This window comes from Marichromatium sp. AB32, from assembly GCF_003718675.1.
GTDB classification, from domain to species: Bacteria; Pseudomonadota; Gammaproteobacteria; order Chromatiales; family Chromatiaceae; genus Marichromatium; species Marichromatium gracile.
This window is the reverse complement of sequence record NZ_RHFJ01000027.1, coordinates 1-50,275: the sequence shown is the minus strand read 5'-3', so window position 1 is coordinate 50,275 and position 50,275 is coordinate 1. Positions and strand designations below refer to the sequence as shown.

Below are 50,275 nucleotides of genomic sequence, written 5' to 3'. Positions count from 1 at the left end.
TCGGCGGCGAGCGCCTGGAGATCGGCTATCACTCCCCGCCGTGGGACGTGTTGCGGGGCATGGACATCGGACTCGACTGCTTCCCGCACAACTCGGGGACGACGCTGCTCGAATCGCTCTACATGGGTGTGCCCTTCGTGACCCTGGCCGACCGGCCGAGTGTGGGCCGGATCGGGGCGATGATCCTCTCGGGGCTGGGTCGGGAGGAATGGATCGCCACGGACGAGGCCGACTACGTTGAGCGCGTGGTCGCGCTGGCCGCGGATCACGAGGCGCTGGCGACGACCCGCGCCGGGTTGCGCGCGCAGATGGAGGCCAGCCCCTGGCGTGACGAGCAGGGGCAGGTGGCACGGATCGAGGCCGCCTACCGGGCGATGTGGCGGCGCTGGTGCGAGGGGGGCGTGTCACGAAGCCTTCCTGCGCGAGAGATTGTGTGATGGGGTTCTCGCTTCGGCTCGCTGGGGATTTCAATTTTCCGGCAGCCCACCGTTATCCATGGTGTCGCAGGCATGTCGGGGATTCAGGGACCTGCGTGCGGGCCGGGGCCCGAGGATTGTCGAAATAGGATTAAAGCGATCGCCATGCCCGGCCGTTAACCTCAACGAAGCACAGTTAACATTGACGGCAGACCGCTGTTGCTGAACAGCCCGCCGGTTCGAGACCAACAGGAGAGCAGCCATGGCAATGGTCATCAATTCCAACATCATGTCGCTGAACGCACAGCACAATCTGTCGAAGTCCCAGGCCGAACAGAGCCAGGCGATGGAGCGACTGAGCAGCGGTCTGCGCATCAACTCCGCCAAGGACGACGCCGCCGGTTCGGCAATCGTCAGCCGTCTGACCTCGCAGGTGCGTGGTCTCGACCAAGCCGTGCGTAACGCCAACGACGGTATCTCCCTGGTGCAGACCGCCGAGGGCGCGCTCAACGAGAGCAGCAACATCCTCCAGCGTATGCGCGAGCTGTCGGTACAGTCGGCCAACGGCACCTACACCAGCGGCAACCGCTCGACGCTCAACAACGAGGTCCAGCAGCTCGTCCAGGAGCTCGACCGTATCTCCACCAGCACCAACTTCAACGGCCTGAACCTGATGGACGGGTCGCTCGGCGAGGTCAATCTGCAGATTGGCTCCGAGGGTGGTCAGACGATCAGTGTCAACATCGGTCAGATCGACGCCGACTCGCTGGGCGTGGCCGAGTCGGCTGGCGTCGGTTCCTTTAGTCGCACGGGGACTGGCGCTGGTGCTGCTACCGACGCCTTCCCGCTTGCGACGACCGCCGTCAAGGCGCTCGGTACTGGAGACCTGGTGATCAACGGCATCTCGATCGGCGGCGCGACCGCCGCTGCCGATACCGCCTCGTCGCACGCCAAGAGCGCGAGCGCGCTCGCGACGGCTGCGGCCATCAACGAAAAGAGCGATCAGACGGGTGTGACCGCCATCGTTGGTGAGACCCAGCTCGGTGGTACTTCGATGACCGCCGGTGCGACCAGTGGCACCATTACCCTCAACGGCGTGTCTATCGACCTGAACACGACCGCAGACGCGGCCACCACGCGCTCCTCGATCGTCGAGGCGATCAACCTCAAGGCCGAGCAGACGGGGGTCACCGCGCTCGACACCGGGACCGACAACGGTGGCATCACCCTGGTGGCCGAGGACGGTCGCAACATCGCGCTGCACAATACTGGCGGCGCCCTGACCGCGGCCAACACCGGTCTGGGCCTGGCCGGCGCTTCGGATACCGGGTCGATCACCACGGGGACCGTGACTCTGGTCTCCGATGGGAGCGCTCCGATCAAGATCGAGTCGGGCGCGACCGGTTCGGCTGCTGATGCCGGCTTCATGGAGGGCGACTACACCGGGACCCAGACTCAGTTATCCTCGAACTTGAACAACAGTACCGATGCGATGACCGCGGGTAACGTGTTCATCAACGGCGTCTCCGTGGGCCCGTCCTACGCGAACGACGACACCGCCTCCTCGGCAGGCAATGCCTACAGCGCCATCTCCAAGGCCGCGGCCGTCAATCTGGTCTCCGACCAGACCGGCGTGACCGCGACGGTGAACCAGAACCGGGCCGACAACAGCACGGCTCAGCTGACGGCCTCCGCCGCGGTCGCCGGGACGATCAATGGCGTCAGCATCACCGGCTTCACCACCGTGGCCGGCGCCGATAACACCAGCGCCAACCGCCAGTCCCTGGTGAATGCGATCAACGCCATCTCCGATCAGACCGGCGTGACTGCGGTCGACACCGGTGAGGACGGGACCGCCAACGGTGGTGGTGTGCAACTGGTCGCCGCGGATGGGCGGAACATCGTCGCCAACATTGCAAATGGCGCCAACGCCGGCTTCAACACGGGTGCCAGCACCTATGTCGGTGAGTTCACCCTGCACTCGGACAAGGAGATCGAGATCACCCGAGGGACCAACACCAACCTGAGCTTCTCCGGTCTGAGTGTCGGCAACTTCGGCGGCGGTGAGGACGGTCAGGCGCTCTCGAACATCGACATCTCGACGGTCGAGGGAGCCAACAAGGCGCTGACGGCAATCGACAACGCCCTCGAGCGGGTCGACGACGTGCGCTCCGACCTCGGTGCGGTGAACAACCGGCTGGACTTCACCATCAGCAACCTGAGCAGCATCTCGCAGAATGCCTCGGCCTCGCGGTCGCGAATCCAGGATGCCGACTTCGCGGCGGAGACCGCGGCACTGTCCCGGGCCCAGGTGCTGCAGCAGGCAGGTACGGCGATGCTGGCCCAGGCCAACTCGGCGCCGCAGCAGGTCCTCTCGCTGCTGCAGTAACCGCCGGTCCCGGCCGCTAGGAAACGGGTCGCCCCCTGACCGGGGGGCGACCCGGTCGAGCCGAGGGAGGCAAGACCGATGGCCAGTGAATCCTATACTCTAAGCAATATCACTCCGATCCAGCAGCCCTCACCGGCGCCGTCGCGCTCCGAGCGCGACACCGGGACGAGCGCCGCGGAGCGGCAATCCAACGAACGGCTCGAGCGCGCCCCCGGCGCGTTTGCGACCGAACAGCAGACGCGGACGCGAGCCCAGGACCCCGCCGGCGCAGAGACCTCTGCCGAGCGTGAGGAGGCCTCCAGGGAGCAGCTCGATCAGGCCGTCGAGCGACTCAACGAGATGTTTGGCGGCTCGCGCCGGATGCTCAACTTCGAACTCGACAAAGAGGCCGATCGCACCGTGATCCGAGTCGTGGATGCCGAGACCGAGGAGTTGATCCGGCAGATCCCCAGCGAGGAGACCCTGAAGTTCGCGCAGTATGTCGAGGGGTTGGCGGGGCTGATCTTCAGCGACCAGGCGTGAGCGTGTGAGGAGCGACGAACATGGCCGACAACATCATTTCCAGTCTGGGGGCCGGTTCGGGGATCGATATCACCAGCCTGGTCTCACAGCTCGTCGAGGTCGAGCGCGCCCCGGTCGAGCAGCGCATCTCCTCGCGCGAGGAGCGGCTGCAGGCCGAGATCTCGGGCTATGGCAAGCTCAGCAGCGCGCTCAGCGAATTGCAGGACAGCCTCGGCTCGCTGGCGGGCAACGACCTGTTCAACGCCCGCTCGGTCGCCATCCCCGACACCAATGTCATCACCGCCAACAGCGTTGCCGTCGGTGCCCAGACCGGTAGCTACCAGATCGAGGTCGAGGACATCGCCCGCGCCCAGTCGTTGACCATGGGCGCCCAGAGCGAGCGCGACAGCGCGCTCGGCAAGTCGGGCGAGCTGACCATCCGCTTCGGTGAATGGACCTATGACGGCAGCGATGCGCCCTCGGGCTTCACCGCCAACGACGAGCGCGAGGCGCTGACCGTCAGTATCGATGCGAGCGACTCGCTCGACGCCATCGCCGCCAAGATCAACGAGCAGAACAGCGGCATCCAGGCCTCGGTACTCAAGGTCGACGACCAGTACCAGCTGATGCTGACCGCCCCCTCGGGCGCGGCCAACGCGCTGGAGATCAGCGGCGATGACGCCAGCCTCGACGACTTTGCCTTCAACGCCGCCAACCATGCCAATGTCACCGAGGTCCAGCAGGGCAGTGATGCGCTGCTGCGCATCAACGGCTTGCAGGTCTCGCGCGAGAGCAACGACATCGATGATGTCATCGAGGGCTTCAACTTCACCCTCAACAAGGCGAGTCCCGGCGAGTCGCTGACCTTCTCGATCAGCGAGGACAAGAGCCTCGCCGAGCAGGCCGTGCGCGACTTCGTCGATGCCTACAACAACTTCCAGACGACCGCCCAGGGCCTGATCGGCTATGCCCGTGACGACGCCGGCGAGCTGGTGCGCGACGAGAACGGCGCGCTGTCGCGTGGCGACCTTGCCAGCGACGGCACGGCGCGCGCCATGATTGATCGTCTGCGCAAACTCGTCGGCGGCGAGGTACAGGGACTCGAGGGCGGCTTCACCGCGCTGACCAACCTGGGGATCCGCACCGAACGCGATGGGTCGCTGTCGATCGCGAAAGACGAGTTCGGCAAGGAAGCCGAGTTCAGCGCAGCCTTCAGCAACAACTTCCAGCTGGTGGAGGACCTCTTCGCGCTGAAGACGGCCTCGATGAACAGCGCCGTCTCGGTCAACCTGGGTTCCTTCGCCGGGCGGGTCGATGCCGGCAGCTTCGAGGTCGAGATCACCCAGGACCCGACCCGCGGCGAGCTGCTCGCCGATGCCATCACCCAGGCCGATTTCGACGGCACCACCGAGACCTTCACCACCGCGCTCGACACCTCCGGCGGCGGCTACAGCTTCAAGGTGGCGGTCGACGGTATCGAGTCCGGAACGATCGCCCTCAGCGGCACCTACGACTCCACCGAGCAGCTGCGCAGCGATCTGCAGTCGCTGATCAACAGCGACGAGAGACTCAAGGCGACCGGCACCAAGGTCGATGTGCTCTACGACGACGCCACCGACAGCTTCAGCTTCGTCTCCCGCGAGTACGGCTCGGTCTCCACGGTGGCCTTCACCGAGGCCAGTGCGTCGATGGCCGATCTCGGTGTGCACACCGGCTTGACCGGGACCGCCGGGATCGATGTCGCCGGCACCATCAATGGCGTGGAGGGCTTCGGTGCCGGCAATCAGTTGCTGCCCGCGCTCGATTCGCCCGCCTACGGTCTGAACTTCAGCGTGGCCGCCGGTGCGAGCAGCCAGGGCGCCTTCGATATCTCCTTCTCGCGCGGTTTCGCCGGCGAACTGAGCCGGCTGGTCGATGGGTTCCTCAGCAGCTCCGGGACGATCGAGATGCGCAAGGAGAACATCCAGGATCAACTGACCGAGCTCGGGGAAGAGCGCGAGACACTCGATCGACGCATGGAGGGTGTCGAGGCCAGGCTGCTGTCGCAGTTCATCGCAATGGAGTCCATCGTCAGTACCTTCCAGTCCACTGGCAGCCAGCTCGAGGGGCTTGTCGACCGCTTGCCCAATACGGCACAGAACTGACGGTGAGAAAAGATTGCATGGTCAGGTTAAAGAAAACAGCAGGGGTGCCGTTATCCATGGTGTCAGCTAAGCAGACCTTTGGCGAAGGTCTGCAACGGGAGTCAGACCCTTTAGGGTGGCACCCGCGACGCGACCGGGAGGCAGGGGAAGCCGTACCGGGCAGGCATCTACGATTGCTGCGTCCTGCTGCAGGGAACCGGGGAGACAGTGATGATTGAATCGACCCAAGCTCCAGCAGGCGTGATGATCCGCTCACAGCCGACGCATCCGCAGGATGAGGTCGGGACGGCGGCTCGCGGTGACCGTCAACAGGCGGCAAAGGCCAGTGAGCAGAAGGCGTCGTCGGGTGGTGTGGAGACCGTGACGGGCGGCAACCCGCTGGAGGAACAGCAGCGGACCGGCCAGGCCGAGGCGCAACGCCAACCGGCAGAGGGGGAGGAAAAGAGTTCGACCCTGATGCTCGAGCAGGTGGTCGAGTCGATCAACGACTACCTGCAGGCGAACCAGCGTGCGCTGGAATTCAGCCTCGACGATGGCTCCGGTCAGGTCGTGGTCACGGTGAAGGATGCCGAGCGCAACGAAGTGATTCGCCAGATACCGCCGGAACATGCCTTGAAGCTGATGGCGCAGATGCGCGATGGCACCGGCATCAGCGGCATCGGGTTGACCGAAGAGGCCTGACCCGATTCGCTGATCACTCTCTAAAAATTGCAACTATTCGTCGGGAGTGGCCGATACCATGTATGCGATGCGTAAGGAACTCAACCAGTACCGTCAGGCTGGACCTTTGGCAGAGGTTGCGGTTGCCAGTCCGCATCGTCTGATCCAGATGCTGTTCGAGGGCGCGATCGAGCGGATCGCCGTGGCCCGCGGCGCGATGACGCACGGCAATCTGCAGACCAAGGGCGAACAGCTGAGCAAGGCGATCAACATCATCGAGTCGTTGCGCGCCGCTCTCGATCAAGACAAGGGCGGCGAGCTGGCCGAGAACCTCGATGCCCTCTACAGCTACATGTCGCGTCGCCTGCTCGAGGGCAACGCGCGCAACGAACCCGAGGCGCTCGACGAGGTTTCGGGGCTGCTCCGCACCATCAAGTCGGGTTGGGACGAAATCCCCGAGCGTCTCGGCCAGTAATAACGCCTTGCCGGATTTCAGGACGCTCGTTCGCTTCCCCGGTGCGGCGGGCGTCCTTTCCGGACCTTCCCCATATCGATAGAAGACACGCTTGCGGTGTCCATGCGCGCCGCCGAGAACGGGTGTCGATTTTTCGACGAATCCGCGTCAGGGCATCCGGATGCGCTGCGGTCAATGGGCGTCAAGATTTTGTCTTGCTGCTTGAGGTCTATTAGGTGGTTTGCTTTAGTTGTTGTTTTTCAAGGCGATTATTTTGTGGCGTGATTTTCGCTAGCTACTAGACAAACAACGATTACAGGGGCGCGCCACCGTGAGTTCGATCAGTCAAGCCGATACGCCGCATCTCACCCTTGTCTCCTCGTCCGAGACGGTCACCCAGCCGGAGCCGAAGAGTGTCGATCCGGTCGCATTCCTGCAGGCGATCACCGCCTCGCTCGACCTCGATCGGGTGCTGACGATACTCAACCGCTTCCTCTTCGATCTGGTCTGTCACAGCGGCTGGGAATATCTCAATGCCGCCGAGGGGCTGGCCTTCGAGGGCGGACAGCCGGACCGTCACCGCCTGGAATATGACCTCTCCCTGGGGGGGGGCGAGATGGGCCGGCTGGTGCTGATGCGCGGACGACGGTTCTCGGAGCTCGAGCAGGAGCGGATCGAGGCGCTGCTCGGGCTCGCCGCCCCGGCGTTGAAGAATGCCCTGGCCTATCAGACCGTGCTCACCCAGCTCGAGTCCGACCCGCTCACCGGGCTGGGCAACCGGATCGCACTGTTTCGTGAAGGGGCGCATTGGTTGGCCGATGCGGTGCGCCAGTCGCGACCGCTGTCGATGCTGGTGCTCGATCTCGACGGCTTCAAGCGTATCAATGACCAGTTCGGTCATCCCGAGGGGGATCGGCTGCTCCAGGCCGTGGCCAAGGGGCTGCGTTCGGCGACACGTGCCTCCGACCTGTGCGTGCGCATGGGGGGCGACGAGTTCGTGATCCTGCTCCCGGGGACCGACCTGACGCATGCCATGGAGTGTGCCGAGCGCGTCCGCCTGGCCATCGAGCACTGCTCGTCCGAGACCGCCGAGGGGGTGCGTGTCGGGGTCTGTGCCAGTATCGGTGTGGCGACCCACCGCCCGGGGATGGATCTCGACCAACTCTACACCCAGGCCGACGAGGCCCTCTATGCCGCCAAACGTGCCGGTCGCAATCGCACCCTGGCGGGGGCGGGGTGCGGTTGCGCGATGGTGCGTGAGACCACTCAGCAGCAGCTGCCGCTGTGTTGATTCGCCGCTTCGGGGCGCGGTTGCGTTGACCGTGCGGGGAAATAGCGAAAGGGATCAGCGTTTTGTGCTGTAAATTGGCTGAATGACACACACCTGAGATGTGTCACAATAAGCGGCCAGTCTTCCCGACCCGGAGCGTGCATGCTGGACAAGATCTCACTCAAGACCAAGCTACTCGTCGGCTTCCTGCTGGTGGCAGCAATCGTCCTGACCATCGGACTCAGGGCCATCCAGGGTGAGCACACCATGCGGACCGATGTGGTGCGCATCGGTCAGGTGCGACTGCCAGCGATCATCGCGCTCAATCATCTCAACTATCAGCGGGTGCAGATCCGTGGCCAGTCGCTGGAGGCGCAGATGCACGCCGACTGGACAGAGGGCACGCGCAAGCTGCTCGAGCAGGTGCTGCGCCAGCGCGAGGCCTCCTGGCGTGAGGTCGAGACGGTCCTCGAGCGCTACGCCGCGCTCGAGAAGACCGAGGACGAGGTTGCCATCTTTGCCGCCTTCAACGCCGAGTACGATGCCTGGCGGGCGATCTACCGCAAGCTCGACACGCTGATGCGGCGGATGCTCGAGGCGCCACAGCGTCAAGGTGTCGACGCGCAGGCGGTCTATGACGAGGTGCGCGACGCGTACATGCATCAGGTCCAGGAGATGATCCCGATCTCCGACCGGCTCGGTGCCATGGTCGAGTCCATGGTGATGATCAACAACCGCTTCGCCAACGATGCCGTCACCGAGGCGATCGATGCCTCGGAGCATACCGTGATGGTGAGCTCTATCCTGATGAGCATCGGGCTGGTGCTGTCGATCGCTCTCGGGCTGTTCATCACCCGCGACGTGCTGCGCCGTCTCGGTGGTGAGCCGGCCTATGCGCTCGCCGTCGTCAACCAGGTCGCCGAGGGCGATCTCGGTGCCCGCATCACCCTGCGCAAGGGCGATACCACCAGCCTCCTCGCTGCCTTCTCGGTGATGGTCGAGAACATGCGTCGCCTGCTGCGCGAGGTCGCCTCGGTGGGCAATCAGGTGGCGACCTCCGCCGAGGAGCTGTCGGCCGCCAGCGCCCAGGCGCGCGAGCAGATCGCCCGCCAGCAGACCGAGACCGGGCAGGTGGCCGCGGCGATCAACCAGATGACCACCACCGTCGAGCAGGTCGCGCGTCATGCCGGCGAGGCCGCCGATGCAGCGCGCGCGACCAACCGCGAGGCCGATACCGGCGGCGAGGTGGTCGAGCAGGCGATCGCCGCGGTCGAGGCCATGGCCCAGGAGCTCGAATCCTCGGCCCAGGTGGTCGGTCGACTCTCCCAGGACAGTCGCGAGATCGGCGATGTCCTCGATGTCATTCGCGGCGTCGCCGAGCAGACCAACCTGCTTGCGCTCAACGCCGCGATCGAGGCGGCGCGTGCCGGCGAGGCCGGGCGCGGCTTCGCGGTGGTCGCCGACGAGGTGCGCACCCTCGCCAATCGCACCCAGCGCTCCACCGAGGACATCCAGCAGAAGATCGAGCGGGTGCAGAGCGGCGCCAACGGCGCCGTCGAGGTGATGGACAAGGGGCGCGCGATGGCCCAGCAGACCGTCGAGCAGGCACGCCGCGCCGGTGAGTCGTTGCGCACCATCAACGGCTCGATCACCACCATCAACGACATGAACACCCAGATCGCCAGCGCCGCCGAGCAACAGGCGACCGTGGCCGAGGAGATCAACCGCAACGTCCACACCATCTCCGACGTGGTCGAGGAGAGCGCCACCGGATCGACGCAGGTCGCGGCGGCAAGCACCGAGCTGGCGCGACTCGCCGCGCAGCTCCAGGAACGGCTGGAGCGCTTCAAGCTGTGAGCGGGGCGATGCGCAATCCGCCGGCGACCGACATCGGGCGCGCCGGAGTGGTGCTGCGTGGCGCGGCGATGGGGGTGGCCGAGATCATCCCCGGGGTCTCTGGCGGCACCATCGCCTTCGTCAGCGGGATCTACGAACGGTTGATCGAGGCGATCCGGGCCGTCGGTCCGGGACTGATCGGGGTTGCTCGCCGCGAAGGGGTGGCGGGTGTATGGCGGGCGATCGACGGCAACTTCTTGACGCTCCTGCTCGCCGGCATGGTCGTCGGCCTGCTCACCGGGCTGTTCACCGTCTCCTGGCTGCTCGAGCACCATCCGCCGCTGGTGTGGGGATTCTTCTTCGGCTTGATCCTCGCCTCCATCCTGCACATGGCCCGACGCATCGAGCGCTGGGATGCCACCGGGCTGGGGTTGCTCGTGCTCGGCGCGGCGTTCGCCTACGCGCTCACCGTGCTCACCCCGGCGCAGGGCTCGGAGGCGCTGTGGTTCGTCTTCTGCTGCGGCGTCATCGCCATCTCGGCGCTGATCCTGCCGGGGATCTCGGGGAGCTTCATGCTGCTTCTGCTCGGCATGTACCAGTTCATCATTCACGACACCCTCAAGGGGCTGCTGGTCGACTACAGTCCCGAGCGGCTGCTGGTGATCGGGGTGTTCGCGCTCGGCTGCGTGGTCGGGCTGATGACCCTCTCTCGACTGCTCTCCTGGACCTTCCATCGTTTCCACGCCCAGACCCTGGCGCTGCTCACCGGCTTTCTCGTCGGATCGCTCAACAAGATCTACCCCTGGCGCAACCCGGTCGACTGGCTGCGCGGCGCCGACGGCCAGGTGGTGTTGAGCGCCGACGGTCTCACACCGCACAAGATCATCGCCGAGAGCAACGTCCTCCCCGGCGCCTACCACGGCGACCCGCTGCTGATCGGCACCCTGATCGCCTGTCTCCTCGGCGTCCTCTCCGTGCTCGCCTTCGAGCGCCTCGCCGAGCGGGGTTCCGCGGGAGGAGGGTGAACCGCCAAGGCCCGAAGGACGCGAAGGAAAGAAGACTTCGGTTGCAGTCTTTTGCGACCAGTCAGCCGTTGTCTTCGACCACGCGTGATTCGGGCTGGCCACCGAGAACCCTCGATCGACTTTGCGTGCTTGGCGTCTTTGCGGTTTGAACCAGCCTCCAGCCTCCAGCCTCCAGCCTCCAGCCTCCAGCCTCCAGCCTCCAGCCTCCAGCCTCCAGCCTCCAGCCTCCAGCCTCCAGCGAGATGATCGCCGGGGATTGTCGGAGTGCAAAGACCCAAAGGGATAACGCGCTTCCAGCCCCATCGGTTGGGCTGCCGCTGCGCGGCAACCCGACAGCTGCGCCAAGGTCTCGGGATTGACGCCGATCCCCGAGGAAGGTCCGCGTGGGCGGCAGCTACCCAACCTACGACGCTGGTGCCCGAGGGCTGGTCGCTGGTCCGCCGCGCTCGCTACCGCCGCCGGCGCTGCAGTCCGCCGGTGACGGCGTCGGCGGCGGTGGGGTCCTCGGGCCAGTGGTGCTTGGGGTAGCGCCCGCGCAACTCCTTGCGCACGTCCGTATAGCCCTGGGCCCAGAAGCTCGCGAGGTCCTGGGTGACCTGGATCGGGCGTCGCGCCGGGGAGAGCAGATGGAGCAGCACCGCCACCCGGCCGTCGCACACCCGCGGGGTCTCGCACAGCCCGAACAGCTCCTGCAGCGGCACGGCGAGCACCGGTGGTCCGTCGCTGGCGTAGTCGAGACGGCGCTGGTTGCCCGCCGGGGTGCGCAGATGGGTCGGTGCGGCCCGGTCGAGCCGCTGGCGTTGGTCCCAGTCGAGCAGGCCGAGCAGCAGCTCGGCCGCCTCCAGGCGCCGGGTCTCGCTCAGTCGCGACTTGCCGATCAGCCAGGGATCGAGCCAGTCGGCGGCGCGCGCGTGCAGTCCCTGGGGGCCGGGATCGGGCCAGTCGCCCTGGGGGTCGTGGGCGCGCAGCAGGGCGATGCGGGCGCGCAACTGCGTGGCGTCATCGTCCCAGCGCAGCGCCCGCTCGGGGTCGGCGAGCACCTGTTCGCGCAGCAGTTCGAGCACCGCCGGGTCGTCGGGGAGCGGCAGCGGGCGCGCCTCGAGGGTGAGGGCATCGAGCCGGGTGAGGGCGCGCGCGCGCACCGCCTCGTGCTCGGCGTCCCAGTCGCAGCGGGTCTCGGTGTGGATGCGCTGCGCGCAGACCGCGTGCAGGGTGTCGGCGTCGATCGCCAGGGCGTGACGGATGCGCCCGTCGCGACCCTGGGCGTCGAGTTCGGCGACGACCAGATAGGGGCTGGCGGTGAGCGCATCGGCCGGGTCGAGCCGCGCGCCGTTGCCGGCGGCGAGCAGATAGCGCTCGCCGCGGGCGTCGCGCCGCTGGGCGATGCGCTCGGGGTAGGCGAGGGCGAGCAGCGCGCCCGGGGTACGGGCCGTGCCCGGCGGGTGGCTGGCGCGCGCGACCCGCTCGCCGAGCTGACGCGCGGCGCGTGCCACGGCGTCGAGTCGGCGCGGATCGAAGCCGGGCGTCGGACGGCGCGCCCGCCGTTGCGCCAGTGCCTGCAGCCGGGCGCCGAGGTCGGCCGGTGAGCTGAGCGCGCGCGGGTCGAGCGCCGGGTCGCGCTCGCTGAGCAGGGCGCCGAGATCGGCGGCGAGCGCGCGCGCCTCGGGTGCGGCGCCGAGCAGCATCACCCCGAGCCGGGGGTGGAGCGGCAGCTGGGCGAGCGCGCGCCCGAGCGCGGTGATGGCGCCGCGCGCATCGAGCGCGCCGAGCGTCTGGAGGAGGGCGCGGCCCTGTGCCCAGGCCGGTTGCGGCGGCGGGTCGAGCCAGGCCAGCTCGGCGGGGTCGTTCACCCCCCAGAGCGCGAGTTCGAGGGCCAGCGGCGCGAGGTCGGCCTGGAGGATCTCGGGGTCGCGCTGTGCGGCGCGCCCGCGCGCCTGCTCGCGGGTCCACAGCCGGTAGCAGTGACCGGGCCCGAGCCGCCCGGCGCGTCCGGCACGCTGCTCGGCCGAGGCGAGCGAGACCGGCTCGGTGACCAAGCGGGTGAGCCCGGTGTTGGGGTCGAAGCGCGGCTTGCGGGTGAGCCCGCCGTCGATCACCACGCCGACGCCCTCGATGGTGAGGCTGGTCTCGGCGATGTCGGTAGCGAGGATCACCCGCCGCCGCCCGGGCGTGGGCGGGGCGAGGGCGCGCGCCTGCTCGGCGGTGGGCAGACTGCCGTGGAGGGCGAGCAGGTCGGTCTCGGGGCCGAGCCGGGGGGCGAGTGCTGTGCGACAGCGCTCGATCTCGCGCACCCCGGGGAGGAAGGCGAGGATGTCGTCGTCGTGCGCGGCGAGCGCGTGCACCACCGCGCCGACCAGGCCCGCCGGCTGCTCGACCGGGCGCTCGGCATGGTGCACCGTGACCGGATAGGTGCGCCCGGCGGCACTGATCGTCTCGGCGCCGCCGAGCAGTCTGGCCACCGGCTCGGCCTCGATGGTCGCCGACATCACCAGCACCCGCAGCTCGGGGCGCAGGTTGGCGACCACGTCGAGCACCAGCGCCAGTCCCAGGTCGGCGTGCAGGCTGCGCTCGTGGAACTCGTCGAAGATCACCAGATCGACCCCGCTGAGCTCGGGGTCGTGCTGCAACCGGCGGGTGAGGATGCCCTCGGTGAGCACCTCGATGCGGGTCTTCGGGCCGATCCGGCGCTCGAAGCGCACCTGGTAGCCGACCGTCTCGCCGAGCGCTTCGTTGCACAGTGCGGCCATCCGCGCGGCGGTCATGCGCGCCGCCGGGCGGCGCGGTTCGAGCATCAGGATGCGCCCGCCGATCAGCCCCTCGGCCTCGAGCAGGGCGAGCGGCGCGCGGGTCGACTTGCCCGAGCCGGTGGGGGCCTGGAGCAGGGCGTGGCCGTGGCGCAGGGCCTCGATCAGCGCCGGCAGGCTGGTCTCGATCGGTAGTGGAGCGGGGTTGGGCGTGTGCTGTGACATGCGAGCGGTGGGGACGGCTGAGCCCCGGGGGTGCATCGACGCCGGGGCGGTGGAACAATGGTGTCGCGCCCGGGATCGGGGATGGCGCGATCGCGCGGCGCATTGTCATGCCTCCGGCCGCGCTTGGCCAGGGGCGAGGTCTCCCGCTGCCGAATCTGCAACGATGTCGCAACCAACCCAGAGTGAGTGTCTCGAGTGCGGTCTGCTGCAGCGCTGCCCGCCGTTGCCGCGCGGTGGCGCCACGCGCTGCGTGCGCTGTGGCAGCGTGCTGCGCCGTCACCGCCCCGACAGCCTCGAGCGCACCCTGGCGCTCACCCTCGCCGGGCTGGTGCTGTTCGTGATCGCCAACGCCTTCCCCTTCCTCGCCTTTCGCATGCAGGGGCAGGTCACCGAGACCACGCTGCTGACCGGGGTGGCCGAACTCTATCGCGGCGGGCAGTGGGAGATCGCCCTGGTGGTGCTCTTCACCAGCGTGCTGGCGCCGGGGCTGCAGCTCTTGTTGCTGCTCGCGGTGCTCGCGCCCTTGCGTCTGGCGCGCGTGCCGCGCTGGTTGCCGCGGCTGTTTCGCTGGATGCGGACCCTTGCGCCCTGGGGGATGATGGATGTGTTCATGCTCGGCATCCTGGTGGCGGTGGTCAAGCTCGCCGATATGGCCACCATCGTCCCCGGCACCTCGCTGTTCGCCTTCGCGGCGCTGATCCTGGTGCTCGCCGCCGCCCAGGCGAGCCTCGACCCCGATCTGGTGTGGTCGCGGGTGGCGCTGGCGCCGGCGCCAGCCCCGCGTCCCGGTGACGCGCATCGCACCTGCGAGGTGTGTGCGCTGGTGACGGCGCCGGGTGGGGCGCGCGACGGGCGCTGCCCGCGCTGCGGCGCGGCGTTGCACCGACGCAAGCCCGAGAGCCTGCAGCGCACCTGGGCGCTGGTGCTGGCGGCGCTGATCTGCTACGTGCCGGCGAATCTGTTGCCGATCATGACCGTCACGTCGCTCGGGCGCAGCCAATCGGATACCATCTTCAGCGGCGTGGTCTTCCTCTTCAGCCACGGCATGTGGCCGCTGGGGCTGGTGGTGTTCGTCGCCAGCGTATTCGTGCCGCTGCTCAAGCTGTTGATCCTCGTCGGGTTGCTGCTCTCGGTGCACACGCGAACGCGCTGGCGACCGCGCGAGCGTACCCGGCTCTACCGCCTGACCGAGGCGATCGGGCGCTGGTCGATGGTCGATGTCTATGTGGTGACCATCCTGGTGGCGCTGGTGCGCCTGGGCAATCTCGCCAGCGTCGAGGCCGAGGCCGGCGCCATCTTCTTCTGCGCGGTGGTGGTGCTGACCATGATCGCGGCGATGTCATTCGACCCCAGGTTGATCTGGGACCGCTTGGAGCAGCAGCATGTCAGAGACCGCCGAGCGCCGTGACGGCGCGCCCGCCCTGCCGGAGGCCGAGGTGCGGGTGCGTGGTGCGCCCTCGCTGGTGTGGCTGATCCCGCTGCTGGCGCTGGCCATCGGCGCCTGGCTGGCGCTGAAGACGCTCAGCGAGCAGGGACCGACCATCACCGTCCGCTTCCCCAGCGCCGCCGGGCTGCAGGCGGGCAAGACCAAGGTCAAGTTCAAGGACGTCGAGGTCGGCCAGGTGACGGCGATCGACGTCAGCCAGGACCTCGACTCGGTGATCGTCACCGCCGAGCTCAAGCACGGCAGCGCCCATCTGCTCAACGCCGAGACCCGCTTCTGGGTCGAGCGCCCACGGGTGAGCGCGAGCCGGGTCTCGGGGCTCGAGACGCTGCTCTCGGGGGCCTTCATCGCCCTCGATCCGGGCAGCAGCGGCGCCTCGCAGCGCGACTTCGTCGGCCTCGATGAGCCGCCGCTGTTCACCACCGACGCCCCCGGCACCCGCTTCGTGCTGCGTGCCGCGACCCTGGGCTCGCTCAATATCGGCTCGCCGGTCTACTATCGCCAGATCCAGGTCGGGCAGGTGGTCGGGTTCGGGCTCGAGGACGACGCCAGCGCGGTGCGCATCGAGCTCTTCATCCCCGCCCCGCACGATGCCCTGGTCAGTGCCGAGACCCGCTTCTGGAACGCCAGCGGCGTCGACATCTCGCTCAGCGGCGCGGGGATCAGCCTCGACACCCAGTCGCTGGTCTCGGTGTTGCTCGGCGGGGTCGCCTTCGACACCCCCGACACCATTGCCGGCAGCGGCGCCCCCGCTCAGCCGCTCGAGGTCTTCCCGCTCTATCCCAACCGCGAGGCGGCGCACGCCAGGACCTATGCCGCCAAGTCGCACTATCTGCTGCTGTTCGAGGGCTCGGTGCGCGGGTTGAGCATCGGCGCGCCGGTGATGCTGCGCGGTATCGAGATCGGTCAGGTGCTCGACATCCAGTTGCAGTTCGATCCCGAGGCCGAGATCTTCCGCATCCCGGTGCTGATCGAGGTCGAACCCGAGCGCATCGCCTTGCGCAACGCCGCGCACGCGCCGGATCATGCGCACATGCTCGAGCGCCTGGTCGAACTCGGTCTGCGCGCCCAGCTCAAGCTCGCCAGCCTGATCACCGGTCAGCTCTACGTCGAGCTCGACATCGACCCCGAGGCGCCCGCCGCGGGCCTCGGACGCTATGGCGACTATGTCGTCATCCCCAGCCGGCCGACGCCGCTCGAGGCGCTCACCGGCAAGCTCGAGCGTATCCTCTCGCGGCTCGAGCAGGTGCCTTTCGAGCAGATCGGCGCCGATCTCGGCCAGACCCTGGGGCGGGTGCGCGAGGTGGTCGACAGCGGGGTGCTGAGCCAGCTCGGCGAAGACCTGGAGGACACCCTGGCGAGTCTGCGCGGGCTCGCCGAGCAGCTCGACGGCGAGGTCGCCCCGGCGCTGCGCGCTACCCTGGAGGAGGCGCGTGCGACCTTCGCTCATGCCGGGGCGATGCTCGACCCCGAGGCGGCGACGACACGCGAGTTCAGAACCATGCTGCGGGAGACGGCCGAGGCGGCGCGCGCGGTGCGCGACCTGGCCGATTATCTGGAGCGGCATCCGGAGGCCTTGATCCAGGGCAAGGGAGGTCTACGATGACGGAGCGCCGATGGCGATTGGCGGCGGTCGCGCTGGTGGCGGCGGTGAGTGCGGGGTGCGCCAGCTCGCCGCCGGCACGGTTCTATGCGCTGAGCGCGGTGGGGGTGGCACCCCCCGAGGCGCGCGCCCCGGGGCTCGCCGTCGGGGTCGGCCCGCTGGTGCTGCCGGAGTATCTCGATCGCCCCCAGCTCGTCACCCGCGAGTCGGGCAACCGGCTGCGGATCGACGAGTTCGAGCGCTGGGGCGGCTCGCTGCGCGACGACTTCCTGCGGGTGTGGAGCGAGAACCTGGCGCGCGCGCTCGGTAGCGAGCGGGTGCGGCTGCTCGAGGGCGAGCTGCGCTATGGGGTCGATCTGCGGGTCGGCGCCGAGCTGCTCGCCTTCGAGGGGAACGATGACGGCAGCGCCCGGCTCAAGGTGCGCTGGGCGGTGCGCGACGGCACCGGCCGACACACCCTGCTGGTGCGCGAGAGTGACGATCGTCAGCCGCTGTCCGCGCCCGGCGACAGCCGCGCCCTGGTCGCCGCCCTCGATGAGTTGCTCGCGCGCTTCAGTGCCGAGGTCGCCGGCGCGCTCGCCGCGCTGCCGCCGACCCCGCCCGAGACCGCCGCTCAGGCGCGGTAGCCGATACGGAAACCGCCCCAGTGGCGTCCACGCACGTACACCGGCGCGGAGATGTCGTGCATGATCTCGCCGGTGTCGCGGCGATAGGTCTGGATCAGGAAGGGCAGCTCGTGGGCGCCGCACTGGCGCCCGACCGGGTCCTCGAAGATGCGCTTGGTGCGGTTGTGCAGCAGATCGTGGTCGCGATCGCCGGTCAGCGGCTGGGAGAAGCACTGGTTGTGGGTCGGCACATAGCCGTTGCGGTCACAGCCGATGGCATAGGCGACATGGGCGTTGCTCTTGAGCACCGGCTCCTGCAGTGGTGGGAAGAGCCGGTCGGTGAGCCGGTCGAAGCCGGTGGTGAATTTCTTCGGCTCGGTGTCCGGGATCGGCTGGTAGTCGCTCTCGAACAGGTTGCGCTCGCTGACCTCGCCGTTCTCCAGCGCGCGTTCGAGCTGGTCGCCGATCGCGCGCGCGAGTCGCTGCACCAGCTCGGGCATCTGCTGATGGGTCCGGGTGGCCTGCTCGCCGGCGGCGCCGAGCTGGAAGACCTTGCTGATCTCGTGCAGGTTGGTGGCCAGCCCCTCAAGGGCCTGGACCTCCTGCAACGTCGTCGCGGCGCCCTGGGCGTTGCGCTCGGCCATCTCGCTGATCTCCTGCACATGACTGCTGACGCGCTGGGCCTCGTTGCCCTGTTGGGCGATCTCGACGGCGATGCCGTTGATGCGCTCGAGGGTCCGCGCCGCGCCCTGGTCGATCCCGGTGAGCGCGGCGGCGGCCTGGCTGGCGAGGTCGGCCCCGGACTGGGCCTGGTCACTGCCGGCGCCGATTGCCGCGACCGCCTCGCGGGTCTCGGTCTGGATGGTGGTGATCACCTCGCCGATCTCGGTGGTGGCGGTGGCGGTGCGCTCGGCGAGCTTGCGCACCTCGTCGGCGACCACCGCGAAGCCGCGCCCGGCCTCGCCGGCGCGCGCCGCCTCGATCGCGGCGTTGAGCGCGAGCAGGTTGGTCTGGTCGGCGATCTCGCGGATGGTGCGCACGATCCCGCCGATCTCCTCGGAGCGCTTGCCGAGCGCAGCGATCAGCTGCGCCGAGCGCCCGACCGAGTCGGCGATGCGGGCGATCTCGGCGGCGGCCTCGGAGACGATGCGGCTGCCGTGTTGCGACAGCGTGCGCGCCTCCTCGGCGTCGCTGGCCGAGTCGCGGGCGTGCTCGGCCACCACCTCGACCCCGGCGCTCATCTCGCCGATGGCCTGTGCCATGCGCGCCGAGGCCTCGCCCTGCGCGGCCGAGTCGTCGGCCAGGGCGCGGGCGTTGGCGGCGAGGATGTCGGCCGCCTCGGCGAGACGCTGGGCGTCGTAGAGGACCTTGCCGATGATCCCCTGGAAGCTCTCGATCAGGGCGTTGTAGTGGCGGGCGCAGTGACCGGCGGGGCTGCTCGAGACCGTGGCGCGGCGGGCGAGGTCGCCGTCGGCGCGGGTGCGCGCGAGCAGATCGGCAAAGCCCCTGAGTTCGGCGCCGAGGGTGCGTTCGAGGATCAGCCATGCGGTCGCGCCGAGCAGGAGCGCGAGCACCAGTTGTCCACCGAGGACGGTCATCGATAGGGCGCCGCTCGCCAGCGCGAGCGCGCATCCACCAAGCCCGGACAGGACGCCCAGGGTCATGCCGATCATCCAGAATCGCATATCGAGTGGTCTCATGCTGCCGCGCTTGGTACGCGGTCTTTCGTTGTGGTGGCGTAGACGCCGCTCCTGCCTTGACGTCCTTCTCAGGCGGTCATTCTAGCGGTATCCGTGGATGCTTCGTGTACCCCTGTCGTCGCTTAAACACGAATGCCCACTTAGAGTGCGAGGTTGGTCGCATTGCTCCATCATGGTGCGGTGTCGGTTGGTGCGCTGGCGGTTGATGGGACTGCCGCACCGCGAGGATGCGGGCTGTAATGGATTGGTGCATCAGCGGTTTGGCGTCCTCTCCGCGGGAGGTCGAAAGGGTGCTGGTCTGGATCGTGCTTAATGGCCCCCCGCTGAATTGATCCAAGGGGTTTCCTCGACATGATGCAGCCTTCCCAGGCGGGCACGGATGTGCTCTTTCTACTCGTCGGCGCCGTGATGGTGCTGGCCATGCACGCCGGCTTCGCCTTTCTCGAGGTCGGGACCGTCCGTGCCAAGAACCAGGTCAATGCGCTGGCCAAGATCATGGCCGATTTCGCGGTCTCGACCATCGCCTATTTCTTCATCGGCTACAGCCTCGCCTATGGCATCGACTTCTTCAGCGGCGCCGAGGCGTTGCAGGAGAAGAACGGCTACGAGCTGATGCGCTTCTTCTTCCTGTTGACCTTCGCTGCGGCGATCCCGGCGATCGTCTCCGGCGGCATCGCCGAGCGCGCCCGCTTCTATCCGCAGCTGCTCGCCTCCTTTCTCGTCGTCGGCTTGCTCTATCCGAGCTTCGAGGGCGTGGTCTGGAATGGTGCGTTCGGGGTGCAGGCGTGGCTCGAGACGCACCTCGGCGCGCCCTTCCACGACTTCGCCGGCTCCGTGGTGGTGCACGGTTTCGGCGGCTGGCTCGCCCTGGCTGCGGTGTTGCTGCTCGGGGCGCGTCAGGGGCGCTATCGTCGCGACGGCACCATGCTGGCGCACCCGCCGTCCTCGATCCCCTTCCTTTCGCTCGGCGCCTGGACCCTCACCGTCGGCTGGTTCGGCTTCAACGTGATGTCGGCGCAGAGCGTCGAGGCGGTGAGCGGGCTGGTGGCGGTCAACTCGCTGATGGCGATGGTCGGCGGCATCCTCGCGGCGCTGCTGGCCGGGCGCAAGGATCCGGGCTTTCTCCACAACGGGCCGCTCGCCGGGCTGGTGGCGGTGTGCGCGGGCTCCGACCTGATGCACCCGCTCGGCGCCCTGGCAACCGGCGCCGTGGCCGGGGCGATCTTCGTCTACACCTTCACCCTGGCGCAGAACCGCTGGCGCATCGACGATGTGCTCGGGGTGTGGCCGCTGCACGGGCTCTGCGGCCTCTGGGGCGGACTCGCGGCGGGGATCTTCGGTCTGCCGCTGCTCGGTGGCCTGGGCGGGGTGAGCCTCGCCTCACAGGCCATCGGCAGTCTCGCCGGGGCGCTGTTCGCCTTCGTCGGCGGCGCGCTGGTCTACGGTATGGCCAAGGGGCTGTTCGGCATCCGGCTGAGCGACGAGGAGGAGTATCTCGGCGCCGACCTCAGCATCCACCGCATCACCGCGCAGCCTGACTACAATCGCGGCGAGGTCTGAGCGGCGGTGTCGCGCCGAGCGCCTCGTAGACCCCGTCCCAGAGACGGATACGGGCGCACAGCGCCTCCTCGGCGGCGGTCTCGGCCTCCTCGATGCGGCGCGGGTCGTCATCGCACAGCACCTCGAGCAGGCGCATCGACAGCGGGCCGTGGAAGTCGCTGTCGAGTTCGATGTGGCGTTGCAGATAGGCGTGGAAGATCGGTGCCTGTTCCGGGGTGATCGCCATGTCCTCGAGCAATCGGCGGAACAGCATCGGGATCAGCGTCTCGCGGCCGTGGGCGAGGGCGGCGGCGGCCAGGTGCGGCTTGCCCTCGCGGATGAAGCCGAAGGTGGTCTCGGTGAAGTAGCGCGCCGGCAGCGGCACCAGCTCGGGGTCGTAGAGCAGCGCGTCGAGCGGCTCGCGGGCGAGTCGCTCGACGAAGCGACGGGCGGGCTCGGGGTCGGCGCCGACCTCGGTCATGGCGCGGCAATAGAGTTCGAAGTGGCTGGCATAGAGGGGCGCGGCGGCGGTGGATTCGAGGACGTCGGACTCCTCCTCGAGGACCAGCTGGTTGATGAAGTAGCGCAGCGCCGGGTCGCCCTGTGGCCGCCACGGCAGGTCGGTCGGGGCGAGCTGGCGCTGCAGGTACTTGATCAGCGACATGAAGTCCCACACCGAGTACACGTGGTGCTGCATGAAGGTGCGCAGCTGTCCGATGTCCTCGATGGCGGCATAGATGGGGTGCTGCTCGAGCTGCTGGCGCAGCGGACGGAGATGGTCGAGATCGGGTGATGCCATGCGCCTGTCCTCGTGATCGAATGATTCCTTGGGTCCCGAGACATCACTATAGGCGAGTGCGCGCGATCGGCTCGCGACGGTCGGCAGGGCAGGACGCTAGTGCAAGCGGGTCTCCTGGGCCCAGCGACTGTAGTAGGCCTGCATCAGCGCCCTGACCGGCTCGGGGTAGTCGTGCGTCTCCATCTGCTCCATGCCCTCGCGGAAGAACCCCGGCGCGAGCTCCGGGGCCAGCTCGATGAGCGCCTCGAAGGCCTCGTGCATCAGGGGCGGCTGCTGGGTGCGGGTGGCGACGATGGCGCGGTTGTAGAGCAGCACCCGCCAGGCGCGCGCGGCCTCGGGGCCGGCCGGGTCCTGGAGGCGCTCGGTGCCGATGCCGTCGAGGATCTCGGAGATCAGCCGGTGCAGGGCCACCAGTTCATCGGGGTCGGCGGTGGTGTTGGCCAGTCCGGCGGCGGCGTCGACCAGTGGTGCGGGGCGCAGCAGTTCGCCGCCGTGGCGCAGCACCCAGCAACTCAGTGGCAGCGCCAGGGTGCTGACGCGACGGGCCAGCGTCGGCAGTTGCAGTGCGCGGGCGATTGCGGCGAGCTCGGCGAGCAGGTCGAGCCCGTGAACGAGTCGCTGGGTGAGCGCGCGCTCGCGGGCGCAGAGACCGAATTCGCCGTCTCGCGCCGGCTCCAGCGCGGAGGTCTCGAGGGTGACGAGCAGCCGGTCGAGCGCCTCGAGCGGCACGTCGGGATCGTTCTCGGGCGGGTTGGTCGCGCGCTCGAAGGCGTCACGGATCTCGTCGCCGATCTCGGTGAGGCACTGGGCGATGCGGGACAGGTCGACCGGGGCTAGCATGCTGGGATGATCCTCGCGCGGATGAGTCGGGATGATGGTGTCGCCAAGCCGACGCCACCTCCGCGCCCGCCTTGCGGTAGACTAGCATGATGACCCCGATTCCCGATCTGCACACCCATTCGATCGCCTCCGATGGAACCCTGACCCCAGGCGCGTTGGTCGAGCGCGCGGTACGCGCCGGCCTGACGACCTTGGCGCTGACCGATCACGATACCACCGCCGGGGTCGGGGAGGCCGCCGCCGCGGCCGCCGGCCACGGGTTGACGCTGGTCCCCGGGGTCGAGGTCTCGGTCACCTGGAACGCCCGTACCATCCATGTGGTAGGGCTCAACGTCGACCCTGTCAACCCCGAGCTTGCAGAGGGGCTGGCGCGATTGCGCGCGTTTCGTGACTGGCGCGCCGAGGAGATCGGCCGGCGGCTGGCCAGGCACGGCATCCAGGGCGCCTACGAGGGCGCGCGGGCGTACGCCGGGGGCAACCTGATCGGGCGCACCCACTTCGCCCGTTTTCTCGTCGAGCAGCGTCTGGCCGCCGACACCGGAGACGTGTTCAAGCGCTTTCTCACCACCGGCAAGCCGGGGCACGTCGCCGGCGACTGGGCGAGCCTGGAGGCTGCGGTGGGCTGGATCCGCGCCGCCGGCGGTCAGGCGGTGATCGCCCACCCCGCGCGCTACCGGCTCACCCGCACCAAGCTGCTGCAGCTGATCGGCGAGTTCCGCGAGCACGGCGGTTGCGGTATCGAGGTGGTGACCAGCAGTCACAGCCGCGACGAGATCTTCACCTTCGCCCGTCATGCCCGCGAGCAACGCCTGCTGGCCTCGGCGGGTTCGGATTATCACGGTCCCGAGCAGCCCTGGCTGATGCTCGGGCGGTTGCCACCGCTGCCCGACGGGTGCATCCCGATCTGGCGTGATTGGTCGTCGTGCGCCGTCCCCGCCGGCGCCGCGCGCGCGACCTGTTAAGGACACAGAGATGGCGCAGTTCTTCCAGATTCATCCGGTCAACCCGCAACCGCGGCTGATCCGTCGCGCGGTGGAGATCCTGCTCGAGGGCGGGGTAATCGTCTATCCCACCGACTCCTCCTACGCGCTCGGCTGCCAGCTCGGCGAGAAGTCGGCGATGGAGCGCATCCGGCGCATCCGCCGACTCGACGACAAGCACAACTTCACCCTGGTCTGTCGCGATCTCTCCGAGATCACCACCTATGCCAAGATCGACAACCAGGCCTTCCGTCTGCTCAAGTCGCTGACCCCCGGACCCTATACCTTCATCCACCACGCCACCAAACAGGTGCCGCGCCGACTGCTCCATCCCAAACGCAAGGCGATCGGCATCCGCGTACCGGACAACGAGATCTGTCGCGCGCTGCTCGGCGAGCTCGATCAGCCGATCCTCAGCTCGACGCTGATCATGCCCGATGACGAGCACCCGCTGACCGACCCCTACGACATGCGCGAGCTGCTCGACAAGCATGTCGACCTGGTCATCGACGGCGATTTCTGCGGCCTCGAGCCGACCACGGTGATCGACATGACCGCCGAGCCCCCCGAGGTCGTGCGCCAGGGCAAGGGCGAAGCCGCGCCGCTGAACTGAGTCCGCGATCATGGAAACGCTCAATCATCTCCAGTGGCTGGCGGTGCTGGCCCTTCCGGTGCTGTTCGCGATCACCGTGCACGAGGCCGCCCACGGCTGGATGGCCAGCCGGCTCGGGGATCGCACGGCGTGGATGCTGGGGCGGGTGACCTTCAACCCGCTGCGCCACATCGACCCCATCGGCACCCTGCTGGTGCCGGCGCTCACCTTCGTGCTGGTCGGCTTCCTCTTCGGCTGGGCCAAGCCGGTGCCGGTGGTCTATCGCAACCTGCGCCGGCCGCGTCGCGACATGGCCCTGGTCGCGCTCGCCGGCCCCGGCGCCAACCTGTTGATGGCGCTGGGCTGGGGGCTGGTGATCGAGTTCGGGCTGTGGCTGGGGCCAGAGACGGCCTGGGCGGCGTTGCCGCTGGTCTACATGGGCGCGGCCGGGGTGCTGATCAATGTCTTCCTCATGGTGCTCAACCTGTTCCCGCTGTTACCCTTGGACGGTGGGCGTGTACTGAATGCGCTGCTGCCGCCGTCCCTGGCGCTGTGGTTTGCTCGACTCGAACCCTTTGGTCTGATCATCCTGCTGGTCCTCCTGGTCACCGGCGTGCTCGGCGCGATCCTGCTGCCACTGGTCGCCGACACCGTCGCCCTGCTACCGGGCGCGAGGGTCGTCATGGAACTGTTTTTCGTCTGACGCGAGGCCGTTAATCCTTGAATTCCGTCTCCGCACAACACTCGCGCGTCCTCTCCGGGATGCGCCCGACCGGCCGACTCCATCTCGGTCATTATCACGGCGTGCTCAAGAACTGGGTCGAACTCCAGCACGAGTACGATTGCTACTTCTTCATCGCCGACTGGCACGCGCTGACCACGGCCTACGAGGATCCCACCGCGATCCCGGCCAACATCTGGGAGATGGCGATCGACTGGCTGGCCGCCGGTGTCAATCCCGGCGCCGCGACCCTGTTCGTGCAGTCACGGGTGCCCGAGCACGCCGAGCTGCACCTGCTGCTGTCGATGATCACCCCGCTGGGCTGGCTCGAGCGGGTGCCGACCTACAAAGACCAGCAGGAGCGGCTCAAGGAACTCGACCTGGCCACCTACGGTTTCCTCGGCTACCCGCTGCTGCAGAGCGCCGACATCCTCATCTACAAGGCCGGCCAGATCCCGGTCGGTGAGGACCAGATCGCCCACGTCGAACTCACCCGTGAGGTGGCACGCCGCTTCAACCACATCTATGGTCGCGAGCCCGACTTCGAGGAGAAGGCCGAGGCGGCGCGGCGCAAGATGGGCAAGAAGAACGGCAAGCTGTTCGACAAGCTCCGCCGCGCCTATCAGGAGCAGGGTGATCAGGAGGCGCTGGAGGTGGCGCGCGCGCTGCTCGAGGGCCAGGCCAACATCACCATGGCCGATCGCGAGCGGCTGTTCGGCTATCTCGAGGGCGGTGGTCGCGAGATCCTCCCCGAGCCCCAGCCGCTGCTGACCAAGGCCTCGCGGATGCCCGGACTGGATGGCCAGAAGATGTCCAAGTCCTATGGCAACACCATCTCGCTGCGCGACCGTCCCGAAGAGGTCGAGAAGGCGATGCGCACCATGCCCACCGACCCGGCGCGGGTGCGCCGTACCGATCCGGGCGACCCGGAGAAGTGCCCGGTGTGGCAGTTCCACCAGGTCTATTCCGACCCGGCGGTGTGCGACTGGGTGCAGCAGGGCTGCCGTTCGGCCGGGATCGGTTGCCTCGAGTGCAAGCAGCCGGTCATCGATGCCGTCTGTGCCGAATTGAAGCCGATCCAGGCCCGTGCCGAGGAGTTCGCCGCCCAGCCCGAGCTGGTGCGCAGCATCCTCAACGAGGGCTGCGAGAAGGCCCGTGACGTCGCCCGCGAGACCCTCGAAGAGGTCCGTCACGCGATGTCGCTGGTGATGGTCTGAGCCGCCTCCGGTCACGCGCCGGCACGCACGTCGATCGGATGTCCATGGATCGAGCCGGGGAGGCCCGTGTGCGTACGGGCGACGCGTCCGCCCCGCTGCCCGCTGAGGGTGGCGGGGAGGCGGGCGCGCCTCTCGCCCTGATCCGGGGGACGCCGGTCTTGACGCTGCCGCAGGATCTCTACATCCCGCCCGATGCGCTGGAGGTCTTTCTCGAGACCTTCGAGGGACCGCTCGACCTGCTGCTCTATCTGATCAAGCGTCAGAACCTCGACATCCTCGACATCCCCATCGCCGACATCACCGCGCAGTACATGGAGTATGTCGAGCTGATGAGCGAGCTGCGCCTCGAGCTCGCCGCCGAGTATCTGCTGATGGCCGCGATGCTCGCCGAGATCAAGTCGCGCATGCTGCTGCCGCGCCCGGCAGCTGCCGAGGACGAGGAGAGCGATCTCGACCCGCGCGCCGAACTGGTGCGCCGGTTGCTCGAGTACGAGCGCTTCAAGCGCGCCGCGCAGACGATCGACGCCCTGCCGCGACTCGAACGCGACCTCTTCCCGGTCGCCGCCGAGCTGCCGCCGACCGAGATCCGTCGGCTGCCGCCGCCGGTCGAGCTCGACGAGCTGATCTGCGCGCTGCGCGCGGTGCTGGCGCGGGCCGATCTCTATGTCAGTCACCGGGTCGAGCGCGAGTCGCTGTCGCTGCGCGAGCGCATGTCGATGGTGCTCGAGCGGCTCGGTGGCGGCGGTTTCCGGCGCTTCACCGAGCTGTTCGACCTCACCGAGGGCCGCGCCGGCGCGGTGGTGACCTTCCTTGCGGTGCTCGAGCTGGTCAAGAGCGCGACCCTGGAGCTGGTCCAGCCCGAACCCTTCGCCCCGATCCACGTCCGGCTGCGCGACAGCGGCGCCGACGAGAGCCAGGAACACGATGACGCCACAGCGGCTTAAACAGATCGTCGAGGCGGCGCTGTTCGCCGCCGACGCCCCGGTGAGCAGCGAGCGGCTGCTGCAGCTGTTCGAGGACCACGAGCGCCCCGCGCGCGGGGTGCTCGATCGCGTCCTGGTCGAGCTTGCCGAGGACTATGCCGAGCGCGGCATCGCCCTGGTCGAGGTCGCCAGCGGCTGGCGCGTGCAGGTGCGCGCCGAACTCGCCCCCTGGGTCGGGCGGCTGTGGGAGGAGCGTGCGCCGCGTTACTCGCGCGCGCTGCTCGAGACCCTGGCGCTGATCGTCTATCGTCAGCCGATCACCCGGGGCGAGATCGAGGAGATCCGCGGCGTCTCGGTCAGCACCAACATCATCCGCACCCTGCTCGAGCGCGAGTGGGTGCGGGTGGTGGGGCATCGCGACGTCCCCGGTCGGCCGGCGCTCTATGCCACCACCCGACGCTTTCTCGACTACTTCGGGCTGCGCTCGCTCAACGAGCTGCCGCCCTTGGCCGAGATCCGCGAACCGGAGCTATTGTTCAACGAGGAGTTGGCGCTCGAGGCGCCGCCCCAACCCCATTCCACGTCCCAGGAGACCGCGCGTGCGGTCCCGGAGCAACACAACGATGAAGAATGACCGACGCCCGGGTCCTCGGGTGCCACAGGAAGAGCCGGTGCGGCTGCAGAAGCTGCTCGCCGAGGCCGGTCTCGGCTCGCGCCGCGAGATCGAGGGCTGGATCACTGCCGGGCGGGTACGCGTCAACGGCGAGCTGGCCACGCTCGGCGATCGCGCCACCCGCGCCGACCGTATCCGCGTCGACGGGCGCGACGTGCGGCTGCAACGTCAGCGCGACATCGAGCGCCAGGTGATCGTCTACCACAAGCCCGAGGGCGAGGTGGTCACCCGTCGCGACCCCGAGGAGCGCGCCACGGTGTTTCGCCGGCTGCCACGTCCCAAGCAGGGGCGCTGGATCGCCGTCGGGCGGCTCGACATCAACACCTCCGGGCTGATCCTGTTCACCACCGATGGCGAGCTGGCCAACCGGCTGATGCACCCCTCGCGCGAGCTCGAGCGCGAGTACGCGACGCGTATCCTCGGCGAGCCGAGCCCGGAGACGCTGGCCCAGCTCACCCAGGGCATCGAGCTCGAGGACGGTCCGGCGCGCTTCGACCATATCGAGTCGCGCGGCGGCAGCGGCGCCAACCGCTGGTATCACGTGGTGTTGCACGAGGGGCGCAACCGCGAGGTGCGGCGGCTGTGGGAGGCGGCGGGGTTGACCGTCAGCCGGTTGATCCGGGTGCGCTACGGCAACATCGAACTCGGTCGGCGGCTGTTCCCGGGGAACTGGCGACCGCTCGACGAGCAGGAACTCAACGGTCTGCTGACCCTCGTCGGCATGGCGCCGTCGCGCCCGCCGCGCCGCGGTCCGGGTGGCGGACCACGGCGTCGGGGCTGAACGCGCCGCTCAGTAGTGCGGCGGTGGCGGCTCGTCGGAGGGTGCGCCGCCCGTCTGATCATCGCGCGCGCTGAGCGCGGAGCTGATCCAGGCGCGGACCTTGGCGAGTTCCTCGCGCAACGCGTCGATCTCGGTCTGCTGACGGGTGACCACCGCGTTGAGCTGCTTGAGGTCGTCTTCCTGGTAGGTCAGGCGCAGCTGCAGCTCGGTGATGGCCTCGTCCTGGGGTGTGATCTCGGTCATAGGTAGAGCAGGATGGTGAAGTAGTGACTGATGCTGCCGGCGAGCACGAACAGGTGCCAGATGCCGTGGCACCAGGGGAAGCGATCGTCGAGGACGTAGAAGATCACGCCCACGGTATAGAAGAGCCCCCCGGCGAGCAGCCACCAGAAACCGGCCGCCGGTAGCGCCGCGATCAGCGGGTCGAGCGCGAACACCACCAGCCAGCCCATCGCCAGATAGATCAGGATCGGCAGCACCCGTGCGCCCTTGCGCGGCAGCGATTCGAGGATCATGCCGATCACCGCCAGCCCCCAGACCGCGCTGAACAGCCACCAACCGACGCTGCCCTGCAGTGCGAGCAGGGTGAAGGGCGTATAGGTCCCCGCGATCAGCAGATAGATCGCATGATGATCGAGCATGCGGAAGATCTGCTTGGCGCGTCCGCGCAGGCTGTGGTAGAGGGTCGAGAACAGATAGAGCAGGAACAGCGTGACCCCATAGATGGTCAGGCTCGAGATCCGTACCGCGCCGCCCTCGGTGCTGGCGAGGGTGATCATCACGGTGACCCCGATCAGGGCGAGCACCGCGCCCACCAGATGTGTGATGCTGTTGAAGCGTTCTCCTGCGTACACGATTCACCCTTAACTTTGGCGCTGATGACCTCGCGAGATGCGTGGTCGTTGCGATGAGACATGGTTCGACACCACCCCCGCGGCCGCGCCTGGACGTGGAGTGTGACGGGCCGAGGAGGGAGTGGCTGAGTGCGACTGCATTATTACACAGCCGGGCGCGGATGCCAGACCGTGCGGGCAGCCGCCAGCGGTTAGCTACCAGCCGCCAGCCGCCAGCCGCCAGCCGCCAGCCGCCAGCCGGGAGGGATTGAACCGCGAAGCCGCGAAGGACGCGAAGGGAAAGCTAACAGCGTCCAGCCGCCAGCCACCAGTGGGCGTTCTTCTTCCCGCCGTCGCCGCAGGACACCAGCCGCTGCCGCCATCATCCGCGCCAACCCTCCCCACTGGCGGCTGTCGGCTGGTGGCTGGTGGCTGGACGCTGAGCGCCACCAGCTTCCGTTGGGCGTTCTTCGACACCGCGCAACATCGAATCCCTTTGCGTCCTTCGCGCCTTCGCGGTTCAATCCCCCTGGTAGCTGGTAGCTGGTAGCTGGTAGCTGGTAGCTGGTAGCTGGTAGCTGGTAGCTGGTAGCTGGTAGCTGGTAGCTGGTAGCTGGTAGCTGGTAGCGGTAACGAGGTGGTCATGACCGAGTCATCGGATCAACAGGACGGCGAGGGCTGGCGCGCGCGCTGGCGGCGTGTGCGCGAGGTGCTGCTCGACCCCCGGGTCGACGAGGCGGCGCTCGAGCGCACCCTGGCCGCGGCGCGCGAGCGCCATCCACCGCCGGTGGTGTGGCTGGTGGGCAAGACCCAGTCGGGCAAGAGCTCGATCGTGCGCACGCTCACCGCGAGCAGCGCCGCCGAGGTCGGCGACGGCTTCCGTCCCTGCACCAGGACCGCGCGGCTCTACGACTTCCCCGCCGAGCTGCCGCTGGTGCGCTTCCTCGACACCCGCGGGCTCGGCGAGATCGACTACGACCCGGCCGAGGACATCCGCTTCTGCGAGTCGCAGTCGCATCTGCTGCTGGCGGTGATGAAGGTCGCCGATCCCGATCAGCAGGCGGTGCACGCGGTGTTGCGTGAGGTCCGTCGGCGCCACCCCGAGTGGCCGGTGGTGATCGCCCAGACCGGGTTGCACGAACTCTATGCGCGGGTCACCGATCCGCACCCGACACCCTATCGGTTCGACCACGACCCCTGGCCGATGGACCTGCCGAACGATCTGGTCCGGGCGCTGCGCGCCCAGCGCGACGCGCTCGGCGAGCTGCCGGGGACGGCCGAGGTGCGTTGGGTGGCGATCGATCTGACCCTGCCGGAGGACGGCTTCGCGCCACCGGACTACGGTATCGAGGCGCTGTGGTCGGCACTCGACGGGGTCTCCAGTCTGCGTCTGACCGAGCTGCTGCGGGCCGATCCCGAGGTGCGCGACCTGTTCGCGCGCAGCGCCCATCCGCACATCGTCGGCTATGCCCTGACCGCGGCCGGGGTCGGTGCGCTGCCGGCGGTCGACCTGGTCGGGGTGCCGGCGATCCAGGCCAAGCTGTTGCAGAGCCTCGCTGCGCTCTACGGCCAGCCTTGGTCGCGGCGCGAGATCAGCGAATTCCTCGGCCTGCTCGGCATCGGCGTGGGCGCGGCCTATGCCACTCATGTCGCCGGGCGCGCCCTGGTCAAGCTGGTGCCCGGGCTCGGCCAGACGCTCGGCGCGCTGTGGGGGGCGAGCGCGAGCGGCGCCACCACCTATGCCCTGGGCAAGGCCGCCGGGGCCTATTTCAACGATCGTCGTCACGGCGTCGAGACCCAGGCGCGGGCGCTGCGCGCGCGCTTCGCCGCCGAGCTCGAGCGCGGACGGGCGCTGGTCGGTCGGGGGCGGCGATGAATCCGCTGTTGCGCTGGGTGGGGCGCTGGCGCGCGCTGGCGCTGGCGTTCTGGGCGCTGCCGCCGCTGGCGTTGCTGCTCGCCGGTGGCTGGTGGCTCTATCAGCAGGGCATGGTGTTCTACTGGCTGCTCGGCGGGGCGCTCTGCGTGCTGCTCGGGCACGGGCTGATGCTGCTCGCGGCGCGGCGCGAGCGCGCCTGTCTGGACGCGGCCCACACCGGGCCCGACCCCGACTGGACCCCGGGCGGAGTCGACGCCTGGGCGGTGGTCGAGCAGCAGCTCGCCGAGCTGCGCCCGGAGGACTGGCCGCTGGGCGAGGGCATGCGTCTGGGGCTGCTCGGCCAGCAGACCCTGGAGCGGGTCGCCCGTCACTTCCACCCCGAGGTCGAGCAGCCGCTGCTCGAGCTGACCCTGCCGCATGCCCTGTTGGTGATCGAGCGCGCCAGCCACGACCTGCGTCTCAGCGTGACCGAGCAGATCCCCTTCAGCCACACCCTCACCCTCGGCATGCTGGCGCGGCTCTATCGCTGGAAGGGCTTCGCCGAGCGTCTCTACGGGCTCTATCGCGCCGGGCGCTGGGTGGCCAGTCCGACCAGCGCGTTGCTCGCCGAGGCGCTGTCGCGGCTACGCAGCCGCGGCTATGCGCTGGCGCGCGACGAGCTCTATGCCTGGGTGCTGCGCGAGTACGTGCGCAAGGTCGGTTATTACGCCATCGCCCTCTACAGCGGTCGGCTCTCGCTCGACGAGACGCCGGGTGCGGCGCCGCCGCGCCTCGATGAATCGGCGCGCGACCTCGACCGGTCCGAGCGCGAGTCCGAGGCCGACGAGCCGCTGCGCATCCTGGTGCTCGGGCGCGCCAACGCCGGCAAGTCGAGCCTGATCAATGCGCTCTTCGGCAGCCTGCGTCTGGCCACCGACGCCTTGCCCGGCACCACCCGGGAGCCGACCCCGCTGCGTCTCGAACGCGACGGTCTGGCGCTGGGGTTGGTGCTCGACACCCCGGGGCTGGAGCAGCTCGACGACGCGGCGCTGCACGCCGCGGCCGACACCGCCGACATGCTGCTGTGGGTGAGCCCGGCGCACCGCCCCGATCGCGCCACCGAACGCGCGCGACTCGATGCCCTGCGCGCCCATCTCGCCGCGCGTCCCGAGCGTCCGGCGCCGCCGCTGCTGCTGGTGCTCTCGCACATCGATCGGTTGCGCCCGGTGCGCGAGTGGGCGCCGCCTTATGATCTCAACAGCGCCGCTCGTCCCAAGGCGGCCAACATCCGCGCCGCGCTCGAGCACGCGAGCACCGATCTCGCCGTGCCGCTGCCCGATGCCGTCCCGGTGGCGCTGCTGCCCGAGACGGCCTACAACGTCGATGACGCACTGTGGTCGGCCCTGCTCGGGCGGCTCGATCGCGCCAGCCGCGCGCGGCTGCTGCGGGTGCGCGGCGCGCGCCAGGGCGGGGAGGATTGGCGCCTGCTGCGCCGCCAGCTCGCCAACGCCGGGCGCATCCTGTTGCGCTGGCCGGGTGGCGGGCGCGACTGAGCCGGCCTCAGCCCGGCGGCAGCAGGATCTCCACCCGTTCGGCCCCGGCCCGCCCGGCGAAGAACTCAATGTCCTCGGCGATGGCACGCCAGCACTCCGGCTCGATCCGCGCGAGCGGGCCGGTGGCGGTGGCGCGGTAGTGCAACCGCCCGTCGCGCAGCGTGATGTCGATGCCGAGCTGCACCGCGGCGGCGGGGGCCCTCGCCGGTCTGAGCGCGAGTCTGAGCGCGCAGGCATTGGTCGCCAGCCGTGGCGCCAGGGTCTCGACCTGTGCCAGGCGGCAGCCGGGCTCGGCGCTGCGCAGGCGTAGCGCGTGGGCGAGTTCGCGCTCGCAGAAACGCTGCATCGCCCGCTCGATCCCGTGCACCCGACGCTGGGCCTCGTGTACCCGCCAGGGTGCCGCGCGCTCGTCGCGGAGTTGCTCGCGCAGCACCCGACGCAGCCGGTCGAAGGCCTTGGGCTGGGTGCCGCTGTGGATCCCCCGACGCAGCATCGCGCGCATGTTCTCGCCGTGCTCGCCGATCACCGCCGGCTCGATCCCCGGGCGCAGGGCCGGCCCCGAGCGCGGGTGGTTGGCGGCATAGATCTTCCAGTTCTCCTTCAGCTCCCAGACCAGGAAGCCGGCCAGCCCCGGCAGCAGCAGCACGGTGAGGGTGGCGAAGGGGTAGGCGATGAGCTTCGGCAGTACCGACTCGGTGAGCGCCACCAGCACCCCGGTGATCGCCGGCAGGAAGGGTAGCAGCAGCTTGTGGGCGATGGTGACCAGCGGGAAGTGCTTGATCGGGTTGACCTGGGGCTCGACCAGCACGGTGACGTAGAACTGGATCAGTGACTGCATCAGGTTCCACAGCGGCGCCAGCAGCGACTTGAGCAGCAGCTCGGGCAGCGACTCGGCGAGATGGTGGCTGAGCAGTTCCTCGATGCGATGCAGCCCCTGCTGGAAGCGCCGGGTGAACTCCTTGAAGAAGTCGAGCAGGGCCTTGACCAGCCCGATCACCAGGGTCTGGTTGACGCGGCGCAGAAAGCCGCCGAGCGCGCTCACCGTCTGATCGACCAGCCGCCGCCCGAGCGGGGTGTTGTTGATCAGGATGCCGAGGGTGAAGGCCAGCCCGAACAAGGGTGCGCCGGGCTCGATGGCGAGCCCCTCGACCAGGCCGGCCAGCCCGATCAGCGGCAGCAGCGCCAGGGTGCCGGTGAGCAGCGGGCGCAGCAGGTTGTGGTCGAGCGCGCGGATGGCGCGGGTGGCGAGCAGGTTGGCCATCGGGCGCCAGCGCAGCAGCCGTCGCACCCCGTCGAACAGCAACAGTCGCAGCAGGGTGCCGAGCCCCTGCCAGAGGGCGATGAAGAACCGCCGGCCAATGCGGGTGTAGACGCCGAGGTTGACCATCAGTGCCACCAGGGCGACCAGCCACAGCGGTGCCAGCTCGGGGTGGCTCTCGGGCGGGACGAGCAGGCCGACGAGCAGGTCGAGGGTCTTGAGACCGAGGAAGGCCAGCCCGAAGGGCAGCAGCAGGTGGCGCATCGCCAGGCGTCCGCCGGGGGTGCCGAAGAGCGGCGCACTGAGCTGTTGCAGGCCCTTGATATAGAGTTCGCCGGGCTTGTAGAGGCCGGGCAGGGCGCGGGCGGCGGCGCGGTCGAAGCGCGCCAGACGATCGCCGCCGAGCAACTCGCGAGGACCGGGGTCGGGCAGGCGCAGGGTGTTGCGCGCGACGATGTCGCGCACATCGGTGAAACGCAGGTGGCGGCGGTGCTCGATGACATCGAGCAGCTCGCAGAGGAGCTTGTGCGCGGCGACCCGCTGACGGTGGTCGTCGGGGGTGAAGCCGGCCTCGTCGAGGATCCGCACGAGATGGGGGCGCAACTGGGTCTGCAATCGCTCGCTGTGACGCGCCGAGAGGGTGCGCAGCGGCGCGGCGCAGCGCTCGACCTCGGCCACCGTCCAGCCGATGCCGTCGAGTCTCGCCAGCCCGGTGTCGAGCGCGTGCAACGCCTTCAGCGTCGACTGGAAGGGGAGGATCTGGCGCAAGGGCTGGCGTCCGCCGCTCAATATCCAGCGCAAGGGCCGCAGTCGATAGTAGGTGGCGCGGCCCTCGTGCAGCACCTGCTCGAGCATCCGCAGCTGTGCCCGGGCGGCGCGGCAGCTGGCACCGTGGCGGTCCTCCTCGATCAGCCGGGCGATCAGCGCGCGCAGCGCCTGGGCCTCGCCCGGCGGCAGCTTCCAGCGCACCGCGATGAGGTCACCGAGTGCCTGGCGGGCGCGATCGATGCGGCGCGCGATGATCCGGGCGATCTGCTCGGCATCGGGCGCGCAGGGCTGGCCCATGCGCTGGAACAGCCGCTCGGCGTTGACCAGTTGCCACAGGGTCAGCGCATAGCGGTCGTTGAGTTCGGCGCGCTGGGCCATGCGGATGGCATGACGGAACAGCATCAGGTAGGGCGCCATCAGCACCGCCGGCAGCCCGCGGGTGCGCCGCTCGAGACGCAGCCCGAGGGCGAGCAGCGCGGCGAGCAGTGGACCCAGGGCGTTGAGCAGCCAGTCGCGCAGGCGCTGGTTCCAGCGCTGTCGGGGCAGCTGCGAGCCCTGATGGAGCGCGGCCAGGCAGGCCGAGTGCAAGGTGGCGGTGCGCGCGGGCGGCGCGCTGGCCGGTGTCGCCGGGGTCCGCGGCGCGGGCGGTGGCAGCGGGGCGCATACCCTCAGCCCCGGGTCGCCGGTGCCATAGGGCAGGGCGGTGGGCAGTGGCAGTTGGCGCGGCGCCTCGCCACAGGCGCGATCGGGGCGGGTGCGCGCGAGCAGCGCCGTGAGCCGGTCGCCGTCGGGGTCGAGATCGAGGGTCGCGAGCCAGGCATCGAGCGCCGCCCAGTCGGCGATCGCCGGGAACAGGAAGCCGCGCGTCCCCGGGGCGAAGCGGTGGAGCCGGACGAGCAGGGCGACGAAGGCGCGGCAGACGAGCGGGTCGGCGATGCCCTGGGGGATCAGCCCGTCGCGCCCCAGCACCTCGCGGATCTCGGCGAAGGCGCCGGCGCCGATCAGCTCGATGAGCGTGGCGGTGGCGCGGGTCGGCACCTGCTCGCCGGCGAGCTGCCAGGCGCGCGCCACCTCGGCCTCGAAGCGCCGGCCCCAGTAGTCGCGCAGCAGCCGCACGAACCCGGCACGGTCGAATCGCTGCTCGGGCGGGATCGGCAGCAGGATCACCTCGGCGGGCAGGTCGAGGCCCTCGATCACCGCCAGCGCCTCGGGGTTCTCGGTCTCGAGCCCGTGGAGGAAGTCGGCGCAGGGCATCAGCGCATAGATCGGCTCGGGGATGGAGCCTTCGTAGCCATGGGGACCGAGCTGCTTGGCCACCAGCCGCTCGATGGCGCGGGGGTGGAAGAGGAACACGCCTTCGGTGGGGCGGAGGACGCGGGAGCGGAAGGCGCGGGCGGTGCCGTCGTCGTCGGTGGGTTGCGACACGGTTGAGGTCATGCGCTCGGGGTGGAATGTTGACGGGAACGGCGCCGGATTCGACCGGCCGCCGTTCCGATGGTTCGCGCCGGGACGCCGATCAGCCTCGCACCGGTCCCTGGAGGATGCCCTGTTCGCCCTCGCTCTTGGCGATCAGCACCGCGCCGCAGGAGTCGCCGAAGACGTTCACCGAGGTGCGCATCATGTCGAGGATGCGGTCGACGGCGAGGATCAGACCGATGCCCTCGAGCGGCAGGCCGACGGCGGCGAGGATGATCGAGATCGCCACCAGGCTCGCCGCCGGGATCCCGGCCACCCCGATCGAGGTGGTCAGCGCCAGCAGTACCACGGTGATCTGGGTGGCGAGCCCGAGTTCGATGCCGTAGGCCTGGGCGATGAAGATGACCGCCACGCACTCGTAGAGCGCGGTGCCGTCCATGTTGACGGTGGCGCCGAGCGGCAGCACGAAGCTGGTGGTGCGGTTGGACACCCCGGCGTTCTTCTCCAGCGACTCCATGGTCAGCGGCAGGGTGGCCGAGGAAGAGGCGGTGGAGAAAGCGGTGAGCAGCGCGGCGCTCATCGCCTGATAGTGACGCAACGGGTTGAAGCCGGCGAGCAGCAACAACAGCGGCAGGGTGATGAAGAAGTGGATGCCGAGCGCGGCGACCACGGTGAGGAAGAACAGCGCCAGCGGGCCGAAGACCTCGATCCCCGAGTCGGCGACGGTCTTGGCCACCAGGGCGAAGACCCCGAGCGGGGCGAAGCGCATGATGAGGTCGGTGATCCGCATCATGATCGCGAACATGCCGCTCCAGAAGTCGGATTGGACCTTGGCGTGATCGCCTTCGATGCGGGTGAGATAGTAGCCGTAGAGCAGGCTGAAGAAGATCAGCCCGAGCATCTGGCCGGCACTGGCGGCGGCGACCACGTTGGTCGGGATCATGCGCAGGAAGACCTCGACGATGTCGCCGGCGTCCTTGTCGGCGAACTGCGCCTCGAACCCGGCGCGCTCGGCGCTCAAGCCGAAGACCTCCTGGGCCGAGCCCTCGACCACCCCGGGTTGCAGCAGGTTGACCACGAACAACCCGGCAAGCACCGCCAGCAGGGTGGTGAGCACGTAGTAGCCGATGGTCTTGGCCCCCAGACGCCCGAGATTGCGCGAGCCGCCGATGCCCGAGACGCCGACGATGATGGAGGAGACCACCAGGGGTACAATCAGCATCTTCAGGGCATTTAGGAACAATTGCCCGATGAAGTCGAAGATCGAATAGACGCTGACCCCGAGCAGGGTGGCCTCGCGACCGGCCAGCAGGCCGGCCGCGATGGCCAGGACGAGGGCGATGAGGATCTGCCAGTGGAGCTTGAGTTTGAAAAAGGCCATCGATGCCTCCGGCGTCGATCGGGTTGCCTGCCGGTGCGTCACCTGCGGGGCACCGCATCCCGATCGCTGTTCTAGTGATTAGGTCCTTGATCAGGCGTTGTTTTTCTTGCGTTTCGGGCGGTCGCGCGCGAGCGGTCCCGAGGGGACGGGTGGGTCGTTTCGCAGTCCCCGTGCGGTGGCGCGTCGATCATCGTCCCAACAATCGATCGCGCACTGACGGTGCGAGTCGCGGTATGTTCGGGGGTTGGACGCCCGAGTCCGCGGCGGAGCCGCTCCCAGGAGCGCGCCCAGCGAGCGGGTACGCGGCGGCGAGCGTCCGATTGATTCCGTCTCGGGAATCGATCAGCATCCCGGTGATGGCCAGTGGATCGCCGTTGGCCGCCACCGGGGGAGATCGTCTGCGTGCGGGATCATAGCATGGCTTCGTCAATGGTCCCGGCCGTGGCGGTGCCGTATGGAAACATCAGGCCGCGGGATGGATATGTCATCCGCGGCGTTCACACTGGAGCGATGACTGTCGACCATGCACTACCGAGTCTTTTATCTGTTCGAACGGGCGGGTGAGGCCGTCTCCTCGGCCAGCGCGGTGGAGATGAGCGCGCGGGCGATTCGCGAGCAGCTGCTACCGCGACTGCAGAGTGAGGACGACTATCTGGGGATCATCGATACCGACGAGAACGTGCTGCAGATCCTCTTCGAGCCCGCCGCATCGCGTTACTGGGTCGAGCTGCCGATCGATGCCGCCAAGGCCTCCTACGGCCGCCACATGGCGCTCGAGGAGCTCGAGGAGCTGATGCAGTGCCTGCCGCAGGTCTTCGACCGCGCGGCCATTCCGGGGCTCGAGTACCGCCCCTGGTGAGCTGGGTTCATCATCCGGCGCGACATCGCCCGCCATACGCGGCGGGCGATGTCGGCGCCCATGGTGGGACCGCGCTTGCCGCCCCTGTCCGGTGGTCGCTAAGATAGCCCGGACTGAGGCCGTCACCCCTGCTCGACAAGGACGATGCGCCGGTAGAGCATAAAGGATGACGGCGGCGTGCACTCGGTCTGCCCGTGACCGCCGCGATCTGCTCGATGTACATCCGGCAGGCATGTGGTATTGCGCTGTGTCGTACCCCCTCGCCCATATCGGTCGCGTCCCCTCCAGACTCCCCCAGTCAGGTCCAGGCACTGCCGTCACCCCCATGCGCGGGTGCTCTGTGTATGGCGTTGAGACCATGCGCGGCATTGCTGCGTACTTGTGGACCTCCGTGCCATCGATCAGATGGCATCCGCTGTCCGGTATGGCGGCGTGGTGCGCTGTTGCCCGGTGACCACCCGTCTTCGAGAGTCTCCATTCCCTTCCTAGGTCCCTGTGATGTTCCGATCCCTCTCGCTGAAGAAACGTCTACTCCTGATCATCGCCCTGTCCGGCACCCTGTTCCTGGTCATCGGCTTCGGCTCGCTGCAGTGGGTCAAGCAGCGCTTGACCGACGGCGTGGTGGCCGAGCGTGCCGAAACCCTGCGGCTGGTGCTCGACGAGCGGTTGCGCGCCAAGCAGGATTTCGGGGTGGGGGCGGTGTTCGCCCTGGCCCAGGATCCTCGGGTTGCCGCCATCCTGAGCGATCCGTCGCTGGGTACAGACGGGCTCGCGCGGATCTCGGCGCTCTATCGCGCCGAGACCAAGTATCACAACCTGCGTTTCAACCTGCGTGATCCCCAGGGGCGGGTGCTGGCGCGCAGCTGGACCCCGAAGGGTACGGACGCGCCGGCGGCGGTGCGCGCGCTCGCCGATCGCAAGCCGTGGGCCGGGCTCGAGGTCGGTGAGCTCGGCGTCAACATCCATGCCTTCGCACCGGTATTCGACGACGAGCGCTATCTGGGCAGTCTGGAGATGATCCAGGGTGTCGGCAGCGTCAGCCGCAACTTCCAGGCCGATGCGCTGCAGTATGTCCTGCTGATCGATGCCGATCGTGCCCGCGCCTTGCCCGCGCTGCGCAGCAATACCGCGGTGGGCGACTGGGTGCTGGCCAACGATCGCTGGTTCAATGCCGAGGCACTGGGCTTTGCGCGCAGCCTGATCGATGCCGATGGCCTCCTGCCGCATCAGTCCGAATGGGTCACCCCGGACTGGTTCGTGGTCGCCACGCCGGTGCTCGATGCCAACGGCACCCGTATCGGGGTGCACCTGATCGGCGAGCCGCGGACGCGACTCGAGCAGCGGGTGGCGAGCACCACCCTCTTGGCCTGGTTGCTCAACGGTATGTTGCTGGTGCTGCTGCTCGGGCTGGCCGGGGCCATCACCTGGGCGGTGCAGCGCTATGTCGCGCGTCCGATCAAGGGCGCCGTCGATCAGCTCGCGCTGATGGAGGCAGACCTGACGTTGCGTCTCGACATCACCAGCGATGACGAGATCGGTACCCTGTTCGGCGCGCTCAACCGCCACACCGAGACGCTGCACCGGATCATTCAGGAGGTGGCAGGGACCGCCACCGAGCTCGACGAATCGGCGCAGCAGTTGCTCGCCGCCGGTGATCAGACCATCGCGCTGGCGCGCGAGCAGCAGCAGGAGACCGATCATGTCGCCTCGGCGAGCACCGAGATGGCCGCCTCGGCGCGCTCGGTCTCGCAGCATGCCGATGATACCCGCGCCGCGGCCGAGGCCGCCGAACGCCACACCGCCGAGGGCGGCGAGGAGGTGCGCCGCACCACCGCCGCGATCGACCAACTGGCCACGCAGATGCATGAGATGCAGCCGGTGGTCGAACGTCTCGAGCGCGGTAGCGCCGGGATCGGGCAGGTGATCGAGGCGATCGCGGCGATCGCCGAGCAGACCAATCTGCTCGCGCTCAACGCCGCGATCGAGGCGGCGCGTGCCGGCGAGGCCGGGCGCGGTTTTGCGGTGGTCGCCGACGAGGTCCGCAACCTCTCCAACCGCACCCAGGAGTCGACCCGCGAGATCGCGGCCATCGTCGAGGAGCTGCAGCGCGCCGCCCACCAGGTCGCCGAGGCGATCCAGCACAGCAATGGCCAGGCCCAGGACTGCGCCACCCTGGCCGGCCGCGCCGGCGTGGCGCTCGAGGAGATCCGCTCCGGTGTCGGTGGGGTCAACGAGATGGGGCTGCAGATCGCCGCGGCCACGCGTGAGCAGCGCGAGGTGACCGAGAGCATCAGCGCGAGCATGGCGCGGATCCACCAACTCGCCGAGGAGAGTACCCAGGCGATGGAGCACGGTCAGCAGGTCAACGCCACCCTGGTCGAGCGCGCTCAGCGCCTGGAGGCGCTGGTCAAGCGCTTCAGTCTGTAGTCACCGGCCCGGCTCAGGGCGCGGCGGCCCCGTCCGGGGTCTCGCGCACCAGCCGGATCGCGCCTTCCTGCTCCTTGCTCATGCGATAACGGCTGCCGGCGAAGAAGCTCACCGCCCAGGCGCGGTCGAGCCCGCCGGTGTCCCCCGAGCTGGTCCAGAAGATGATCCCCGGGGTGTTGGGGAAGACCTGCGGGTTGACCGCCGGTCCGGGGTGACAGCGCTCGACGATGGTGGTGAGCTCATCGGCGCGCGGCAGGCGCCAGCCGTCGTCGCGTCGGGCGGCCAGCGCCTCGGCCGCGCGCCACGACCAGCTGCCGGGCCGACCGACGCAGTCGCGCCCGTCCCAGCGCTGGCCGAGCGCGCAGCGCTGCCAGTCGAGCCCGGTGGGCTGATGGCGCACCGCCTGGCCGTCCTCGATCGGGGTGAAATCGGCCGATGGCGTGGTCTGCGCCCGGTTGGGCAGGCAGATCCCGGCGGCGTCGGGGATCTCGGCGGGTTGCGGCGGTTGGGCCTGGAGTGGCGAGGTCAGGGCCAGGGTCGTGACGAGAGGGAGGAGCCGGGTACTGTGGGTCATGGTTCGAGAGGGTACGGCTGAACGGTGGTCTTGCGTCCGTGATGACTATACTATGGAGGCGCGAATGTGGATGCGGTCATTCGTCGCCGGACACGGGAACGACCTGAGTCGAGTCGCCGTGTCCGATCCGGTCCTCTTTTCAAAAGAGGCGGATTGGCCGTTAGCGCCGCGCTGGCGCACGTGCCGCGAAACAAGGAGCCCTGACGAACAGACCGTCCTTCATCATGTGCCATGTCGCCCTCAGGCCCGACTCAAGGGTCCCTTTCGTTTCATCCTATCCGCTGCTCGCCGCCGGCGTCGGCGTATCCCGCAGTCCCTTGGCTCTTGGCAGGAGCGTCCCCTTTGATCCTGTCCTCGACACACGGAGGTGTCCATCCGTCCGGCATCCACGAGATGATGCCGGGCGCCGACCCAGCACATCGCAAGGTTCCGGCTTGAGCTCGGGCGCGTCGCGTGCGCGACGGGATTCCGACGAGAGGTTGTTGCGTGCTTTTGTACGTATGACGTGTCCCCAGATGGGGGACACAGAGACAATCGAATTGGAATATTCTCTCGATGGCTAAGACGATTCTCACCGTGGACGATTCCGCCTCCATCCGCCAGATGGTCTCCTTCACCCTCAAGGAGGCCGGCTACAGTGTGACCGAGGCGGTCGATGGCCAAGACGGTCTCGACAAGGCGCGCGCGAGTCGCTTCGACCTGATCTTCACCGATCAGAACATGCCGCGGATGGACGGGGTGACACTGATCAAGCAGCTGCGTGCCTTGCCGAACTATCGATCGGTCCCGATCCTGATGCTGACCACCGAATCGGGCGATGCGATGAAGAGCCAGGGGCGGGCCGCTGGTGCGACCGGCTGGCTGGTCAAGCCCTTCGACCCGAAGAAGCTGCTGGAGGTCGTGCGCAAGGTGATCGGCTGACACGTCTCCCGGGCGACAAGGATTAAGGGGCGGACATGACCATCGATATGACCCGTTTCTATCAGGTCTTCTTCGACGAGGCCGGCGAGCATCTGGCCGAGATGGAGACCTTGCTGCTGGAGCTGGATATCGAGGCCCCCGATCCGGAGGTGCTCAATGCCATCTTCCGGGCCGCCCACTCGATCAAGGGCGGGGCGGGCACCTTCGGCTTTCACGACGTCGCCCGGGTGACGCACATCCTCGAGACCCTGCTCGACCGTCTGCGCAAGCACGAGCTGGCGCCGACGGTGGAGATGATCGACGCCACTCTCCAGGCCGGGGACCTGCTCAAGGCCCAGCTCGCCGCCCATCAGCGTGGCGAGGAATTCGAGGATCCGCAGATCGCCGAGGTCTGCGCCCGGCTCGAGCAGCTGTCCCAGGGCGGCGCGCTCGAGACCGTCCCCGAGCCGCCCGCTGGCCCCGCTGATCCGTGCGCCTGCTGGCGCCTGGTGTTCGCCGCCGACCTGCTCGGCGCGAGTGGAGACGAGCGCGAGGCCGGGCTGGCCGCGGCGCTCGCCGAACTCGGCGAACTCGAGCGCAATGTCCCCGCCGACGTCCCGTCCGATCGCCTGGCCTGGCGATTGTGCACCGAGGTCGAGCGTGAGGCCATCGTCGAGATCTTCGATTTTCTCTGCGATCCCGAGGAGGTCGAGATCACCCGCGAGGAGCAGACCGGCGGGGGCGAGGAGGAGGATGGCTTCGGGTTCTTCGAGGGGGCGCCGGGCAGCGATCGCGGCGCCGATCAGGAGCTCGACGGTTTCGGTCTGTTCGGCGGCAGCCCGGGCATGGATCAGGTCGCCGAGACTGCCGAGCGCGAGCGCGACGAGCAGCAGCAGGGGTTCGGCTTCTTCGAGACCGCGCCCGGCGCCCCCGAGGCCGCCCCCCCCGTCGAGGAACCCGCCACGCCGCGCTCACCGCCCGCGGCCGAGGGTGGGGCGGGGAGCAGGCCACCGGCGGGTGGCCGTCGCCAGCCGCAACCGGCCCCGGGCCGTCAGCCCCAGGGCGAGTCCTCGATCCGGGTCAGCGTCGAGAAGGTCGACCAGCTGATCAACCTGGTCGGCGAGCTGGTCATCACCCACGCGATGCTCGCCGAGTCGGCCTCCGCGCTCGATCCGGTCGCCCAGGAACGGATCTTCGACGGTCTGGCCAACCTCGAGCGCAACTCGCGCGACCTGCAGCAGGCGGTGATGTCGATCCGCATGATGCCGATCAGCTTCGTCTTCAATCGCTTCCCCCGGGTGGTGCGCGACACCGCCTCGGCACTCGGGAAGAAGGTCACGCTGAAGCTCATCGGCGAGGACACCGAGCTCGACAAGGGGCTGATCGAGCGTCTTGCCGACCCCCTCAACCACCTGGTTCGCAACAGCATCGATCACGGCATCGAGACCGCCCAGCAGCGCATCGAGCAGGGCAAGCCCGAGACCGGCGAGATCGTGCTCGCGGCCAGTCATCGCGGCGGCAATGTGGTCGTCGAGGTCAGCGACGACGGCGCCGGGCTCGATCGCGAGCGACTGCTCGCCAAGGCCGCCGAACGTGGCGTGGCGCTCCCCGACAACCCCACCGACAAGGAGGTCTGGCAGCTGATCTTCGCCCCCGGGTTCTCGACGGCGAAGGCGGTCACCGACATCTCCGGGCGCGGTGTCGGGATGGATGTGGTGCGCCGTAACATCGAGGCGATGAACGGTCGCGTCGAGATCGACTCCGAGCCGGGGCGCGGCACGCGCATCACCATCCGCCTGCCGCTGACCCTGGCGATCCTCGATGGCATGTCGGTGCGGGTCTGCAATGAGACCTTCATCCTCCCGCTGACGGTGATCCGCGAGTCGATCCGGCCGCAGGCGGGACAATGCAAGACCCTGGCCGGAAAGGGCAAGGTGGTGCACGTCGGCGAGGAATATCTACCGCTCGTCGCCCTGCACCAGATCTTCGGACTGAGCCGTCAGCAGGTCGCCGCCGAGGAGACCATCCTGGTGATCATCGAGTCCAACGAGGGGCGCGCCGCGCTGCAGGTCGACGAGCTGCTCGCCCAGCACCAGGTCGTGATCAAGAGCCTGGAGACCAACTATCGCAAGGTCGAGGGGATCTCCGGGGCGACCATCATGGGCGATGGGCGGGTCGCCATGATTCTCGACGTCGACGCCCTGGTCCGGCTCAGTCGCAAGACGCCCTGACCATCATCCACACCGCATCGGAGGAGTAGGGTCCCGTGGAGGAACCGATGAACGAAGACTCTCAGGATTCGACGACCGTCAACAGCGAGGACTCGCGCGAGTATCTCACCTTTACCCTGGGCGACGAGGAATATGGCATCGATATCCTCAACGTGCAGGAGATCCGCGGCTACGACACCGTCACCAAGATCGCCAACTCGCCGCACTTCATCAAGGGCGTGATCAACATGCGCGGGGTGATCGTGCCGATCATCGACATGCGCCTGAAGTTCGAACTCGGCGAGGTCGAGTACAACCAGTTCACCGTGGTGATCATCCTCAACATCACCGGGCGCGTGGTCGGCATGGTGGTTGACGGCGTCTCCGACGTCATCGCGCTGCACCACGAGCAGATCCGTTCGGCGCCCGAGTTCGGGGCCGTGCTCGATACCGCCTATATCGATGGTCTGGCCACGCTCGAGGAGCGCATGGTGATCATGGTCAACATCGAGCGGCTGATGAACAGCGAGGAGATGGGGCTGGTCGATCAGGCACGCGCGAGTGCCGAGTGAGCGCGTCGCCGCGTGCGCGGTGGCGTCGGTAATCGAGAGCATGACGGGAGAGCCGACATGGGGAATTTGAAGGTCGCGACACGCTTGGGCTTGGGTTTCGGCATCGTGCTGGTGCTGCTGGGTGTGGTCGGGTTCATTGGCATCAGCAAGATCTACGGCATCAATCGCAACATCGACACCATCACCCAGGACCTGTTCCCGAAAACGGTCTATGCCAACAACGTCATCGATAGTGTCAATGCGGTGGCCCGCTCGGTACGCAACATTCTGATCGACAACGATCGGCTGAAGATGCAGCGCGAGATGGATGCGATCGAGCAGCGCGGGCGCGAGATCACCAAGAACCTCGATCAGCTCGAGTCGACGATCACGTCACAGGAAGGGGTGCGTCGCCTGGAGGCGACTCGCGAGACCCGCGCGGCCTATCTCGACGCCCAGTCGCGACTGATGGGGCTGCTGCGCGACGGTCAGCGCGAGGCGGCCAAGGCGCTGCTCGAGACCGAGGTCGAGGACGCCCAGGAGGACTATCTGCACGCGATCGCGGCGCTGATCACCTTCCAGACCGATCTGATGCGCGAGGCCGGCGAGGATGCGCAGCAGAACGTCGACTCGGCCACCACCCAGGTGCTGCTGCTGTGCGTGATCGCGCTGGTGGTGGGCATTGCCGTCGGCTTCTGGATCGTGCGCGGGCTGATGCGCCAGCTCGGCGGCGAGCCCGACTACGCCGCCTCCATGGTTCGGGTGATCGCCGCCGGCGATCTCTCCCAGACCATCCATACCAAGCCCGATGACAACAGCAGCTTGCTGTACTCGCTGCAGCGTATGCAGGAGACGCTGAAGAGCCTGGTCGGCGAGATCGCCCAGGTGGTCGAGGCGGCCGCCATGGGTGACTTCTCCAAGCGGATCGATCTCACCGACAAGCAGGGCTTCGGCAAGGACGTCGGCGTCAACATCAACCAGCTCTCCGATACCACCGAGACCGGTCTCAACGACATTACCCGAGTGGCCGATGCGCTTGCCGCCGGCGATCTGTCGCAGTCGATCACCCGCGACTATCCGGGACTGTTCGGTCGCACCAAGGCCGGGGTCAACGGCTCGGTGACCTCGATGACCAATGTCGTCAACGAGATCCGCAGCATCGTCGATGCGGCCACCCAGGGCGACTTCAGCGTGCGCCTCGACCTCGCCGGCAAGCAGGGCTTCGCGCGTGAGATCGGGCAGATGCTCAATCAGCTCTCCGACACCACCGAGGTCGGGCTCAAGGACGTGATGCGGGTCTCCAAGGCGCTCGCCGAGGGTGATCTGACCCAGAGCATCAACAAGGACTATCCCGGGTTGTTCGGCGAGACCAAGGACGGGGTCAACACCACGGTGGCCAATCTGCAGCAGCTGGTGCTGCGCATCAAGGAGTCGGTCGACACCATCAGCACCGCCTCCAACGAGATCGCCACCGGCAACCAGGACCTCAGCCAGCGCACCGAGGAGCAGGCCAGCTCGTTGGAGGAGACCGCCAGCTCGATGGAGGAGCTCACCAGCACGGTCAAGCAGAATGCCGACAACGCCCGTCAGGCCAACCAGCTCTCGGTGACCTCCTCCGAGGTCGCGGTCAAGGGCGGCGCCGTGGTGCAGGCCTCGGTCGAGACCATGGCGGCGATCTCCGAGGCCAGCAAGAAGATCGCCGACATCATCGGGGTGATCGACGGCATCGCCTTCCAGACCAATATCCTCGCGCTCAATGCCGCGGTCGAGGCCGCCCGCGCCGGCGAGCAGGGCCGCGGCTTCGCGGTGGTCGCCGCCGAGGTGCGCAACCTCGCCCAGCGCTCGGCCAACGCCGCCAAGGAGATCAAGACCCTGATCACCGACAGCGTCGAGAAGGTCGACTCGGGTACCGCCCAGGTCAACGAGGCCGGCGAGCGCATGGATGAGATCGTCACCTCGATCAAGCGCGTCACCGACATCATGGCCGAGATCTCCGCCGCCTCCGACGAGCAGTCGACCGGCATCGAGCAGATCAATCAGGCGGTCACCCAGATGGACGACGTCACCCAGCAGAACGCCGCGCTGGTCGAGGAGGCCGCGGCCGCGGCCGAGTCGCTCGAGGAGCAGGCCCGTGCCCTGGCCAAGGTGGTCTCGGTGTTCAAGGTCGATCAGGGGCTGGTCGCGCAGGGCATGGCGCCGCGTACTGTCGCCACCGTCCCGAGCGCGCGGCCGGCGGCCAAGCGCCCGCTTGCGCCGACCAAGCAGAAGAAGATGGTCGCGCCGCCTGCCGGTGACGACGGCGACTGGGAGGAGTTCTGAGTCCGTCCCGAGGTCGTCGCGCGGCATTTGCCGCGCCCGGCGACCGGGTCGTTCGCCCGGGGCCGCCGGCGCATCCGCGCTGGCGGTACGAGTGGTCCTAAGGACGGGACCGCGCCGTGGCGCGGCCTGCCGGTGAGCGCAGACGATGCACGAGCGCGAGTTCCCCTTCACCAGTCATGATTTCGAGCGGATTCGGAAGCTGATCTACACCTATGCCGGCATCTCGCTGCACGCCGGCAAGGCCGACATGGTCTACAGCCGGATTACCCGGCGCCTGCGGGCCACCGGGCTGCGCTCGTTCGAGGACTATCTCGAGCGCCTGGTGAGCGATGCCGAGGAGTGGCAACACTTCGTCAATTCGCTGACCACCAATCTCACCTCGTTCTTTCGCGAGTCGCATCACTTCCCGATCCTCGCCGAGCATGTCCAGACGCTGCACGCGCAGACGCGTCGCCCGCTGAAGCTGTGGTCGGCGGCCTGCTCCACCGGCGAGGAGCCCTACTCGATGGCGATGACCATGATCGACACCTTCGGCAGCTGGTCGCCCCCGGTGCGCATCCTCGCCACCGATCTCGACACCAATGTGCTCGAGCAGGCGCAGGCCGGGGTTTACTCGGCCGAGCGGGTCGAGCGACTGCCGCGCGATCTGGTGAGACGCTTCTTCCTGCGCGGGCGCGGCACCAACGCCGGGATGGTGCGGGTGAATCCGGCGGTTCGCGCGCTGGTGCGCTTCAGGCCGTTCAATCTGCTCCAGACCCAATGGCCGATGCAGGGCCCCTTCGCGGCGGTGTTCTGTCGAAATGTGCTGATTTATTTCGACAAGCCGACCCAATATCGACTGATGCAGCGACTCCACCCGCTGCTCTACCCGCAGGGGTTGCTGTTCGTCGGTCACTCGGAGAGCTTGCTGCACGCGGCTGATCTGTTTCGCCCCCGGGGGCAGACCGTGTGCATCCCCGTTGCGCGACCATCAGGACGTACGAGGTGAGCATGAATGGCGGTTTCGAGGAGGTCCTCGCCCCCAATCTCTACTACGACCGGCATTTCGACATGGATGCCGTCAAGATTCTGCCGGGCGAGTACTATGTCTCCAATCGTGACCTGTTGATGGTGACCGTGCTCGGCTCCTGTGTCGGCGCCTGCGTGCGCGACCGGGCCAGCGGGATCGGCGGGATCAATCACTTCATGCTGCCCGATGACAAGCGCGAGGAGGATGAGCGTTTCGGGCGCTCGATGCGCTACGGGGACTATGCGATGGAGATGCTCATCAACCAACTGCTGAAGCTCGGCGCGCGGCGCCACAACCTCGAGGCCAAGGTCTTCGGGGGGGGTAACGTGTTGCCGGGGTTCAAGAGCAATATGGTCGGGGAGCGCAACGCGGACTTCGTGATCGACTATCTCGATACCGAAGGGATACCCTTGGTCGCACGCGACCTGCTCGGCAACTATCCACGCAAGATCTATTTCTTTCCCTCCTCCGGCAAGGTTTTGGTCAAGCGGCTGCGCAGCCTGCACAACGACACCATCATCGAGCGCGAACTGACCTACCGGCAGCGGCTGCGTCAATCCAAGGTGGAGGGTGAAGTGGAGCTGTTTTCCTGAAACCCGGCGCGACGACGCGTGTCGTCGCGCCCTCGATCCGGCCGCCGTGAGACGTCGACAGCGGGCATCGGCCAAGCATGGAGGAGATATGTCGAAGTTGAAGCCGTATTGGCCACCGCTCGCGCTCGGCCTGGTCGTGCTGCTGCAACAGGTGCTGCTGCCGGGATTGATCCCGCCCTGGCTGGGCACGCTGCTCCTGGCGCTGGGGTGGGCCGGTACGCTGTGGTGGAGGCTGCGTCCCGGGCAGCCGCCCGCGCGGCAGGAATCGACGCCGGAGCATGCCCGGGCCGATCGCGAGCTGTGGGAGCTGGTGCGCGAGATCGATGCGCTGATCGTCCCCGAGATGGCCGAGCTGCGCGAGCTCATCGGTCAGGTCGATGGGCTGGTCGAGCAGGCGTCGAGCGATCTGCAGGCGAGTTTCCAGGGGCTCTCGGATACCTCCAAGACCCAGCAGGATCTGGTGATGCGTCTGGTGCAGGGGATGTCCGGCGGCGAGGACGATGCCGCCGGCGAGGTGGCGCACATCGACATGAACGTCTTTCTCGAGGAGAACAGCAGGCTGCTCGAGGAGAACGTCGCCCGGCTGATCGACATGGGCAAGCACAGCGTCCAGGTGGTCCACCAGATCGAGGATCTCTCGGCGCAGATCGACGGCATCTTCACCGGACTCGACGGCGCCACCAAGATCGCCCGTCAGACCAACCTGCTGGCGCTCAACGCGGCGATCGAGGCGGCCCGCGCCGGTGAGTCCGGGCGCGGCTTCTCGGTGGTGGCGCAGGAGGTGCGCAAGCTGTCGATGGATTCGGCGGCCTTCACCGAGCAGATCCGTGGTCAGGTCGAGCAGACCCAGGGGTTCTTCGCCGATACCCATGCCATCGTCGCGCGCATGGCCTCGCAGGACATGAACGCCTCGATCACCGCCAAGGGGGCGATGGACGACATGATCGAGCAGGTGCAGCTGCTGAATCAGAACGTTTCTTCCGGACTCGAGCAGCTCACCGCGATCGTCGATCGCATCCAGGTCAGTGTCGCCGATGCGGTGCGATTGCTGCAGTTCCAGGACATCGCCCATCAGGTGATGATGCGCGCCCAGGTGCGCATCGACTTCATGGAGCGCTTCGCCGCCGAGCTGCGCCAGTTGCCGCTGATCGAACCCTCGAGTTCCGGGGACGAGCTGGCCGCGGCGCGCGTGCGGCTCGAGCAGCTGCGTGGCGAGCTCGAGCAGACCGCGCATCGCTCGGTCACCCAGCAGTCGATGGATGAAGGCGAGATCGAGCTGTTCTGAACGCTGAGACGGGAGCTTCTTCGTGGGTAGACCGATTCGTGTCCTGGTAATCGATGATTCGGCGCTGGTGCGCAAGCTGCTCTCCGAGCTGCTCGAGGCCGCCCCCGACATCGATGTGGTGGGGACCGCGCAGGACCCCTATGTCGCGCGCGAGCGCATCAAGGCGCTCGATCCCGATGTGCTGACGCTCGATGTCGAGATGCCGCGCATGGACGGCCTGACCTTCCTGCGCAATCTCATGCGGTTGCACCCGATGCCGGTGGTGATGGTCTCGTCGCTGACCGAGCGCGGCGCCGAGGTTACCCTCCAGGCGCTCGAGCTCGGCGCCGTCGACTTCGTGTGCAAGCCCGCGCTCGATCTGAGCGGGCGGCTGCAGAACTATGCCGACGAGTTGATCGCCAAG

Annotated in this window: 40 protein-coding genes and 1 pseudogene; 32 read left to right on the top strand and 9 right to left on the bottom strand. The window is 68.2% G+C overall.

The features are described from left to right. The 9 genes and pseudogenes from EBL85_RS09970 to EBL85_RS09930 all read left to right on the top strand — a co-directional run. Nucleotides 1-437, top strand: a pseudogene (locus EBL85_RS09970) (hypothetical protein); the annotation flags it as partial. Nucleotides 438-678: 241 nt separating this feature from the next. After that, nucleotides 679-2,805, top strand: a complete 2,127-nt coding sequence (locus EBL85_RS09965) for a flagellin (protein ID WP_123142829.1) — start codon at nucleotides 679-681, stop codon at nucleotides 2,803-2,805. 78 nt (nucleotides 2,806-2,883) lie between these two features. Further along, nucleotides 2,884-3,327: a flagellar protein FlaG gene (locus EBL85_RS09960; protein WP_123142828.1), complete on the top strand. Its 444-nt coding sequence runs from the start codon at nucleotides 2,884-2,886 to the stop codon at nucleotides 3,325-3,327. 20 nt (nucleotides 3,328-3,347) lie between these two features. Further along, complete coding sequence (gene fliD / locus EBL85_RS09955) at nucleotides 3,348-5,450, top strand: flagellar filament capping protein FliD (RefSeq protein WP_123142827.1); 2,103 nt, start codon at nucleotides 3,348-3,350, stop codon at nucleotides 5,448-5,450. A gap of 210 nt (nucleotides 5,451-5,660) precedes the next feature. Next, complete coding sequence (locus tag EBL85_RS09950; RefSeq protein ID WP_223806114.1) at nucleotides 5,661-6,131, top strand: flagellar protein FlaG; 471 nt, start codon at nucleotides 5,661-5,663, stop codon at nucleotides 6,129-6,131. A 58-nt stretch (nucleotides 6,132-6,189) separates the two neighbouring features. Beyond that, nucleotides 6,190-6,585, top strand: a complete 396-nt coding sequence (gene fliS / locus EBL85_RS09945) for a flagellar export chaperone FliS (RefSeq protein WP_123141075.1) — start codon at nucleotides 6,190-6,192, stop codon at nucleotides 6,583-6,585. A gap of 310 nt (nucleotides 6,586-6,895) precedes the next feature. Beyond that, a complete protein-coding gene (locus EBL85_RS09940) occupies nucleotides 6,896-7,855 on the top strand; it encodes a GGDEF domain-containing protein (RefSeq protein ID WP_123141074.1) in 960 nt (319 codons plus the stop codon). A gap of 141 nt (nucleotides 7,856-7,996) precedes the next feature. Further along, nucleotides 7,997-9,691 (top strand): methyl-accepting chemotaxis protein, encoded by a 1,695-nt coding sequence (locus tag EBL85_RS09935; protein WP_123141073.1) that lies wholly within the window; start codon nucleotides 7,997-7,999, stop codon nucleotides 9,689-9,691. Continuing rightward, nucleotides 9,688-10,695: a DUF368 domain-containing protein gene (locus EBL85_RS09930; RefSeq protein WP_223806113.1), complete on the top strand. Its 1,008-nt coding sequence runs from the start codon at nucleotides 9,688-9,690 to the stop codon at nucleotides 10,693-10,695. The genes EBL85_RS09935 and EBL85_RS09930 overlap by 4 nt, the downstream gene beginning before the upstream one ends. Nucleotides 10,696-11,144: 449 nt before the next feature. Here EBL85_RS09930 and hrpB read toward each other — a convergent pair whose 3' ends face one another. Beyond that, the gene (gene hrpB, locus EBL85_RS09920; RefSeq protein ID WP_223806112.1) at nucleotides 11,145-13,664 is read right to left on the bottom strand and encodes an ATP-dependent helicase HrpB; all 2,520 of its coding nucleotides are present in this window, start codon (nucleotides 13,662-13,664) and stop codon (nucleotides 11,145-11,147) included. Between the two features lie 163 nt (nucleotides 13,665-13,827). On the opposite strand from hrpB, the gene EBL85_RS09915 reads away from it, so the two are divergent. Genes EBL85_RS09915 through EBL85_RS09905 form a run of 3 tightly spaced genes read left to right on the top strand, consistent with a single transcriptional unit; the run spans nucleotide 13,828 to nucleotide 17,337 of the window. After that, the gene (locus EBL85_RS09915; protein ID WP_123142823.1) at nucleotides 13,828-15,072 is read left to right on the top strand and encodes a paraquat-inducible protein A; all 1,245 of its coding nucleotides are present in this window, start codon (nucleotides 13,828-13,830) and stop codon (nucleotides 15,070-15,072) included. Then, complete coding sequence (locus EBL85_RS09910; protein WP_123141068.1) at nucleotides 15,047-16,714, top strand: intermembrane transport protein PqiB; 1,668 nt, start codon at nucleotides 15,047-15,049, stop codon at nucleotides 16,712-16,714. The genes EBL85_RS09915 and EBL85_RS09910 overlap by 26 nt, the downstream gene beginning before the upstream one ends. Next, nucleotides 16,711-17,337, top strand: a complete 627-nt coding sequence (locus tag EBL85_RS09905) for a membrane integrity-associated transporter subunit PqiC (protein ID WP_123141067.1) — start codon at nucleotides 16,711-16,713, stop codon at nucleotides 17,335-17,337. The genes EBL85_RS09910 and EBL85_RS09905 overlap by 4 nt, the downstream gene beginning before the upstream one ends. On the opposite strand, the gene EBL85_RS09900 is transcribed toward EBL85_RS09905, so the two are convergent. Next, nucleotides 17,325-19,016, bottom strand: a complete 1,692-nt coding sequence (locus tag EBL85_RS09900; RefSeq protein ID WP_223806111.1) for a methyl-accepting chemotaxis protein — start codon at nucleotides 19,014-19,016, stop codon at nucleotides 17,325-17,327. The genes EBL85_RS09905 and EBL85_RS09900 overlap by 13 nt on opposite strands. Nucleotides 19,017-19,370: 354 nt before the next feature. On the opposite strand from EBL85_RS09900, the gene EBL85_RS09895 reads away from it, so the two are divergent. After that, complete coding sequence (locus EBL85_RS09895; RefSeq protein ID WP_123142831.1) at nucleotides 19,371-20,576, top strand: ammonium transporter; 1,206 nt, start codon at nucleotides 19,371-19,373, stop codon at nucleotides 20,574-20,576. Here the strand turns inward: EBL85_RS09895 and EBL85_RS09890 are convergent. Further along, nucleotides 20,539-21,354, bottom strand: a complete 816-nt coding sequence (locus EBL85_RS09890; protein ID WP_123142821.1) for a DUF3050 domain-containing protein — start codon at nucleotides 21,352-21,354, stop codon at nucleotides 20,539-20,541. The genes EBL85_RS09895 and EBL85_RS09890 overlap by 38 nt on opposite strands. Nucleotides 21,355-21,450: 96 nt before the next feature. Further along, on the bottom strand, nucleotides 21,451-22,194 hold the full coding sequence (locus EBL85_RS09885; RefSeq protein WP_123142820.1) for a hypothetical protein: 744 nt from the start codon (nucleotides 22,192-22,194) through the stop codon (nucleotides 21,451-21,453). A gap of 89 nt (nucleotides 22,195-22,283) precedes the next feature. Here EBL85_RS09885 and EBL85_RS09880 point away from each other — a divergent pair, with 89 nt between their 5' ends. Genes EBL85_RS09880 through rluB form a run of 7 tightly spaced genes read left to right on the top strand, consistent with a single transcriptional unit; the run spans nucleotide 22,284 to nucleotide 28,081 of the window. Next, nucleotides 22,284-23,156, top strand: a complete 873-nt coding sequence (locus tag EBL85_RS09880; RefSeq protein ID WP_190288066.1) for a PHP domain-containing protein — start codon at nucleotides 22,284-22,286, stop codon at nucleotides 23,154-23,156. A 10-nt stretch (nucleotides 23,157-23,166) separates the two neighbouring features. Beyond that, the gene (locus EBL85_RS09875) at nucleotides 23,167-23,787 is read left to right on the top strand and encodes an L-threonylcarbamoyladenylate synthase (protein ID WP_123142818.1); all 621 of its coding nucleotides are present in this window, start codon (nucleotides 23,167-23,169) and stop codon (nucleotides 23,785-23,787) included. A gap of 10 nt (nucleotides 23,788-23,797) precedes the next feature. Next, a complete protein-coding gene (locus EBL85_RS09870) occupies nucleotides 23,798-24,469 on the top strand; it encodes a site-2 protease family protein (protein ID WP_123142817.1) in 672 nt (223 codons plus the stop codon). A gap of 17 nt (nucleotides 24,470-24,486) precedes the next feature. Beyond that, a complete protein-coding gene (locus EBL85_RS09865) occupies nucleotides 24,487-25,704 on the top strand; it encodes a tryptophan--tRNA ligase (RefSeq protein ID WP_082806104.1) in 1,218 nt (405 codons plus the stop codon). Between the two features lie 44 nt (nucleotides 25,705-25,748). Beyond that, the gene (locus tag EBL85_RS09860) at nucleotides 25,749-26,648 is read left to right on the top strand and encodes a ScpA family protein (RefSeq protein ID WP_123142816.1); all 900 of its coding nucleotides are present in this window, start codon (nucleotides 25,749-25,751) and stop codon (nucleotides 26,646-26,648) included. Then, nucleotides 26,629-27,261, top strand: coding sequence for an SMC-Scp complex subunit ScpB (gene scpB, locus EBL85_RS09855; RefSeq protein ID WP_123141059.1), 633 nt, complete (start codon nucleotides 26,629-26,631; stop codon nucleotides 27,259-27,261). Before EBL85_RS09860 ends, scpB begins: the two co-directional genes overlap by 20 nt. Continuing rightward, entirely contained in the window at nucleotides 27,251-28,081 is an 831-nt protein-coding gene (gene rluB / locus EBL85_RS09850) for a 23S rRNA pseudouridine(2605) synthase RluB (protein WP_123141058.1), read from the top strand. Before scpB ends, rluB begins: the two co-directional genes overlap by 11 nt. 9 nt (nucleotides 28,082-28,090) lie before the next feature. Here rluB and EBL85_RS09845 read toward each other — a convergent pair whose 3' ends face one another. Both EBL85_RS09845 and EBL85_RS09840 read right to left on the bottom strand, forming a co-directional pair. Continuing rightward, nucleotides 28,091-28,324, bottom strand: coding sequence for a SlyX family protein (locus tag EBL85_RS09845; RefSeq protein WP_123141057.1), 234 nt, complete (start codon nucleotides 28,322-28,324; stop codon nucleotides 28,091-28,093). Beyond that, the gene (locus EBL85_RS09840; RefSeq protein ID WP_123141056.1) at nucleotides 28,321-28,935 is read right to left on the bottom strand and encodes a hemolysin III family protein; all 615 of its coding nucleotides are present in this window, start codon (nucleotides 28,933-28,935) and stop codon (nucleotides 28,321-28,323) included. Before EBL85_RS09840 ends, EBL85_RS09845 begins: the two co-directional genes overlap by 4 nt. Before the next feature lie 622 nt (nucleotides 28,936-29,557). On the opposite strand from EBL85_RS09840, the gene EBL85_RS09830 reads away from it, so the two are divergent. Continuing rightward, nucleotides 29,558-30,790 (top strand): YcjF family protein, encoded by a 1,233-nt coding sequence (locus tag EBL85_RS09830; RefSeq protein ID WP_123142815.1) that lies wholly within the window; start codon nucleotides 29,558-29,560, stop codon nucleotides 30,788-30,790. Further along, complete coding sequence (locus EBL85_RS09825) at nucleotides 30,787-32,322, top strand: GTPase family protein (protein ID WP_123142814.1); 1,536 nt, start codon at nucleotides 30,787-30,789, stop codon at nucleotides 32,320-32,322. The genes EBL85_RS09830 and EBL85_RS09825 overlap by 4 nt, the downstream gene beginning before the upstream one ends. A gap of 7 nt (nucleotides 32,323-32,329) precedes the next feature. On the opposite strand, the gene EBL85_RS09820 is transcribed toward EBL85_RS09825, so the two are convergent. Beyond that, entirely contained in the window at nucleotides 32,330-35,773 is a 3,444-nt protein-coding gene (locus tag EBL85_RS09820; protein ID WP_223806110.1) for a sulfite exporter TauE/SafE family protein, read from the bottom strand. Between the two features lie 91 nt (nucleotides 35,774-35,864). Beyond that, nucleotides 35,865-37,145, bottom strand: coding sequence for a dicarboxylate/amino acid:cation symporter (locus tag EBL85_RS09815; RefSeq protein ID WP_123142812.1), 1,281 nt, complete (start codon nucleotides 37,143-37,145; stop codon nucleotides 35,865-35,867). A gap of 523 nt (nucleotides 37,146-37,668) precedes the next feature. Here EBL85_RS09815 and EBL85_RS09810 point away from each other — a divergent pair. Both EBL85_RS09810 and EBL85_RS09805 read left to right on the top strand, forming a co-directional pair. Continuing rightward, nucleotides 37,669-38,004 (top strand): hypothetical protein, encoded by a 336-nt coding sequence (locus EBL85_RS09810; RefSeq protein ID WP_062274840.1) that lies wholly within the window; start codon nucleotides 37,669-37,671, stop codon nucleotides 38,002-38,004. 498 nt (nucleotides 38,005-38,502) lie between these two features. Next, nucleotides 38,503-40,431, top strand: a complete 1,929-nt coding sequence (locus EBL85_RS09805; protein WP_123142811.1) for a methyl-accepting chemotaxis protein — start codon at nucleotides 38,503-38,505, stop codon at nucleotides 40,429-40,431. A 13-nt stretch (nucleotides 40,432-40,444) separates the two neighbouring features. Here EBL85_RS09805 and EBL85_RS09800 read toward each other — a convergent pair whose 3' ends face one another. Next, a complete protein-coding gene (locus EBL85_RS09800) occupies nucleotides 40,445-41,005 on the bottom strand; it encodes a DUF1566 domain-containing protein (protein ID WP_123141049.1) in 561 nt (186 codons plus the stop codon). 555 nt (nucleotides 41,006-41,560) lie between these two features. Here EBL85_RS09800 and EBL85_RS09795 point away from each other — a divergent pair. From EBL85_RS09795 to EBL85_RS09760, 8 genes are all read left to right on the top strand, one after another. After that, on the top strand, nucleotides 41,561-41,926 hold the full coding sequence (locus EBL85_RS09795; protein WP_062274831.1) for a response regulator: 366 nt from the start codon (nucleotides 41,561-41,563) through the stop codon (nucleotides 41,924-41,926). Nucleotides 41,927-41,961: 35 nt separating this feature from the next. Continuing rightward, nucleotides 41,962-44,136: a chemotaxis protein CheW gene (locus EBL85_RS09790; protein ID WP_123142810.1), complete on the top strand. Its 2,175-nt coding sequence runs from the start codon at nucleotides 41,962-41,964 to the stop codon at nucleotides 44,134-44,136. Nucleotides 44,137-44,183: 47 nt separating this feature from the next. Beyond that, the gene (locus EBL85_RS09785) at nucleotides 44,184-44,687 is read left to right on the top strand and encodes a chemotaxis protein CheW (RefSeq protein WP_123141047.1); all 504 of its coding nucleotides are present in this window, start codon (nucleotides 44,184-44,186) and stop codon (nucleotides 44,685-44,687) included. Nucleotides 44,688-44,744: 57 nt separating this feature from the next. Next, nucleotides 44,745-46,985: a methyl-accepting chemotaxis protein gene (locus EBL85_RS09780; protein ID WP_123142809.1), complete on the top strand. Its 2,241-nt coding sequence runs from the start codon at nucleotides 44,745-44,747 to the stop codon at nucleotides 46,983-46,985. Nucleotides 46,986-47,130: 145 nt separating this feature from the next. Beyond that, nucleotides 47,131-47,973, top strand: a complete 843-nt coding sequence (locus EBL85_RS09775; RefSeq protein ID WP_123142808.1) for a protein-glutamate O-methyltransferase CheR — start codon at nucleotides 47,131-47,133, stop codon at nucleotides 47,971-47,973. A 2-nt stretch (nucleotides 47,974-47,975) separates the two neighbouring features. Then, nucleotides 47,976-48,587 carry a chemoreceptor glutamine deamidase CheD gene (gene cheD / locus EBL85_RS09770; protein ID WP_123141044.1) on the top strand — a complete coding sequence of 204 codons (612 nt, stop codon included), beginning with the start codon at nucleotides 47,976-47,978 and terminating at the stop codon, nucleotides 48,585-48,587. A gap of 88 nt (nucleotides 48,588-48,675) precedes the next feature. Beyond that, nucleotides 48,676-49,872 carry a methyl-accepting chemotaxis protein gene (locus EBL85_RS09765; RefSeq protein ID WP_123142807.1) on the top strand — a complete coding sequence of 399 codons (1,197 nt, stop codon included), beginning with the start codon at nucleotides 48,676-48,678 and terminating at the stop codon, nucleotides 49,870-49,872. Nucleotides 49,873-49,894: 22 nt separating this feature from the next. Beyond that, the coding region (locus tag EBL85_RS09760; RefSeq protein WP_123142830.1) for a response regulator at nucleotides 49,895-50,275 on the top strand (381 nt) is incomplete at its 3' end.

Coding starts and splice junctions, on each gene's coding strand:
- EBL85_RS09795 (WP_062274831.1), top strand. CDS start 41,561: ATGGCTAAGACGATTCTCACCGTGGACGATTCCGCCTCCATCCGCCAG.
- EBL85_RS09900 (WP_223806111.1), bottom strand. CDS start 19,016: ATGAGACCACTCGATATGCGATTCTGGATGATCGGCATGACCCTGGGC.
- EBL85_RS09950 (WP_223806114.1), top strand. CDS start 5,661: ATGATTGAATCGACCCAAGCTCCAGCAGGCGTGATGATCCGCTCACAG.
- cheD (WP_123141044.1), top strand. CDS start 47,976: ATGAATGGCGGTTTCGAGGAGGTCCTCGCCCCCAATCTCTACTACGAC.
- EBL85_RS09915 (WP_123142823.1), top strand. CDS start 13,828: ATGTCGCAACCAACCCAGAGTGAGTGTCTCGAGTGCGGTCTGCTGCAG.
- EBL85_RS09830 (WP_123142815.1), top strand. CDS start 29,558: ATGACCGAGTCATCGGATCAACAGGACGGCGAGGGCTGGCGCGCGCGC.
- EBL85_RS09885 (WP_123142820.1), bottom strand. CDS start 22,194: ATGCTAGCCCCGGTCGACCTGTCCCGCATCGCCCAGTGCCTCACCGAG.
- EBL85_RS09810 (WP_062274840.1), top strand. CDS start 37,669: ATGCACTACCGAGTCTTTTATCTGTTCGAACGGGCGGGTGAGGCCGTC.
- EBL85_RS09780 (WP_123142809.1), top strand. CDS start 44,745: ATGGGGAATTTGAAGGTCGCGACACGCTTGGGCTTGGGTTTCGGCATC.
- EBL85_RS09815 (WP_123142812.1), bottom strand. CDS start 37,145: ATGGCCTTTTTCAAACTCAAGCTCCACTGGCAGATCCTCATCGCCCTC.
- EBL85_RS09775 (WP_123142808.1), top strand. CDS start 47,131: ATGCACGAGCGCGAGTTCCCCTTCACCAGTCATGATTTCGAGCGGATT.
- EBL85_RS09905 (WP_123141067.1), top strand. CDS start 16,711: ATGACGGAGCGCCGATGGCGATTGGCGGCGGTCGCGCTGGTGGCGGCG.
- EBL85_RS09890 (WP_123142821.1), bottom strand. CDS start 21,354: ATGGCATCACCCGATCTCGACCATCTCCGTCCGCTGCGCCAGCAGCTC.
- fliD (WP_123142827.1), top strand. CDS start 3,348: ATGGCCGACAACATCATTTCCAGTCTGGGGGCCGGTTCGGGGATCGAT.
- EBL85_RS09860 (WP_123142816.1), top strand. CDS start 25,749: ATGGATCGAGCCGGGGAGGCCCGTGTGCGTACGGGCGACGCGTCCGCC.
- EBL85_RS09910 (WP_123141068.1), top strand. CDS start 15,047: ATGTCAGAGACCGCCGAGCGCCGTGACGGCGCGCCCGCCCTGCCGGAG.
- fliS (WP_123141075.1), top strand. CDS start 6,190: ATGTATGCGATGCGTAAGGAACTCAACCAGTACCGTCAGGCTGGACCT.
- EBL85_RS09875 (WP_123142818.1), top strand. CDS start 23,167: ATGGCGCAGTTCTTCCAGATTCATCCGGTCAACCCGCAACCGCGGCTG.
- EBL85_RS09805 (WP_123142811.1), top strand. CDS start 38,503: ATGTTCCGATCCCTCTCGCTGAAGAAACGTCTACTCCTGATCATCGCC.
- EBL85_RS09825 (WP_123142814.1), top strand. CDS start 30,787: ATGAATCCGCTGTTGCGCTGGGTGGGGCGCTGGCGCGCGCTGGCGCTG.
- EBL85_RS09870 (WP_123142817.1), top strand. CDS start 23,798: ATGGAAACGCTCAATCATCTCCAGTGGCTGGCGGTGCTGGCCCTTCCG.
- EBL85_RS09785 (WP_123141047.1), top strand. CDS start 44,184: ATGAACGAAGACTCTCAGGATTCGACGACCGTCAACAGCGAGGACTCG.
- EBL85_RS09880 (WP_190288066.1), top strand. CDS start 22,284: ATGACCCCGATTCCCGATCTGCACACCCATTCGATCGCCTCCGATGGA.
- EBL85_RS09935 (WP_123141073.1), top strand. CDS start 7,997: ATGCTGGACAAGATCTCACTCAAGACCAAGCTACTCGTCGGCTTCCTG.
- EBL85_RS09845 (WP_123141057.1), bottom strand. CDS start 28,324: ATGACCGAGATCACACCCCAGGACGAGGCCATCACCGAGCTGCAGCTG.
- EBL85_RS09965 (WP_123142829.1), top strand. CDS start 679: ATGGCAATGGTCATCAATTCCAACATCATGTCGCTGAACGCACAGCAC.
- rluB (WP_123141058.1), top strand. CDS start 27,251: ATGAAGAATGACCGACGCCCGGGTCCTCGGGTGCCACAGGAAGAGCCG.
- EBL85_RS09895 (WP_123142831.1), top strand. CDS start 19,371: ATGCAGCCTTCCCAGGCGGGCACGGATGTGCTCTTTCTACTCGTCGGC.
- EBL85_RS09765 (WP_123142807.1), top strand. CDS start 48,676: ATGTCGAAGTTGAAGCCGTATTGGCCACCGCTCGCGCTCGGCCTGGTC.
- scpB (WP_123141059.1), top strand. CDS start 26,629: ATGACGCCACAGCGGCTTAAACAGATCGTCGAGGCGGCGCTGTTCGCC.
- hrpB (WP_223806112.1), bottom strand. CDS start 13,664: ATGTCACAGCACACGCCCAACCCCGCTCCACTACCGATCGAGACCAGC.
- EBL85_RS09800 (WP_123141049.1), bottom strand. CDS start 41,005: ATGACCCACAGTACCCGGCTCCTCCCTCTCGTCACGACCCTGGCCCTG.
- EBL85_RS09960 (WP_123142828.1), top strand. CDS start 2,884: ATGGCCAGTGAATCCTATACTCTAAGCAATATCACTCCGATCCAGCAG.
- EBL85_RS09790 (WP_123142810.1), top strand. CDS start 41,962: ATGACCATCGATATGACCCGTTTCTATCAGGTCTTCTTCGACGAGGCC.